Raw genomic sequence first — 55,835 nt, 5'->3', positions numbered from 1 at the left:
GTTGGCATCGGCCCGCCGGCGCGGCCGGGAAAATCGCGCGAGTCGCGATGCGATCCGTTTTTTTGCTTTGCAAGAAGCGCAGCCTTGTGCAAAGGCGCGCTCCCGCACCGGTTGCTGCGCGCAGCGGCCCTTGCGAATTTGCGGCACGCGGCGCAGGAAGCCGGTGCACGGTGTGGCGATCGTAGCTCAGCTGGTTAGAGCGCCGGTTTGTGGTACCGGAGGTCGTGGGTTCGAACCCCATCGATCGCCCCATTTTCTTCCCGTCGTCGCGCTGGCGCCCAATTTGCGGGGGCATTAAATTGCGGGGACAGCGAGCGGGCTTTGACATGAGTCACTTGCTCCTTTCGCAGCGGGCTTTAGAAGCGCGCCCAATATGCATGGCTTTGCCAACCCGGCCCGTTTCCTGCGCATCGCCCGCTGGCTGATGCCGCTCTGCATGGGCGCGGGAATCGTCGTTGCCGCCGCCGCGCTCGGCTGGGGGCTGTTCCTCGCGCCGGCCGAGCGTTTGCAGGGCGAAACGGTGCGCATCGTCTATCTTCATGTGCCGGCCGCCTGGCTGGGCATGGCGGGCTGGATGGGGATCGCCGCCGCCAGCTTCACCGAACTGGTCTGGCGCCATCCGCTCGCCGGCATCGCCGCGCGCGCCTGCGCGGTGCCGGGCGCGGTGTTCACCGCCGTCTGCCTGGTCACGGGATCGCTGTGGGGACGCCCGGCCTGGGGGACCTGGTGGGTCTGGGACGGGCGGCTGACCTCCATGCTGGTGCTGCTGTTCCTCTATTTCGGCTGGATGGCGCTGTCGCAGGCAAGCGAGGCGTCGGACGGGGGGCAGGGTGCCGGCCGGGCTCCGGCGATCTTCGGCCTGGTGGGCGCGGTCAATATCCCGATCATCCATTATTCGGTGATCTGGTGGAACAGCCAGCACCAGGCACCCAGCATCACCATGGGCAAGTCGGCGATGGCCGGGGCGTTCCTGTGGCCGCTGCTGATCGCCATGCTGGGTTTCACGCTGATCTTCGCCGGCTGCGTGCTGGCGCGCATGCGGGCGATCCTGGCAGACCGGCAGGCCGAGGCGCGGCTGCGGCGCAAGGCCCTTAGCGAGGCGGAATTCTGACCATGCGCGAAGCGGAATCCTGACGATGCGCGAGGCGATGGACCCGTGGACTTTCGTGGTCGCCTCTTACGCGGTCGGCGTGGGAGCGACGGCAACAATGGTGCTATGGTCGCTGCTGTCGATGCGGCGTGCCGAGAAGCGCCGTGACGAAGCAAGGAAGCGCTGAGGATGGCGATCAAGGCAAAGCATCAGCGACTGGTCCTGCTGGTGATCGCGCTGGTCGTGCTGGTCGCGGCCGGATTGCTCGCGGCCTGGGCGCTGCGCAACCAGGCGAGCTATTTCTACGTTCCCAGCGAAATCGTCGCGAACCCGCCGCGGCCGGATCGCGCCGTGCGCCTGGGCGGCATGGTGGAGAAGGGATCGCTCAAGACCGAGCCCGACGGCGTCACCATCGCTTTCGTCGTGCAGGACGGCAAGGCGCGCGTGCCGGTCATGTTCAGGGGCATCGTCCCGTCGCTGTTCGTCGAGGGATCGGGCGTCGTCGCCGAGGGCAGGCTGGGGGCGGACGGCACGTTCGTGGCCGACAACCTGCTGGCCAAGCATGACGAGAACTATGTACCGCGAGAAATGCGGGACATGACCAGCCAGCAGGCCAGGCAGGTGGTGGCCGAAACGAAATGATCGCCGAACTCGGCCTTGCCGCCCTGTGGCTCGCCGCCGCGCTGGCGGCGCTGCAACTCGTGGCCGGCGCGCTCGGGCTGACGGCGCGCGGCGCGGCGCTGGGCGGTGCGGTGCGCCCGGTCGCGGCGGTGCAGGGGCTGCTGGCGCTCGTCGCGTTCCTGTGCCTGATCCAGGTCTTCGCCGTTACCGACCTTTCGGTGAAGCTGGTGGCGCTCAATTCGCATTCGATGAAGCCCTTGGTGTTCAAGATCGCGGGCGCCTGGGGCAACCACGAAGGCTCGATGCTGCTGTGGGTCACGGTCATGGGCATGGCCGGCGGCTTCGTGGCGCTGATCGAGAAGCGGCTGCCGGAGCCGACCATGCTGGCGACGCTGGCCGGGCAGGCCTTCGTCTCGCTGGGCTTCTACGCCTTCCTGCTGATCGCTTCCAACCCGTTCGAGCGGCTTTCGCCGGTGCCGGCCGAGGGCAATGGCCTCAATCCCCTGTTGCAGGACCTTGGCCTCGCCTTCCATCCCCCCACGCTCTACCTGGGCTATGTCGGCCTCTCCATCGCCTTCAGCTTCGCGATCGGCGCGCTGGTGACGCGTGAGGTGGGGCCGGCTTTCGCGCGGGCGATGCGTCCCTGGGTGCTGGGGGCATGGATATTCCTTACGGTGGGGATCACCGCCGGTTCCTACTGGGCCTATTACGAGCTGGGCTGGGGCGGGTGGTGGTTCTGGGATCCGGTGGAGAACGCCTCGCTGATGCCCTGGCTGGCCGCGACCGCGCTGCTGCATTCGGCAAGCGTCCTGGCATCGCGCAACGCGCTCAGGGCCTGGACGATGATGCTGGGCGTCGTCGCCTTCTCGATGTCGATGATCGGCACTTTCCTGGTGCGCTCGGGCATTCTGACCAGCGTCCATGCCTTCGCCGTCGATCCGGAGCGCGGCACTTTCATCCTGGCGCTGCTGGCGATCAACATCGGCGGCGCGCTGACCCTGTTCGCTCTGCGCGCATCCACCGTGACCGAGGGCGAGCGATTCGCCCTGGTCAGCCGCGAAGGCGCGCTGGTGTTCAACAACGTGATGCTTTCGGCGATCCTGGGCATCGTGCTGTTCGGCACGCTCTATCCGCTGGTGGCCGAGGCGATGGGGGCCAAGGTCTCGGTCGGCCCGCCCTATTTCAATCCGATGAGCGCGCTGTTCGCGCTGCCGATGCTGGTGGTGCTGGCGATCGGGCCGCTGCTGCGCTGGCGGCGCGACAAGTTCGCGCGGATCGGCAAGGCCCTGGTGATCCCGGCGATGCTGGCGGCGGCGGCGGGCATCGGCCTTGTGGCGATGGGCGGAGCGGGGATGGGCGGAGTGGCGCTGCTGCCGCTGCTGGGCCTGATGCTGGCGGCCGGGCTGGCCTGGGCAAGCGTGCTGCCGCTTCGCGATCGCAATCTGCGGCGCACGCCCTTGCCGGTCTGGGGCATGGTCACCGCGCATTTCGGCATTGCCGTGGCCTTGTTCGGGATGAGCTGCGAGAGCGCCTTTTCGATCGAGAAGCTGGTCGCGGTCAGGATCGGCGAAGTGACCGAGATCGGGCCCTGGGGGGTCAAGCTCGATACCGTCGAGCCGGTCGCCGGGCCCAACTGGACCGCGCTGGAGGCGCGGCTGCTGGTGCGCTACGGCGTGGACGGCAAGGCTGTCCGCATGCTGCCGCAGTCGCGCAGTTTCTGGACGCCGCCGCAGCAGACCAGCGAATCGGCGTTGCTGACGCGCTGGAACGGCCAGCTCTATACCGTGCTGGGCGGCGAGGCCGACGACGGGCGCTGGCAGCTTCGGCTGTGGTGGAAGCCGTTCGTGCCGCTGATCTGGATCGGCGGCCTGCTGGTCGCGCTGGGCGGCGTGCTGGCGCTTGCCGGGCGCGTCGCTGCCGATGTCCGGCGCATCGTCGCCAGGGACAAGATCGCCTATCGTCGCGAAAGGCAGGGCCGGTGAACGAAAAGCGCCGATCCTTCCGCTGGGCGACCTGGCTGCCGCTGGCGCTGTTTCTCGGCTTCTTCGTGCTGGTGCTGGTCGGGCTGCTGCGTCCGGCGGACCGGACCGTGGCGAGCGCCCTGGTTGGCAAGCCGATGCCGGCCTTCAACCTGCCCCCCGCGCTGCCCGGCCGGCCGGGGCTGGACAGCAAGGTGCTTGCCAACGGCAAGCCGCATCTGGTCAACATCTTCGCCAGCTGGTGCGTGCCCTGCCGGGTGGAGGCGCCGCAGCTTGCCGCCCTGGCCAGGGCCGGCGTCCCGATCGAGGGTATCTCGGTGCGGGACACCACCGAGAACCTCCAGCGTTTCCTGGCGGAAAACGGCGATCCCTTCCAGCGCGTCGGTGCCGACGACGACGGCAGGGTCCAGCTCGCGCTGGGGTCTTCGGGCGTGCCGGAAACCTATGTGATCGATGGCAAGGGCGTGATCGTCTACCAGCACATCGGCGAGATCCGGCCCGAGCATCTCGACCTGCTGCTGGGCAAGCTGAAGGAGGCGGGGGAATGATCCGCCTGATCGCACTCGCGCTGGCCCTGATCGCGGCCGCGCCCATGGCGGCGGCGCAGGAGGAGCAGTCCACCGCGCCTTACGCCTATCGCCAGCTGGACGATCCGGCCAAGGAGCGGGCGGCGCAGGCGCTGATGGAAACGCTGCGCTGCCTGCAGTGCCAGGGCCAGTCGATCGCCGATTCGGATGCGCCGATCGCCGGATCGATGCGCAGCCTCGTGCGCGAACGGGTCGCGGCGGGGGAGGACCCGGAAGCGATTCGCGCCTGGCTGGTCGAGCGCTATGGCGACTATGTCAGCTACGCGCCGCGCTTGACCGGGCTGACCTGGCCGTTGTTCGCGGTGCCGCTGGCGCTGGCGCTGCTGGCCTTCGCGCTCCTGCGCCGGCGCTTCGGGGCGGACAAAGGATCCGGGGCATGATCTGGGGCCTTCTCATCGGGCTGGCGCTGCTGGCCTTCGTGCTGGTGGTCTTCGTGCTCAGGGCGCCGCGCGCCGCGCGCGAGGCGGTGGCCGCCGCGCTGCTGCTGGGCGTGGCCGGATATGTCGCGCAAGGCTCGCCGGGCCAGCCGGCCGCTCCCAAGGCGGCCGACGAGCCGGTTTCCGCCGATCCCGCCGCGCTGGTCGACGCGCGCTCCAGGGTATCGAACAAGGGCATTCCGCCCAGCAACCAGTGGGTGGTGATCGCGGACGGGCTGGCCCGCAACGGCCGCTACGCCGATGCCGCCGAGGTCCTGCGCGGCGCGATCGGCAAGGATCCGAAGAATTCCGAGGCCTGGCTCGCCATGGCCAACGCGCTGCTGGCCCATTCCGAGGGCACGCTGACCCCGGCCGCGCTCTATGCCTATCGCCAGGCCGCCAAGGCCGATCCGGACAATCCGGGGCCACCGTTCTTCCTGGGCCTCGCCCTGGCGCAGGCGGGCCGCTTCGCCGAGGCGCGCGCGCTCTGGGCCGGTCTGCTGGCGCGCGCGCCCGCCGAGGCACCCTGGCGCGAACCGCTGGCGCAGCAACTGGCCAAGCTCGACGCCCTGCTTTCCAGCGCGCCGCGCGGCATGCCCGATTCGCGGGTGTCCCCGCCCTGAACCGTCCCTTAAGCAGCGTTGCTTGGCACCTCTCATGCTGCTAACGGCCACAGCCTTGCCGCAGCTGCGAAATGGGTCTGCGAGTCCATGACGGGACGCACGAATGGGTGATGCAACTTCGGATGGGGCGAAGGCCCCGACCGCGATCGATCCGACAACGGCAGGCACGGCTCCGGTTCCCGGCGGCCATGGCTCGGGCAATATTTCCAAGCTGGCGCTGGGCGCGATCGGCGTCGTCTTCGGCGATATCGGCACCAGCCCGATCTACGCGTTTCGCGAAACCTTCGTCGGCCCGCACCCGCTGGCGATCGACGAACTGCACGTGCTGGGCGTGGTCAGCCTGATCTTCTGGTCGATGACGCTGGTCGTCGCGGTGCAGTACGTCGGCATCCTGATGCGGGCCGACAACAAGGGGCAGGGCGGCAGCCTGGCCCTGGTCGCGCTGATTTCCGGCCACATCAAGAAATCGCGCTACAGCGGCGTGGTGGTGCTGCTCGGGGTGTTCGCGACTTCGCTGTTCTACGGCGATTCCATGATAACGCCGGCGGTTTCGGTGCTTTCGGCGGTCGAAGGCCTCACGGTCGTCCAGTCCAACCTTGCGCCCTTCGTCCTGCCGATCGCGCTGATCCTGCTGATCGGCCTATTCCTTCTGCAGAAGAGCGGCACCGCCAAGGTCGGCGCGCTGTTCGCCCCGGTCATGGTGGTCTATTTCCTCACCCTGGCCGTGCTGGGCATCTTCCATCTGGTGCAGATGCCCGAAGTGCTGGCGGCGCTGAACCCCTGGTACGCGGTCCAGTTCTTCCTGACCGACAAGATGCTGGGCTTCCTCGCGCTCGGCTCGGTCGTGCTGGCGGTAACCGGGGCCGAGGCGCTCTATTCCGACATGGGGCACTTCGGGCGCGGTCCGATGCGGCTTTCCTGGTTCGCCTTCGTCATGCCGTGCCTGCTTATCAATTACTTCGGCCAGGCGGCGATGATCCTGGGGATGGACGATGCGGCGGCGGCGGAAGCGATGGAGAACCCGTTCTTCAACCTCGCGCCGGACAGCCTGCGCCTGCCGCTGGTGATCCTGGCGACCTGCGCCACGTTCATCGCCAGCCAGGCGGTGATCTCCGGGGCGTTCTCGATCACCCACCAGGCCATGCAGCTGGGCTTCATCCCGCGCCTCTCGACTCGCCACACCAGCGAGCACGAGGTCGGGCAGATCTACATTCCCTTCGTCAACTGGGCGCTGATGACCGGCGTGATCGTGCTGGTGCTGGTGTTCCAGAACTCGTCGAACCTGGCTTCGGCCTATGGTATCGCGGTCACCGGCGCGATGCTGATCGATACCTGCCTGATGACGGTGCTGCTGATCGTGCTGTGGCGCTGGAGGCTGTGGATGGCCATTCCGGTCATCGTCACCTTCTTCGTCGTGGACGGCGCCTATTTCGGCGCCAACGCCGCGAAGATCGCCGACGGCGGCTGGTTCCCGCTGCTGATCGGCGGCGCGGCCTTCACGCTGCTGACCACCTGGAACAAGGGCCGCAAGCTCATGCGCGAACGCATGACCGAGGCCGCGCTGCCGCTCAACGTCTTCGCCAAGAGCGCGCACGGCAGCGCCGCGCGGGTTCCCGGCACGGCGATCTTCATGGCCTCCAGCAACATCGGGGTGCCCTCGGCCCTGCTTCACAACATCAAGCACAACAAGGTGCTGCACGAACGCGTGGTGGTGCTCACCATCGAAGTGCAGGATGTGCCCTATGTCGAACCCGCGGAGCGGTACGAGGTGATCGAACTGGGCCAGGGCTTCTTCCGCATGACGCTGCGCTACGGCTTCATGGAAGAGACCGACGTGCCCGCCGCGCTTGCCCACGCCCCGACCTGCGGCGGCGCGTTCGAGATGATGAAGACCAGCTTCTTCCTGTCCCGCCAGACGCTGCTGCCGTCCGAAAAGCCGGGCATGGCGATCTGGCGCGAAAAGCTCTTCGCCTGGATGATGCGCAACGCCGCCAGCGCGATGGAGTTCTTCCGCCTGCCGACCAACCGGGTGGTGGAACTGGGCAGCCAGCTGGAGATTTGAGCGGCCCGGGCAAGCGCGGCAGGACGTTACATCGATCCAGCCACATCCTTCCCAACGGGGGGAGGGGAACCGGCCGCGGGATGGCGAAAGGGAGCTTGCGGGCACGGGCGTCGCACCGACCGCGCCCCCTCCGTCAGCCACTTCGTGTCTGCCACCTCCCCCGATGGGGGAGGATTTGGCTTCTTACTTTTCGACTGACCCGGCTGTCGGACACACCGACCTTGCGAACGTGGGCATTACGCCACCATCACGCCATCGCCCATCACGCCATCGCCTTGCGCAGGACCTCGTTGATCCGCGATTGCCAGCCGGGCCCGGTCGCGCGGAAATAGGCCAGAACGTCCGGGTCGAGGCGCAAGGAAATGGACTGTTTGGCCGCCGCCTTCGTCGAACCTTTGGGGCGTCCGCGCGGCTGGGCGAATGCGGCGCGAAGGATTTCCGGCGCCTCTTCGATAGGAAGCGCGCGCGCGAAATCCTCTTCGGTCCATTCGGGATTGTCGTCATCGAAAACGATCGGTCGTTCACCGCCCATGACGCCTGAACTCCTTCAAGTGCGCTCGCCGCAAACTGATAGCCCGCACCCTGCCGTCACGAATGACCGCCGCCAGGCAGTGCGGCAGATCATCGATCCAGCTTCACTGATCCAGGAACGAACGCATCTTTCTGGACCGGCTCGGGTGCTTGAGCTTGCGCAGCGCCTTGGCCTCGATCTGGCGGATGCGTTCGCGGGTGACCGAGAACTGCTGGCCGACTTCCTCCAGGGTGTGGTCGGTGTTCATGCCGATGCCGAAGCGCATGCGCAGCACGCGTTCCTCGCGCGGGGTGAGGCTGGCGAGGACACGGGTGACGGTTTCCTTGAGGTTGGCCTGGATCGCGGCATCCACCGGGATGATCGCGTTCTTGTCCTCGATGAAATCGCCCAGGTGCGAATCCTCCTCGTCGCCGATCGGCGTTTCCAGGCTGATCGGCTCCTTGGCGATCTTCATCACCTTGCGCACTTTTTCGAGCGGCATGGAGAGGCGCTCGGCCATTTCCTCGGGCGTGGGCTCGCGGCCCTGCTCGTGGAGGAACTGGCGGCTGGTGCGCACCAGCTTGTTGATGGTCTCGATCATGTGCACCGGGATGCGGATGGTGCGGGCCTGGTCGGCGATCGAGCGGGTGATCGCCTGCCGGATCCACCAGGTGGCGTAAGTCGAGAACTTGTAGCCGCGGCGGTACTCGAACTTGTCGACCGCCTTCATCAGGCCGATGTTGCCTTCCTGAATGAGATCAAGGAATTGCAGGCCTCTGTTGGTGTACTTTTTCGCGATGGAGATCACCAGCCGCAGGTTCGCCTCGACCATTTCCTTCTTGGCGATGCGCGCCTCGCGCTCCCCCTTCTGGACCATGTTGACGATGCGGCGGAACTCGGGAAGCGCCATGCCGGTGGCGGCGGCGATGTCCGCCACTTCGGCGCGGATGCGCTCCACCGGATCGGCTTCGGCTTCGGCGAAGGCCGCCCACTTCTTGTCCTTCTTCGCCATGTCGGCAAGCCAGGTATCGTCCAGTTCGCGGCCGACGTAAGTTTCCAGGAAATCGGTGCGCTTGACCTTGTGGCGTTCGGCAAGGCGCAGCATCTGGCCGCCGAGCGTGGTCAGGCGGCGATTGAAGGCATAGAGATTGTCGACCAGGTATTCGATCTTGGTCGCGTGGAACTGCACCGATTCGACTTGCGCGGTCAGGTCCTCGCGCAGTTGCTGGTATTCCTCTTCCTTGGCGGCAGGGAAGTCGATGCCCAGGGCGAGCGCATCGAGGCGCTCGCTCTGCAGCTTCTCGAAAGCCTGGAACAGCTCGGTGATGCGCGCGAACTTCGCCAGCGCCTCGGGCTTGAGGGTGGCTTCCATCTGCGCCAGACTGAGGGTGTTGTCCTCCTCGTCGTCGTCAACCGGGCGCTGGGCGCGGCGCTCGACGCCGTCCTCGTCCTCATCGTCGGAGGTTTCCTCTTCCTCCTCGATGTCGTCTTCTTCCTTGTAGGAAGGGCCGGCGGTCGCCTCGCTGATTTCGCCGTCATCGTTGCCTTCGCCGTCTTCCGACAGGTTTTCGGGCGCCGGTTCCTTGGACAGCATGGCGTCGAGATCGAGGATCTCGCGCAGCTGCATCTCGCCGGCGTTCAGGGCTTCGGACCACTGGATGATGGCGTGGAAGGTGATCGGGCTTTCGCACAGGCCCAGGATCATCATGTCGCGCCCGGCCTCGATGCGCTTGGCGATGGCGATCTCGCCCTCGCGGCTCAGCAGCTCGACCGCGCCCATCTCGCGCAAGTACATGCGCACCGGATCGTCGGTGCGCTCGATGGTTTCCTTCTTCTTGGTGTCGACCACCATGCGCGGGGCGGAATCGTCGGAATCGACTTCCTCGACCTCGTCCTCGTCGTCGTTCTGCGCGTCTTCGTCGTTCTCGACGATGTTGACGCCCATTTCCGAGATCGCGGCCATGATGTCCTCGATCTGGTCGGTGGCCATCTGGTCCTGCGGCAGGGCCTCGTTCAGCTCGTCGACCGTAATCACGCCGCGGCGCTTGGCGCGCGCGATCAGCTTCTTGATCGAAGCCTCGTTGAGATCGATCAGCGGCGCGTCGGTGCCGTCAGTGTTGTCGCCGCTGGTGTTGTCGTTCTTGCTCATTCTTCCGCCGTTAACTCGTGCCTGCCCCAGCCCGGAGATCCCATGCCGGAGACGCAGTGCCAATGATCCCATGCCAGTAATTCGATGCCGATGATACGCCGATGATACCGTGCCGATTATACCATCCGGACTAGCCCGCCTGTCTGGTCGCCATTTGCCTTAGGCGAACGTCAAATTCCAGCTTTCTCTTGAGCAGGCGCTGCTGTTCGGCAAAGGCATCCTCGGTCAGCTCGTTTTCGAACCGCATGGTCGCTTGTGCCAGGGCCGCTTCCAGCGCTGGGCGCTCGACCAAGAGGTCGACGGCCTGGGCCAGTTCCGCCGCCGCCTGATCCGCCCGCGCGTCGCCGGTCAGGAAGCCGAAGCGCAGGCCGGAATATTCAGCGGCGCCGGGAACTTCCAGGCCATTGTCGAGCAATATGGTAGCGAGCATCCCGCTTTCAAGCGCCGCTGCTGCGTCGCAACATTCGAGAAGCACGAAAAAGCGCGGATCGAGCCCCGGCGTGCGGGCCAGCGTCTCGGCATGGCGGGGCAGTTCGGCCGGCCAGCGGATCAGCCCGGCGAGCACCGCCGCCGAAAGACCGTCGCGCGCGCCGCCGCTCGCCGCGTGGCGCAGGCGTTTCAGCGATTCGGGGGTGGATGGGGCGGGGCGGTCCTTCCAGTTCCCGCGCTGGCCGCCCTGCCGGCCGGAAAACGCCGGCCGGGCCTGGTCCGGCTGCCAGCGATTTTCCCGGCGCGGAAAGGCGAAGGCGGCGTACCGATCCTGCAGTTCGCGGCGATAGAGGTTGGCGATGTCGGGATGCTGGATCGCATCGACATGCGCCATCAGCCGCGCCTTGAGCCCCGCCTTGTCCTCGGGCGTGACCAGGGGCTGGGCATCGCGCTCGGATTCCCACAGCACGTCGACCAGGCTGCGCGCCTCGGCGAGCAGCGCCTCCATCGCCCGGGGGCCCTTGGCCTTGATGAGGTCGTCGGGATCGAGCCCTTCCGGCAGGCGCGCGATGCGCAGCGAATGGGCCGGCTTCAGCAGCGGCAGCGCCCGCGAGATCGCGCGCATCGCCGCGCGCTGGCCGGCGGCATCGCCGTCGAAGCACAGGATCGGCGTTTCGACCCGCCGCCACAGCAGCTCGATCTGGTGCTCGGTAAGCGCCGTGCCGAGCGGGGCGACCGCTTCGTCGATGCCCGCCGCGGCGAGCGCGATCACGTCCATGTACCCTTCGACCACCACCAGCCGGCCCGAATTCCGCGCGGCGGGCGCGGCGCGGTGCAAGTTGTAGAGCGTGCGGCCCTTGTCGAACAACGGGGTGTCGGGCGAGTTGAGGTATTTCGGAGCGTCGGTTTTCCCTTTCGCCAGAATCCGCCCGCCGAACGCGATCACCCGCCCGCGCGCATCCTCGATGGGCAGCATCAGGCGGCCCCGGAACCGGTCGTAGGGATCGCGCCCCTCGACCTCGATCAGGAGGCCGGCCTCGATCAGCATGGCTTCGGGGAAGCGTTCGAGCGCGCGCTTGAGCGCCTGGCGATCATCCGGGGCATAGCCGAAGCCGAAGCGTTCGACGGTTCGCGCATCGAACCCGCGGGTGGCCAGGTAGGCACGGGCGGGCCCCCCCTGGGGTGCGGTCAGTCCCTGCTTGAACCATGCCTGGGCCGCCGCCGTCACGTCATGGAGCGTATCGCGCTTTTCCGCGGCCTGGGCCGCGCGCGGATCGGGCGCGGGCACGTCCATCCCCGCCTCCGCCGCCAGTTCCTTGACCGCGTCCATGAACGACAGGCCCTGGTGGTCCGTCATCCAGCGAATCGCGTCGCCGTGGGCGGAGCACCCGAAGCAGTGATAGAATCCCTTCTCGTCGTTGACGGTGAAGCTGGGGCTTTTCTCGTTGTGGAACGGGCAGCACGCCTTGTACTCGCGCCCCGCCTTCTGCAGCCGCGTGGTGCGTCCGATCAGCGCTGAAAGCGTGATGCGGGACCGAAGCTGGTCGAGCCATTGGGGGGTCAGCACGGGGAGGTCCCCTTTCCATTTTCAGCTTTCCCCGCTCCGTTCGTGTCGAGCGAAGTCGAGACACGCTCGCGCGGCGGCCGGGCATAATGGGAAAGCTTCGCCCAATCACTTGCCGCGAGCGCCTCCTTCTTGGCGCGTGACCATTTCTTGACCCGCAATTCGGCGCTCAAAGCTTCGTATCGCGTTGGAAACTCCGCGCACCAGATCAAAAGCACCGGCCTGCGTCGAGACGTGAAATCGCAAGCGCCGCCGTGATGGTGTTCCGCCATCCGCCGTTCGAGATCCTCCGTGTGGCCGGTGTAGTATTTCCCGTCCGCGCAGCGCAGGATGTAAGCCCAGAACGCCATGCCGTCAGGTCGCGCCGGACGTGTCTCGACTTCGCTCGACACGAACGGACAGGGTGGCAGGAGCTATCCGTCTCCGTTCGTGTCGAGCGAAGGCGGAACGTCGCAGTCGAGGCACGCTGGCGGGCCGCCTCACGCCAAAGCCGCTTTCACCCAGCCGCTGGCCTTGCCCATGTCGAGCTGGCTGCCGTGGCGGGCCTTGAGCTCGGCCATGACCTTGCCCATGTCCTTCAGGCCGGCGGCGCCGGTCTCGGCCTTGATCGCCTCGATCGCGGCCCTGGTTTCCGCTTCCGAAAGCTGGGCGGGGAGGAATTCCTCGATCACCGCCAGTTCCGCCTTCTCCTCGGCGGCGCGTTCGGGGCGGCCGCCCTGTTCGAACAGCTGGATCGATTCGCGGCGCTGCTTCACCATCTTCTGGAGAACGTCGATCACCAGGGCGTCGTCGTCGGGCAGGGTGGTGGCGGTGCGCAGTTCTATGTCGCGGTCCTTGATCTTGGCAAGGACAAGGCGGATGGCGGCCGAGCGCGGCTTGTCGCCGGCCTTCATCGCGGAGATCTGGGCGGCCTTGATCGAATCACGAAGCATTGTTCTTGTGTTTTCCCGTTATGCGTTGGAACGTGGTTGCGCAAAACTAGCAAGCCGCGCGGCAAATTGCACCCTGGCGCCTTGACGCGCTGCACAACCGTCTCTAGCGGGTGGGCCTTAGCACTCAACGTCCGAAACGCCGTCAACGGAGCGACCCACCATGGCCGACGCCGCATTTTCGCTTGCGCCCAAACCTGAAGGCGCGACCGGCGTGCTTGTCCTGAGCGACGGGCACGTGGTCTGGGGCCGTGGTTTCGGCGCGGTGGGCGAAGCGGTGGGCGAAGTGTGCTTCAACACCGCGATGACCGGCTACCAGGAAGTGATGACCGATCCGTCCTACGCGGCGCAGATCGTCACGTTCACCTTTCCGCATATCGGCAATGTCGGCGTCAACGAAGAGGATCTCGAATCGAAGGTCGATGGCGCGGTCGGCTGCGTGGTGCGCGAGGATGTGACGCTGGCTTCCAACTTCCGCTCGCACGGGGAATTCGGGGCCTGGCTGGCGGAAAAGGGCAAGATCGGGCTTGCCGGCGTCGACACCCGCGCGCTGACCCGCCGCATCCGCCTGGCCGGCGCCCCCAATGCCGTGATCGCCCATCACCCCGACGGCCAGTTCGACCTGCCGGCGCTGCTCCAGCGCGCGCGGGATTGGCCGGGGCTGGAAGGCATGGACCTGGCCAGGCTGGTCAGCCGGCAGGTCCAGGAAGGCTGGGAAGGCTCGATCTGGAAGCTGGGGCAGGGCTATGGCCGCTCTCCGCGTGACGCGCGTCCGCATGTCGTCGCGATCGATTACGGCGCCAAGGACAACATCTTCCGCAGCCTGGTGAAAGCCGGCGCGCGGGTGACGGTGGTGCCGGCGGAAGCGACGCTCGAAACCGTCCTCGGGCTCGAACCCGACGGCGTGTTCCTTTCGAACGGCCCCGGCGATCCGGCCGCGACCGGCCAGTACACGGTGCCGGTGATCCAGGCCCTTCTGGAGCAGGACCTGCCGATCTTCGGCATCTGCCTGGGCCACCAGATGCTCGGCCTTGCCGCCGGCGCGCGGACCGCCAAGATGCACCAGGGCCACCGGGGCGCCAACCACCCGGTCAAGCGCCTGTCGGACGACGTGGTGGAGATCACCTCGATGAACCACGGCTTCGCGGTCGACAACGCGGCGCTGCCGGACAATGTGGAGGAAACCCACGTCTCGCTGTTCGACGGCACCAACTGCGGCATCGCCATCAAGGGCAAGCGGGCGTTCGGGGTGCAGTATCACCCGGAAGCGAGCCCCGGGCCGCAGGACAGCTTCTATCTGTTCGAGAAGTTCGTGGGGATGCTGGGGGCGTGAAGATGGCGGCCAATGGCGCGGTTGAACCGCTGGAACAGGGAGCGCGAAATCCGGATCACGGTTCGCACGCCCTGTCGAAGGGGGGTGCGAACCGTGTCCCCTCCGGCGGGCTGCTTGCAGCCGCCGCTCCGGGCACGCTTCGACCGGCTCGGGGCGGGCGGGGCCGAAGCAGGCTTCGGGCACGAAGCTCTATGCAAATCGGGCGTAACCATTTCGATCTGGAGGGCTAATGCCTGTTCCCTTCTCTTCGTCATTGCGAGCGAGCGAAGGTCGCGCGGCGATCCGGGGGCGGTTGCGCCGCCCCTGGATTGACGCGCCCATCGGGCTCGCGATGGCGAAGCAAAGGGGTGAGTTCTACTGTTCGGTCACCCAGGCTATCAAGGCGTCCAGGGGTTGATGATGGTTACGCCGCTACGGGACATTTCCGATACGTTACGCGTTACCAAAGGAACGCCCAGGCTCATGGCGTGGGCCGCGATCAGCATGTCGCGTTCGCCGAACAACTGGCCGGTTCGCTTGAGGTGCGATCTCAGCGGTCCCCAGACGGCTGCTGCATCGGCATCGAAGGTGACTATGCGGTCTTCAAGTCGAGTGAGCAATTCGTCGAGAGTCGCCTGCAGGTCGCGCCGCCGGGTTCCTTCGGCCAAGGCGATGCCATATTGGATCTCGCCCAACACGATCGCGGACAGGATGGCTTCGTCGAAGTGCAAGCCCATCCATCTGCTGACAGTTTCGTCTGGCCGGGGTCGGGACAACTCGCTCCAGACGTTGGTGTCAATCAGCACCAAAAATGTCCCTGTCCTCGTCGATCGTGCGTTCCGGGAGTTCCAGGGTGGCGCCGTTGGCGGTCCGGATCAGATGGTCGACAAACTCCGCGCCGCTCATCGCCTTGATCCGTGCCTTGTGGTTCGCCATCGAGTCGGCATACGTCCGTTCGAGCAAGGCCCGCAACTCGGCTTCCAAGGAACGGCCATTGGCCGCGGCCGCAAGCCGCGCGTTGCGCTTGATCGCGTCGTCAAGATTGCGGATCGTTACGCTGCCCATCGTCCATCCTCGGTGATTGCAATGCAATCAATGTATGCAATGAAATCGGAATAGCAATGCCCAAACGCACTGACATCTCCTCGATCCTCGTCATCGGCGCCGGGCCGATCATCATCGGCCAGGCCTGCGAGTTCGACTATTCGGGCACCCAGGCGATCAAGGCGCTGAAGGAAGAGGGTTACCGGGTCGTCCTGGTGAATTCCAACCCGGCGACGATCATGACCGATCCGGACATGGCGGACGCCACATACGTGGAGCCGATCACGCCGGAGATCGTCGCGCGCATCATCGAGAAGGAGCGGCCCGACGCGCTGCTGCCGACGATGGGCGGGCAGACCGCGCTCAACTGCGCGCTGGCGCTGGCGGACGACGGCACGCTGGAGAAGTTCGGCGTCACCATGATCGGCGCCAACGCCGATGCCATCGACAAGGCGGAGGACCGCCAGCGCTTCCGCGAGGCGATGGACAGGATCGGGCTGGAATCGGCCCGCTCCGGCGTCGCCCATTCGCTCGACGAAGCGCTCAAGGTGCTGGAGACCACTGGCCTGCCCTCGATCATCCGTCCCAGCTTCACGCTCGGCGGCACCGGCGGCGGCATCGCCTACAACCGCGCCGAGTTCGAGGCGATCGTGCGTTCCGGCCTCGATGCCTCGCCCACCACCGAAGTGCTGATCGAGGAATCGCTGCTGGGGTGGAAGGAATACGAGATGGAAGTCGTGCGCGATCGGCACGACAATGCCATCATCATCTGCTCGATCGAGAACGTCGACCCGATGGGCGTTCATACCGGCGACTCGATAACCGTCGCCCCGGCGCTGACGCTGACCGACAAGGAATACCAGATCATGCGCTCGGCGAGTATCGCCGTGCTCAGGGAAATCGGTGTGGAAACGGGCGGTTCGAACGTACAGTTCGCGGTCAACCCGGACGACGGGCGCCTGATCGTGATCGAGATGAACCCGCGCGTTTCGCGCAGTTCCGCGCTCGCTTCGAAGGCGACCGGGTTTCCGATCGCCCGCGTCGCCGCCAAGCTGGCGGTGGGCTATACGCTTGACGAGCTGACCAACGAGATCACCGGCGCCACCCCGGCCGCGTTCGAGCCGACGATCGACTACGTGGTGACCAAAATCCCGCGTTTCGCGTTCGAGAAGTTCAAGGGCGCCGAGCCTTTGCTGACCACCGCGATGAAGTCCGTCGGCGAGGTCATGGCGATCGGCCGCAATTTCAAGGAGTCGGTGCAGAAGGCGCTGAGGGGCCTCGAAACGGGCCTGGACGGGTTCAACCGGGTGCCGGCGCTCGAGGGGGCGGGGCGGGACACCATCACCGCCGCGCTGTCCAAGGCGACGCCCGAACGCCTGCTCAATGCCGCCCAGGCGATGCGGGAGGGATTCTCGGTCGACGAGATTCACGCGATCACCCATTACGACAAGTGGTTCCTGCGCCAAATCGAGGAGATCATCGCCGAGGAGGCGAAGATCATGAAGGACGGGCTGCCGATCGACGCGCAGGGTCTGCGCCGGCTCAAGGCCATGGGCTTTTCGGACAAGCGCCTGGCCACGCTGGCGGTGCGTTCGGTCCATGTCGCCGGCGGGCTGGGCGAGACCCAGGCCAAGCGCTCTGGGCTGCTGCACGATGCGCTGCGCGCCATGGCCGGCGCCACCAGCGAGGAAGAGGTGCGCCAGCTTCGAAACAAGCTGGGGGTCCATCCGGTCTTCAAGCGCATCGATTCCTGCGCGGCCGAATTCGAGGCGATCACGCCCTACATGTATTCGACTTACGAGGCGCCGATCTTCGGTGCGCCGGAGGACGAAGCGATGCCTTCCGACCGCCGGAAGATCGTCATCCTTGGCGGCGGCCCCAACCGCATCGGCCAGGGCATCGAGTTCGACTACTGCTGCGTCCACGCCTGCTTCGCGCTCGCCGAAGCCGGCTACGAGACGATCATGGTCAACTGCAACCCGGAAACCGTCTCGACCGACTACGACACGTCGGACCGGCTCTACTTCGAGCCGCTGACGGCCGAGGACGTGCTGGAGATCCTGCGCGTGGAGCAGCAGAACGGCACGCTGGTGGGGGTGATCGTCCAGTTCGGCGGCCAGACCCCGCTCAAGCTGGCCCAGGCGCTGGAGGATGAGGGCATCCCGATCCTGGGCACTTCGCCCGACGCGATCGACCTGGCCGAGGACCGCGAGCGCTTCGCCGCGCTGGTCGAGAAGCTGGGCTTGCGCCAGCCCGCCAACGGCATCGCCCGCAGCCGCGACGAGGCCGTGGCGGTTGCCAATCGCATCGGCTATCCGGTGCTGATGCGCCCCAGCTACGTGCTGGGCGGGCGCGCCATGGAGATCGTCGATTCCGAACAGCAGCTGGACGACTACATCGCCACGGCGGTGCAGGTTTCGGGCGATTCGCCGGTGCTGATCGACCAGTACCTGCGCGATGCCATCGAATGCGACGTCGATGCCCTGTGCGACGGCGAGCAGGTGGTCGTCGCCGGCGTCATGCAGCATATCGAGGAAGCCGGCATCCATTCGGGCGACAGCGCCTGCACCCTGCCGCCCTACAGCCTTTCCGCCGGGATCGTCGCCGAGATGGAGCGCCAGGCCGAGGCGCTGGCGCTGGCGCTCGGCGTGTGCGGGCTGATGAACGTGCAGTTCGCGGTGAAGGGCGATGACGTCTACCTGATCGAAGTGAACCCGCGCGCCAGCCGCACCGTGCCGTTCGTCGCCAAGGCGATCGGCCAGCCCGTCGCCAAGATCGCCTCGCGGGTGATGGCCGGGGAGAAGCTTTCCGAATTTCCGCCGTTCAAGCGTGACTTGCCCTACATGGCGGTGAAGGAGGCGGTGTTCCCCTGGGCGCGTTTCCCAGGGGTCGATCCGGTGCTTACGCCGGAGATGAAGTCTACCGGCGAAGTCATGGGAATCGATAGGGATTTCGCCACCGCCTTCCTCAAGGCGCAGCTTGGCGCGGGAATGCGGCTGCCGGAACGCGGCACGGTCTTCGTCTCGGTCAAGAACAGCGACAAGGGCGTGATCCTGCCGGCCGTCGGCGAACTCGTCGCCAACGGTTTTCGCATCATCGCCACCGCCGGCACCCAGAAGTACCTCGCCGACGCCGGCCTTCCGGTCGAGCGGGTGAACAAAGTCGCCGAAGGCCGCCCGCATATCGTCGACAAGATCATCGACGGAGAGATCGCGCTGATCTTCAACACCACCGAAGGCTGGCAGAGCCTGAAGGATTCGCAGTCGATCCGCGCTTCGGCATTGACCGCCAAAGTGCCTTACTTCACCACCGCCGCCGGCAGCTGCGCCGCGGCCCTGGCCATTTCGGCTCAATGCGGGAGCCAGCTTGAAGTGCGATCGTTGCAGGATTATTATAACTGAAATCGATCTTGCCTCCCCACATCGCTGCAGATCGGCCGGTCCCCTGATGGCTTCGTGCCGGGGGCGGGACAGTCGAGTAGTCGCAAGGGACGGGAGGCAGCAGGAGGAAGACGTCAGAATGGCCAGTATCGAAAAGCTGCCGATGCTCGCGGAAGGCTATGAGAGGCTTACCGCCGATCTCAAGGCGCTGCGCGAGGAGCGGCCGCGCATCGTCGACGCGATCGAGGAAGCCCGCGCCCACGGCGACTTGTCCGAGAACGCGGAATACCACGCGGCCAAGGAACGCCAGGGGCAGGTGGAAGCGACCATCGCCGACCTCGAGGACAAGATCAGCCGCGCCCAGATCATCGATCCGGCCAGCCTTTCGGGCGACAAGGTGATCTTCGGCGCCACCGTGACGCTGCTCGACGATGATGAAAAGCCGGTGCGCTACCAGATCGTCGGGCCTTACGAGGCCGACGCCAAGGTCGGTCGCATCAGCTACAACTCGCCGCTCGGCAAGGCGCTGATCGGCCGCAGGGTGGATGACGAGATCGAAGTGACGGTGCCCTCGGGCGACAAGTTCTACCTCGTCCGCAACATCGAATTCATTTGAAACCATTCGCGCTTCGTCATCCCGGGGCAAACCCGGGATGACGAGTCGATCGAACGTCGGATTTTCGTCGGCCATGGCTCGCCCCCCGGAAGGGGCGGGGACGAGGGATCGGAACCGGTATCAGTCTTCGACCTCGTTCAGTTCCACGTCGATGCCGTAAGCCCAGGCATCGCCATTTTGCGGCCGCCCGGTGATGACGTTGGGGATGGCCGACATTCGCGGCCGTATCTCCGCTGGCGCCGCAGATGGAAATTCGTTGTATTTCCATTGTCCGTCCCAGAACAGCGTCGCCGTGCGTTTGCCGTCCAGGACGAAGACCTTGGCGGACGGCGCCAGCTTCTGGACCGTGGTTTTCAGCCAGTCGATGTCCTTCGGGTCCGAACCTTTGTCGAAATTGGTCGGAACGGACGTGGCGCTCGCTATCGCCGCGGGCGTGATCCCGACCCAGTCCGGCAAGACGTTGTTGAGCATCCGCGTCAAGGTCACAACGACATAGCTCTTGTCCCGGCACAATGACGGATAGTGATACAGACCGCCCCGCCGAGAACCCTTGCCGACAGCCGCGACCCCCAGGCAATTATACAATGTGGTCGTACACATTCCGATGCGCGGACCGCCTGTCACCGCCACGCCCTGTTCAACTTCGTAATAATGATCCACGGCCGGTCTCCTGCCCACGCTTGGCGAGCAGTAGCATGCCGCCTGCCATACTCAACGTCGCAACTCCGCCCAGGCCCATGCAGATTTCGAAATGCATCATGCGTCGGTCGCGACCGCTTTCCCCAAACCCGGAAGGGGACGGGTGCGACGCGAGGTCCCGGTGTCCAGGAAAGAGCCGTTTATGCACTTTTACCTTGACATTAGAAACCAATTTGGTTATAAGCTCAGTCAAGCCCGATGGCCCCGTCGGCGGTGCGGGCCTGGCAGAAGCAAGGAACCGAAATGCGATCCAGACCCGCTCGCCCCGAACTTGCCGAAGCATATCGGGCTCTGATCGCGGGGTGTGTGCGGATTTTGAGCACGATGTGGTCAGCGAGAGGGGGGCTTGGCGCGGCACTTTTCCCTTTCAACCTGGGCCAGGGCGGCGGCCCTTGCTCCTTCAGCCCTTGGGAAGCTCCGGTTCGAGCAGGCGGTGCAAATGGACGATCACGTATTTCATTTCCGCGTCGTCGACCGTGCGCTGGGCCGAAGCGCGCCAGGCTTCTTCCGCCGAGGCGAAATCTGGATAGACGCCGACGAGGTCCATCGCCTTGAGATCGACGAATTCGAGGCTGCGCGGGTCCTTGACCCGGCCGCCCATGACGAGATGGAGCTTCTGCATGGAAGAAGGCCGCTTTCCTGAGTGGGAGAAGCGGCCCCTATAATTTTAGCGAGGGCGCGGGGCAAGAGCCGATCGCAGCCTTGTCCAGGTGTTGAAAATCATTAGCAATAATACCAAATCTCTTGAAGCGAGACTCATTCCCCCGCTCGTTATTGCGAGGCGGCGAAGCCGCCGAAGCAATCCAGGGCAGTACAAAACCGCCCTGGCCGGCACTCTGGGCCGACACTCTGGATTGCCACACCGCCTAACGGCGGCTCGCGATGACGAAAGCAAGGAAAACAAGAGTTCCGATCAATGAACTGGGGTAAAAGGCGCCGATCAAGGCATCAGGCGATGTTTGAGATCACTCGCCGCGGCCATGATCTTGTGCGATCGCCCCGATGCGGCATCACCGGCTTTCGTCGCCTCGGCAGCGGCGGCATCGCCCAGCCTGCCCGCCCGCTTCGCCGTCGAACGGCCCAGCGCGCTGGCGGCGGCGATTGCGGCCATTCCGTACTTCTCGAGCCTGGCGGCGGTCAGGTCGGCGGCCTTTTCACCGCTGTCGGCCAGTTTCGACGCCTGCTTGCGCGCGCTCCGGCCCAGCGCATGGGTTTTCTTTTCCGCTTGTCCGCCCAGCATCATGGTGGTGGCACCGGCCAGTTCGGCAAAGTGGAACGCCTTTCGCAGGATTCCCCGGCTCGTCCTGCGGGGGATCGCGGCGCTGACGGCCAGGCCGGCGGCGATGGCGCCGGTCATGGTCAGGACCGGATGCTTCTTGACGAATGCCACGACTTTTTCAGAGGGGCGCCGGGGGATGACGGCCGGCAGGGGAACGACGTTGCTGGCCTGCTTGGCGCTCGTGTCGGGCTTGGTCGTGCCGGGCTTGGTCGTGCTGGGCTTGGTGGGATCAGTTTTGGTCACTGTCCGGCTCCTTGGTCTGGTCCATCGGTCTTGTCCATCGCGGGCCCGAGCATTCGCTCGATCCGGGCGATGATCGGATTTCGCAGTATCCAAAGCATCAGCGCGGCGATGGTTCCGCCGACCACGCCGCCGACTGCGCCGGGATGTGCAACGGCCACGGCCACGGCTTCGTCGAACGCCTCCTTTGCCTGTTCCATCGCTTCGTCGGCGATGCGGCCGGCGACGCCGCGCTCCTCGATATCGGCCTTGAGGGCGCCGTAATGCTCGTCGAAGGCGGCGCGGGCGGCGTCGCGCGCGGCACGGTCGGCCAGGACGCGGTCGGCCAGGGTTGGGGTTGCCAGCTTGCCCATCACGCGCCCCGGTCGTTGGAAAGGAGGGCGATCATCCGCTTGAGTCGCGACCTGGCCGAAAGCGCGCAGGCGCCGGCCAGCAGCAGCAGTCCCAGCGTGACGCAGGCCATCGCGCCCCAGGGCCCCAGCACCGGGCCCAGCGCGATCACCGTGCCCGTCACCAGCGCCATCAGCGCGAAGAACACGAACATGGCCGCCACCAGCAGCAGCAGGGAAATGGTCTTGCTCTCCGCCCCGGCATAGGCCGCACGGGATTTCTGGAACGCGAATTCGGCCTGGGCCAGCGCCTTCGCCTCATCGGCGAGCAGGCGCAGGTCGTCCGCGAACGAAAGCCCCTCGACCGGATCGGCGAGGGGCGTCAGATCGTGGGCGGCCGGATCGTTCTGGGCCGGATCGTTCTGGGCCGGATCGTTCTGGGCCGGATCGTTCTGGGATTGCTGCATCGTCTTGGTGAAAGGGCCGGCGCGATCCTATTTGCTTTTCTTGAACATGCGGCCGACCAGGAAACCGGCCGCGACCGCCATGCCGACCGCGAGGCCGGGGCTCTTGCGCACGAATTCCTTGGCGTCCGCGCCCAGGTCATCCAGCGATTTCTCGTCGAGCCTGGCGGCGGCGTCCTGCATGGACTTCGCGGCGGAGCGGGCATAGTCGCCGTACTTGGCGCCGGCCTTCTCGTCGATCAGGCCGGCATTGTCGTCGATGATCTTCGACAGGCCGACGATCGCCTGGCTGGTGCGCGCCTTGCCCTCGTTGGCGTATTCGGCGGCCTTGACCTTGACTTCGCCGGCGAAGGCGCCCGCCTTCTCCTTGGCTTCGCCGGACTTGGACTTGGCCTCTCCCGACCATTCGTCCTTGGTCTGGGTGAATTTTTCGCGGCATTCATCGGCCAGCGCCTGCGCCGCGGCCTTGGCTTCCTCCATGGCCTTGGTGAAGTGATTCTTGGCGTTTTCCGTGCCGTTTCCAGTGGGGTCGACCATGACGGTTTCCTTCCTTTCGAGCCCTGCGCTTGGGGTGCCTCCCGTATAGGCTCCATGTAGGCCCCCATATAGGCCCCATATAGGCAATGTGCGGACAGAGTAACACAACTTGCATGATAATAATGCTGCAACGCAACTTGTCAGGCGAAGTTCCCCTGCTTAGAGCGCCGCGAAGGCGCCTGTCGGCGTCACCAGAGGAGGACCCGCACCAATGACCGCCATCATCGACATCCACGGCCGTGAAATTCTGGACAGCCGGGGCAATCCCACCGTCGAAGTGGACGTGCTGCTGGAAGATGGCAGTTTCGGTCGGGCAGCGGTTCCCTCCGGCGCGTCGACCGGCGCGCACGAGGCGGTGGAGCTGCGCGATGGCGACCAGGGCCGCTATCTCGGCAAGGGCGTGCTGAAGGCGGTGGACGCGGTCAACACCGAAATCGCCGAGGCGCTGGTCGGCCTCGATGCCGAGGATCAGCGTGATCTCGACCTGGCGATGATCGCGCTCGACGGCACCGAGAACAAGGGCCGGCTGGGCGCCAACGCCATTCTCGGCACCAGCCTTGCCGCCGCCAAGGCCGCCGCCAACGCGCGCGGGCTGCCGCTCTATTCCTATGTCGGCGGCGTTTCCGCCCATGTCCTGCCGGTGCCGATGATGAACATCATCAACGGCGGCGAGCATGCCGACAATCCGATCGACTTCCAGGAGTTCATGATTATGCCGGTCGGCGCGGGTTCGCTGGCCGAGGCCGTGCGCTGGGGCGCCGAAGTGTTCCACACCCTCAAGAAGGGCCTGCATGAGAAGGGCCTCGCCACCGCCGTCGGCGACGAGGGCGGCTTCGCGCCGAACCTTGCCGGCACCCGCGACGCGCTCGACTTCATCATGGCCTCGATCGAGAAGGCCGGCTTCAAGCCGGGCACCGACATCAAGCTGGCGCTCGACTGCGCGTCCACCGAATTCTTCAAGGCCGGCAAGTACGAGATCAGCGGCGAGGGCCTCTCGCTCGATCCCGCCGCCTTCGCCGATTACCTCGCCGACTTGTGCGACGCCTATCCGATCATCTCGATCGAGGACGGCATGAGCGAGGACGATTTCGAGGGCTGGAAGGCGCTGACCGACAAGATCGGCCACAAGGTCCAGCTGGTCGGCGACGATCTGTTCGTCACCAATCCCAAGCGCCTGACCATGGGCATCGAGAAGGGACTGGCCAATTCGCTGCTGGTCAAGGTCAACCAGATCGGCTCGCTCACCGAAACGCTGGAAGCGGTCTCGATCGCCAACCGCAACGGCTATACCGCGGTCATGTCGCACCGTTCGGGCGAGACCGAGGACGCGACGATCGCCGATCTCGCCGTGGCCACCAACTGCGGCCAGATCAAGACCGGCTCGCTCGCCCGTTCGGACCGGCTCGCCAAGTACAACCAGCTCATCCGCATCGAGGAAGAGCTGGGCAAGGCCGCGCGCTATGCCGGCATCGGCGCGTTCGGCCGGCTGGGGGCCTGACACGACCCTCGCCTTGAAGGCTTGCCCCCTGCACGGGGGGCAAGATTGGGCTGGCCAAGGGAAAGCCGGCCGATTACTTCAGGCCCGATGGAACGCAAGATCGGTACGGTCATGGCGCAGGTTTCGCGGCTGATGCGGCGCGCCTTCGATCAGCGGGCGCGCGCGATCGGCGTGACGCGGCCGCAATGGCAAGTGCTGAGCGTCCTGTGCAACCAGGAAGGCATCCGCCAGGGCGGCCTGGCGGATATCCTGGAGGTCGAACCGATCACGGCGGGCCGCATGATCGACCGCATGCAGGACGCCGGCCTCGTCGAGCGGCGCGGCGATCCGGCCGACCGGCGGGCCTGGCGATTGTTCCTGACCCAGCGCGGAGAGCAGCTGGTGGACCAGCTCCGACCGCTTGCGGAGGAAACCTCCGGTTGCGCGCTCGAGGGCGTATCCGAACAGGACAAGCTCCTGCTGCTGGAGATTCTCGAGAAGATAAGGCTCAATCTCACGCGAAAACCCGTCGCCGCGCCCGCCGTGGGGGATCGTGCGGCCGGAGAGCCATGACCCGCAGCTAGTCGGATTTCGAACGCAGCGCCGTCCTGGCCCGGCTCAGCGCGCGCCAGGCCAGCGCCTTGCCGAGGTTGCGCGCGGGAAAGGGGCGGGGGCTGCGGGGCGTCAGCCCGAACTTCCGCAGTGCCCGGTTGAAGGCGCGGGCATCGGCCTCGGCATAGCTCCAGCGCGATCGCCAGGTGATGGACAGCGAGATCGAGGGATCGGGGCCGACGCGCACCCAGTGCGGGGACTTGACCGGCACATGGATCGCCTCGCCCGGGCCGATCGCGAAGGCGGTGCCGCGTTCGGCGAAAGGCTCGCGCCATTGCAGGTTGCGATGATGCTCGCCCATGTGGAACGCCTCGTGCACGCCGGGCGGGCTGATCGCCTCGTCATCGGCGGGAAAGATCGTCATGGTCTTGGTGCCGGTGAGCTGAAGCAGGATGTTGTGTTCCGGATCGAAGTGAAACGGCGTCACCGCATCGGGTGACGAGATGAAGATGAAGCCTTCGCGGCGCATCATCTCCCCGGTGCGCGGCGTGACCACTTCGGCGAGTTCGCCAAGGATCCGCTCAAGCAAGGCGGCATAGGCGCCGGACTGCTCGATGCGCTTGAGAACCACCCACGATCCGCTCTCGCGGATGTTGCGGATCGTCTCGACGACGCCGAGGCCGCTTGCCGGGATATCCTCGGGGGCGATCCCGATCGGCAGGGCGCCGGGATTGTATTCGATGCTGTCCGCCGGCAGCACGGCGGCCAGTTCGGCGAGCGCGCCGAGCGTCAGCAGCGGTTCGCCGGCCAGGGCGTGCGCCAGCTTGCAGGATCGGCAAGGGTAAGCCTCGGCCAAAACAGCCTTTGCCGAATCCCGAAATACGCGGCGGTCCATGGCGCGGTCCTTCCTCTTCGAGGACCGCCCTTACCTGGCACCGGTTAACTTCCGGTTGGAGCCTCGGAGCGGGGCGGACCATTGCCTTGGCCCCGGCCGGCGATCGTAATATCGCCGTTAACCTTTCGGCGGGCGCGTGTTTCGTCGCATCCAATGAATTCGGCAAGGATGTGGGTGAGGATGACAGTGTTTGTCTGAATTGGGGTACTTGTTTATTCTGATATATCGGGACAGAGTAGACGATTGAAATACGGCAACGGGTCTTCAAATCGGTTTGACTTGCCGCATTGTCCGCTTGCGTTCTTTACGGGAGGTAGGGGTTTGCACGGGGGCGATTTCGCGCGACTTGGCGGCGGGGCCCGGAAATGCTGATCCGGATGGAAATCGCGGGCGATCGGCTGAGCCGCCATGCGCTCTTCGCCAACGGCACGCAGGTGAACGATACCGTCGCCGATCCCGATCCATCCGTCTTCGACAATGCCGGCAGCGCCTTTGCCGGCGCATTGCAGGCAAGGACCAGCGGCAACGAACTCTATGGCTGGCTGTTCGGCCCGCAGGACGCGCCCACGGCGTTTCGGGCCGCGGCCGACACCGAGCGCATCTATCTCCACTTCGACAAGTCCAGCGCCGCCGACGATGCGGCCCGCCTGCGCCTGTCACGGCTGGCGGGCCTGCCCTGGGAACTGCTCTATTCGCACGGCGGCAACTATCTGGCCCGCTCTCGCGGGGTTTTCCGGGTCCGTTCGGTAAAGCCCGCCGTGGCCGCCGGACCCCAGGCCCCACCCTGGCCGCTGCGCCTGGTGGCCGCGTCCGGGGCCGCCGGCGACAACGAAGACCTTGGCATGCCCGAGGAGTTGCAGGCCCTTCGCGAACTGTTCGTGCCCTGGGGCCGCAGCATCAACCTGGAAGTGATCGACACTGCCACCAATGCCGGGCTGTCTCGCGCGATTGCCGAGGATTGCCCGGCCATCCTGCACTTCTGCGGCCACGCGAACCACATCCCCGGCCTGGAGCCGCGCTTGCAGACCGCCTCCGCCGACGGCGTCGGCACCGATGCCTTCTCCGTCGACGAGATCGGCGCGCTGGGGAAGCCGCCGTTCCACCTCGTCGTCCTCAACGCCTGCAAGTCGACCGTGGCCGGCCAGCAGGCGCCCGACGCGATCTGGCAGCAATCGCTGGCCGAAGTGTTCCTGAGCAACGACAGCAAGGCGGTGATCGCCATGCAGGAGGATATCCGGGGCGAGGTGGCCCGCGCCTTCATCGTCGGCCTCTATCGCAATTGCCTTGAAGGCAGGATGCTGGAGGAGGCGGTCACGGCGGCGCGTTCCGCCATCAACCCGGCCGATCCGTCCTGGGCCATGCCGGTGCTGACGCTGGCCGAGATGCCGGAGGCGGCCGGCTATCCGGTGTTCAATCCCGCCCAGGTGGCGCAAAGCCGCGTGCCCTTCGATGCCGAAGGCGGGCACTCGCCCCGGTTCACCGCCAATTTCCAGGCGCAGCGCCGGGCCCTGACGAACTGGGTCGCGGACCCGAGCCGCAAGGCTTCGCCCAAGGGACCGCTGGCGCTGCTGCTGGGCGAGGCCCGCAGCGGGAAATCGCACATCCTGAAATGGGCGATGTCGAGCGTCGCCTATCTGCGGTATCAGATCCGGTACATCGATTTCGCCTCGTTCGGGCAGGGCGGCTGCTCGCTGGTGGACCTGCTGCGGGCCATTCGCGACGGCAGCCCGGCCCGCCTGGCGAACGGCGCGGTGGACTGCGTGCCGCAGCTGCGGATTCCGTTCGAGCCGGCCGGAGCGTTCGATGCCTTCAACGCCGAGCTGAACGCGCTGCTCGGCGGCGATGCTTCCGCCGCTTCGCCGGCGGCCGGACCGGTGGCGGACCTCCATCTTCCGGCCCATGCGGACCAGCTTCCGCTGGTCGCCGGCCAGACCTTCAATGAACATGTCGCCGGACTGTTCCAGGCCGCGCTGCGCCAGGCCGCCGCGCAGCGGCCGGTCTTCATCGCGCTCGACATCGGCGGCAGCGCGAACCGTTTCGAGGATACCGAATTCCGGCCCTTCCTTTCGCAAATCGTGATTCCGGAAATCCAGCGCTGGCACCAGAATCCCACGCTCGATCCGCCGATCCGCTTCGCCTTGTCCTGCCGGCGCGAAGAATGGGGCGGATTGCTGGCGCGCCTGGGCGAATGGATGCGCAACGAGGCGCCGCCGGACTACACGCCGGGAACGATCGAATTCTCCAGCCTGCCGCCGGGCGGGGATCTCATCCAGTACGCCACCGAAATGTACTGGTATCGCGAGAAAGAGCATATCGAGATGCTGGCGAAGCTGATCGTGGCGGGCAGCAAGCAGGCCGACAAGGGCATCGGCCTGTGCGAGACGATCACCGAAACGCTGAAGGCACCCGGCTTCAAGGCGGCCTGGGACGAGATCAACGATCCGGTCCGGGGCGTGGGCTTCATGCGATGAGCACCGGCTCGGAAATGGCCGAGGCGCTCGATCGCCTCAAGGCATTGCTGGAGGAATCGCAGGGTAACGTGGCGCTGGCGACCTCGCGCCTGGCCGATGCCCAGTCGGGCGATACCAGCTTCGCGTTCGGCAACCACCTGGCCGGCGTGCGCTGGATCGACGAGGCGCTGTATGAGGCAAAGTTCGCCGCGCTGCCATCGGCGCCGCCGTTCCGCGAGCTGGTGGGCCCGGAGCGTCCCTGGTTCCTGCCCGATCGCCTGGTCGCGCACGGCGCCGGCCGGTTCGGCTGGGCCGGCGATGCCGCGTTCGAGCGGGATCTCGACTGGGCCCGGTCGGACCCGGCGGCGCACCAGGCCTGGCACCTGGAGCTGGAGCGCTATTTCGCCGGCATCGCCAATCCGCTCGACCAGATCTACCACGCGCATCTGGCCGGGGCAGGCAACGTGGCCGAACTGTTTCGCGCGGCGTTCGGCGAAGCGGCGGCGCGGATGGACATTCCCCAGCTCAATGCCATCCTGCAAGCCGTGCGGCGCCCTCCGCCGGCCACCAATACGCCGCTCTTTACGGCGGTGCGGGAGGCGGAGGCTTTTTTCGCGGGACGATCGCTGTTCCGCAGGGACTACCAGTTGACCGCCCGTTTCTTCGAGCGCGAGGTGGCGTTCCGGTCCTTCGGTGCCGTCCTTGCCGCCGATCAGCGATGGATCTGGCATCTCCATGCGAGCGGCGGGGTGGGCAAGACCACGTTCCTGCGCTGGCTGATTTCGCGCCACTTGCTGGAAACATCCAACAGCGCGATCTGCGCGCGGATCGATTTCGACGATTACCGGCTGGACAGCCTGGTAGAATACCCATTGCGCGCGATGGCCGATATCCTGCGGCAGATAGACCGCCAGCTGCCCGACACCGGCTTGCAGATGATCGTCAGCGATCTGGACGGCATTTCCAGCGAGCCGGGATGGAACGAAGTCCTGCTCGACGGGGTGCTTTCCCGGCTCGACAGCATCAGGATCGAGCGCGCGATCGTCGTGGTGCTCGATACGCTGGAGGACGCGACGCGTACCCAGGCGGCCTGGCTCCGCCGGCTGGTCCAGCAGATCGCGCGGTTGCGCACCGGGATGCCCCGGCTCAAGCTGATCCTGTCGGGCCGATATGACTTCACCGCCGGCCTGCCCGAAGAGCTGCGCGACGCCGTTACCGTGCATGAACTCGATCGCTTCTCCCCGGCCGAGGCGGAGGCCTATCTCGAGCGTATCGAGGGCATTGCCTCGCCCGACCTGCGCCGGGCCATGCTGGAACGCGTCGCCGTCGAGGAGGTGGCGGGGCCTGACGGCACGGCGCGGTTCAATCCCTTCAAGCTCTCGCTGCTTGGCCAGATCATCCGCAACGATCCGGGCATGGACGTGGAGCGGGTCCTGCGCATGGAAAGCGTCGACCTTGCCTACCTTATCGAGCGGGTCATCCTGCGTATCCAGGACCAGTCGCTGCGCTGGCTGATCCGCTATGCGGTGGTGGCGCGCCAGCTCGATCGCGGTTTCCTGGAGAATGTCCTGCTGCCGGAACTGCGCGAGGTTCTTGCCGGCGGGGCCGGCTACGACCAGGTCGATCGCGACGCGCTGGGAACCTACAAGGGCGAGGATATCTGGCGCCGCGATCCGGAGGCGGCGAAGGGGCTCGATGCCGAGGCGCTGCTGGATCGGCTGCGCGGCTATGCCAGCGATCGCGGCTGGATTTCGGTGGACAGCGGCGGCGCGGTGGTGCGCCTCCATCCCGAAGTGGTGGAGCCGACGCGCAAGCTGCTCGCGCACCAGCGGGTCTACGTCCGGCTCCACGAACGCGCCATCGCTTACGCCAGGGGATTGGCGAAGGACCGCGATCAGTGGGCCGCCGCGCAGGCGCTGCTGGTCTTTCACCATTATCAGCTGGACTCGCGGAAGGGCCTCGAAACCTGGCAGGCCGCGATGGAGGAGGCGTGCAAGTTCGGCTGCGAGGCGCTGATCGCCGTCGCCCGCGAGATCCAGGCCAAGGAATACGATGGGTGCGATCCGGCCCTGGTGGCGGATTCGCATATCATCATCGCGCGGGCGATGGTGGAACAGGCCATCCTCATGCGGGGAGAGGACCATGCGCTGCGCGCGGGAATCGCCAACCATGTCGAGCATGCGCTGGAGCTTGCCGTCGGCCGGGTCGATCCGGCCTATGTCGCGCTGGCCGATGTGATGATGGACAGGAGCGGTCTGAACCCGCCGTCCGGCATCGGCACCCTGGCTCCCGAGGCGCCGGTCTACCTGAAGCTGGCGACGGCGTGGCGCCAGAGCCTGGTGCATGACTGGGCCGCCTGGCACGAGGCCATGGAGCAGATCGCATCGGCGCGCGGCATGAAGCGCCGCACGACGCTGCTCACGCTGGACGGCGTCGATCTGGCGTTCTGGATGAACGACATCGCCAGGGAGGCGCAAAGCCTTGACCGGGCCCGGTCCGCCTTGCTCTCGATCGGCAAGGCCGGCGGCAAGCGCAGGACCGGCGCAAGGGCCCTGCGCCGCGCCGCCAATGCCCTTGATGTCGCGAAGGAGGCGGAGGATCTCGAGCGGGCCTGGGGCAGCCTGCGCGCGGTGGGCAAGGTCGACGCGGGCCGGCTCGACGGCTTTCAACTGCGCGAAGCCGCCAATGCCTTGCTGGCTCACGATCCGCGCGGCGCCGCGCTCATCCTCGACAAATTCAAGCGCCCGCTCGCCGATCCCCGCGATGACGAGATGCTGCTGATGCTGCTGCTCGACCGCGCGCTGGTCGCCCAGGATCTGGACGCGGCGGCGGCCGCGGTGATGGCGCTGTGGGACGCGCCCGAGATCGGCGCCGGCACGCGCATCGATGCTTATGCCAAGGCGGGCTTCGCGGCGGCGCTCGCGGGCAATTTCACCTGGTCGGAAGATCTCTTCCGCCACGCCGACCGGCTGATTGAATCCACCGACAACGCGGCTTCCTCGGGAAAAGTCCTGGATTGCCTGCTGCTGCGCGCCCGGGCCGCCTTGCGCGGGATGCGCAATCCCGGCCTCGCCCAGCGGCTGCTGGATACGGGAACGATGTCGCGGGGGCGCCGGATCGAGCCTGATTACGAAGTGCAGATGGTGGCGCTGCGAAACTGGGCCGGCCTGCTGCGCGGGGGTGAAATGGCGGAAGCGATGGTCCTGCACCTGGATCCGCTCGCCGTCAGGCAGGTCCTGCGCTCTTCGCTCTGGATGCTGGCCGTCACCAGCTTCGGCCTGGCCGAGGGGCGCCTCGACCATCTGTTCAGGGAGGTGCTGAACGATACCCTGCCGGCACCCGAAGCGTTCTACAAGGCGCTGGAGCCGGCCGCCGATCGCGCGGCGCCGTTCCCGGCGGGCGCGGTCGACAGGGAAGCGCTGCTGAAGCGCCTGCCCGCCATCGATCGCCGCTCGCCGACCGCCCTGCTCGAGCGGGCGCGCCAGGCCGACCTGCTGCGCCTGGCCGGCATGACCGACAAGGCCCGGACGCTGGTGGCGAAGCCGCTCGACGCGGACGTGGAGCCGGCCATGCTCGTCTGCGCGATCGAATACGAGCGTTGTCGCGGCAGGCTTGGGTTCGAAATGCGGTTCGAACTGTTGGCCGATCGGCCTCCTGGGAAGTTCGTCTCGGCCGCCGCCGAAGGTCTCACCGCCGTTGCGGCGGTGCTCCAGGGGGAGGAACGCGCCGCGCGGGGAGATTGGGCTGGGGCCTTGCGCGCCATGGACCGGGCGGGCCTGTATTTTTCCCGGAACAGCGAGCCGAGCGGGTGGAGCGAGCGCATTGTCGAGATCCAGGATCTCGCGGCGAAACGGATGGGCCTGCCAGTCGGCCTTCGCGACGGCGCCGCGCCGCTGGCGCCGAGCGGCGTCGGCCTGGCGCCTTTCGCCGATGCCTCCGATGAGGAACCGGAGGAGAGCGGGGCACCGGATGCGGATACCGAAGGGGAGGCATGGATCGAACAGGATCTCAGCGCGTCGATCCTGGAGTCCCGGGAACAGTTGATGGCGCCGGCCGCCTATGTTCGGCAGATCGGCGAATGGATCCAGGAATGGCTGAAGAACCCGGCGGCAATCCGCAAGGAACTGGCCGATATGGCCTGGCTCGATACGGTTCCGCGCGGGGCCAGGGTGAAGCTCAATGTCCCGCGGAAACTCGAAGGCACGCTGGCGAGCGCGCTGCCCTGGGAACTGAGCACCGCGCTGGACGATGCCGGGGTGATCCGCCGGGCGCCGCGCCGCGAAGGCGTGCGGCGATATTCGCCGTCGGCCCATGGTCCGCCCGAACGTGGCCGCGTGCTGCTGCCGCGCCGGCGATCGCGGTTCGAGGCCAATACGTCTTCGTTCGGCCTGGTGGACAGGCTGGCCGACATCTATTTTCGCCGTTGTCCCGGGGATGTCCTGCAGATCGGCGAGTTGCTGGAAGACGATATCGTCCGCCTCGCGCGCGATTTCGCCCATTTACGGATCGACGTGGTCCACCTGCTCGCGACCATGCAGGAGGCCAAGGGCGGCTTCGCGCTCGATTTCTCGTTCGGTGATCGGGCTTTCGTGAAATCGTCGTTCGGTGGCGGATCCGATCCGGTGCTGGGCCGGCACCTGGAGGCCATGCTGCATTCGCTCGGCTCGCGTCCGCTGGTCGTCCTGGAGATCGTCAGCGCCGGGCACGATATCGCCGACGCGGAAATGCTGGTGCAGCGCAATGCCTTCGCCGAAGCGCTCTACGATCCCAACCTGATGCGGGGGCTGATCGCCACTGGCCTTTCGCCGATGCAGGACGGTGAAAGGAACTGGTCGAGCCTGGTCGACGCGCTGGTAAGCGGCGCGAGCGTGGCCGACGTGTTCGAGGCGACGCGCTCGATTCCGTTCGATCCCGAAGGCCCGCCCGGGCAGTTCTACTGGCCGCGCGCCTCGGCGCTGTGGTGCCCCGATCCCGACGCCATGGCGCTGACGCCTTCATGAGCGGCCCGGCCCCGTTCGCGATCCGCCTGGACCAGGCCCGTGCCAGCAGCGCGGCCTTGCGTGCAGAGCTTGACGCGTGGTGCGGCCGCGCACGGGACGAGGAAACCTGGAAGCGCTACCGCAGCCAGCTCGAGCGCCTGGGGCGCACCATCGGCGGCCTGCTCGGCAAGGCGGACGAGGGCGCGCAAGACCTCGGCGAGGATGCGGCGGGCTGGCGCGCGCTTGACACCTTCGAGCGCGCGCTGCTCGCTGCGAACGGCATCTGGTCCTACTTTCGAAGCAAGTACATGTTCCGCGATCATCCCTCGCTCGGCCAGATGCTGCGCCTGGCGGACGATTTCGCCTGGGACTGCTACCGGCCGGTGCAGAAGGCCTGCGCGCCGCAGGCCCCGCGCGAACCGCCGCTGGTCTATTTCAGCGAGATGTGGAGCCCGTTCGCCATGGCCCGCGACCGCAGCTTCGCCAACGAACTCCACTTCGCCGAAAGCGGCACCGCGCGCGTCCTGGAGGACGAGGCCTTCGAGCAGATGCTGGCGCGGTTGCCACTGCCGCTCGTCTCGCTGCCCTGGCTCTATGCCAGCAGCCCGCCGGGACTGCTGGTGGTCGCCCACGAAGTCGGCCACATCGTCGCGGCCGACTTCGGGTTCGACGGCGCGCTGCGGGCGGCGATCGACGCGGCGACCTGGCAGCAGGGGGCGGCGCTGTGGCAGGGATGGCGCGAGGAAGTCTTCGCCGACCTGTTCGGCGTGGCGGCGGCCGCGGACGGCTTCGTCGGCGGCCTGGCGACGCTGCTGGCCATCGCGCCCGACCGTCTCGCTGCCGAAACCCGGGTCGGCGGGCGCTACCCGCCGCGCGGCCTGCGCATGGAGATCGCACTCGGCGCGCTCGCCCGGCGGAACAGCCCGCGCGCCGATGAGCTGCGCCAGCGCTGGAACGCGGCCTATCCCGACCAGGGCGACTTCACCGCATTCGCGTCCGACGCCGCGCGTATGATTGATCTGGTGTTCGGTCTCGCCTGCGGTCAGGCGAAGCTTGGGGCGCTGTTCACGATCAACGAAGTCAACGTCACCGCCCTGCTGGGCAGGGCTGTGCAGGGCGCCGGGCTTACCAATCCGAACTTCGATGCCATCGCCGCCCTGGTCCTGGCCCAGCGCCTGGGCGATGGCCGGATCGGCGGCGTCCCGGTTGAAAAGACCATGACCGCGATCCGCAAGTTCGTCGACACCCGGCCGACCGGCTATCGCGGCAGCTCGCCGGCGGCAAGCGAACCCCGGCAGGCCGACCTCGAGTTGGGCCAGGCGCTGTGGCTGGAACTGGCGCAGCCCGCCGATTGACCGATGTCTGCGCCAGTTCCGGCCGACCACCGACCGGCGGAAGTCGTCCCGGCGAACACCGGGAAGACGAGTCAATCAACCGCCACTGGCGCAACCCGCGGCGCGCGCTCTACTTCGGCGCTTCCACCATCAGCACCACGCCATCGTGCCCGGCCACCCGCAGCCGCGTGCCAACCACCGCGTCGGCGCCCTTGGCGAGCCATTCGCTGTCGCCCAGCTTGACCCGGCCTTGCCCGCCCTCGATCGCCTGGGTCACGACCACCATCTCGCCCACCACGCGGGCGCCGCGGTCGTTCATCTTGGGATCGGCGCTTACCACCGGATGCGCGGCGATATAGCGGCGGCCGGTGAAGACGGCGATGATCGAAAGCACGGCGAAGAGCACCACTTGCAGCGGCACGCCGATCGGCACCACCCAAGCGACGACACCGGTCATCAGGGCCGCGCCCGCCATCCAGATCAGGAAAACGCCGGGAATCGCCATTTCGGCGACCGCCAGCACCAACCCGATCGCCAGCCAGGCGTAGTGCGGATCAAGGTTTTCGAGGGTTTCCATCGCCGTCCCCGTTCATGAAATTCCGGCCTAACGGCCCCCGCTGGGCGGAACCGTGGAGGGGCGGCGCGGCGGCGCGGCGGGTGATGAGGGGCCGGACAGCGCCTCCTTCGCCAGTTCGCCGATGCCGCCCAGGGTGCCGATCAACTGCGTCGCCTCGACCGGGAACAGGATGGTCTTGGCATTGGGCGAAGTCGCGAAGGCGGCCACCGCCTCGGTGTACTTCTGCGCGATGAAGTAGTTGATCGCCTGGCTGCCCGACTGGGCGATCGCGTCGCTCACCAGTTGGGTGGCCTTGGCTTCGGCGGCGGCCGCGCGCTCGCGCGCCTCGGCATCGCGGAACGCGGCCTCGCGGCGGCCCTCGGCCTGGAGGATCTGGCCTTGCTTCTCACCCTCGGCGCGCAGGATTTCCGAGGCGCGCATGCCCTCGGCCTCCAGGATTTGCGCGCGCTTCTCGCGCTCGGCCTTCATCTGGCGGGCCATGGCGTTGGAGATATCGGCCGGCGGGCGAATATCCTTGATCTCGATACGGGTGATCTTGACGCCCCAGGGCGAGGTCGCATGGTCGATCACCGAAAGCAGCTTGGCATTGATCTCGTCGCGCTTCGACAGTGTTTCGTCGAGGTCCATCGAGCCCATTACCGTGCGCAAGTTGGTGGTGGTGAGCGCCATGATCGACATGTAGAGGTTGTGCACCTCATAGGCGGCCTTGCCCGCGTCGAGCACCTGGAAGAACACCACCGCGTCGACGCCGACCATGGCGTTGTCCTTGGTGATGATTTCCTGGCCCGGAATGTCGAGCACCTGCTCCATCATGTTGACCTTCTGGCCGACCCGGTCGACGAAGGGGATGATGATGTGCAGGCCCGGCTGCGCCGCCAGCGTATACTTGCCCAGCCGTTCGATGGTGTAGACGTAGCCCTGCCGGACCACCCGCACGCCCATCATCAGGAATACCACCACGACGACGATCAACGCTAGCAGCGTGCTTCCGATACCACCCATGGCGAACAAGCCTTCCTTGCCGGTTGTCGGCGGAGTCTAACGCCCGGCGTGCGCCCGGCAAGTAAAACCGGACGAGGGGAGGGGGCTGCACATATGCGACGGCGCTGCCAAAACCCCTTCAATTATCGGCCAAGGGGGCTAAAGCGCGTTCCATGCCGAATCCGCACGATCCCGCCTTGCTGTCCAAGGCCGAAACCCTCGTCGACGCACTGCCGTACATGCAGCGCTATGCCGGGTGTACTTTCGTGGTGAAGTATGGCGGCCACGCCATGGGCGATCCTGACCTGGCGCACGATTTCGCGCAGGACATAGTGCTGCTGAAAGCTGTCGGCATCAACCCGGTGGTGGTCCATGGCGGCGGGCCGCAGATCGGCGCGATGCTCAAGAAGGTGGGGGTCGAAAGCCAGTTCGTGGACGGCCTGCGCGTTACCGACAAGGCTACCGCCGAAGTGGCCGAGATGGTCCTTTCAGGCGCGATCAACAAGGAAATCGTGGGCTGGATCGCCAGGGCCGGTGGCAAGGCCATGGGCGTGTCCGGCAAGGATGGCGGCATGGTCACCGCGCGCAAGGTGGAACGCACCCGCAAGGACCCGGGCAGCCTGATCGAACAGATCGTCGACCTGGGCTTCGTCGGCGAACCGGAAACGATCGACACGCGCGTGATCGAAACGATCTCGGCGGCCGGCATGATCCCGGTGATCGCGCCGATCGCGCCGGGCGTGGACGGCGAGACGTACAACATCAACGCCGATACCATGGCGGGCGCCATCGCCGCCGCGCTGGGTGCGGCGCGGCTGTTCCTGCTGACCGACGTTGCCGGCGTGCTCGACAAGCAGGGCGAACTGCTGACCGATCTCAGGCCGGCCGACATCACCGCCTTGCAGCGGGACGGCACGATCTCCGGCGGGATGATCCCCAAGCTGGAAACGTGCATCCACGCGGTCGAAGCCGGGTGTGAGGCCGCAGTCGTGCTTGACGGACGGGTATCGCATGCCATGTTGCTGGAAATATTCACACAGGAAGGCGCCGGCACGTTGATCCGCGCGGGCTAGGCGTCCATGTGAGGGGGACCCTCGGGCTGAAAGGTATCTCGAACCACATGCGCACCAATGCCGCAATCAAGGCCATGTTCGCTGCAGCGCTTCCAGGCACCGTTCTGCTGCTTGCCGCGTGCGACCGGAATCCGCCGGTTCCGGAAATGACCTCGGAAGCGAGCGGGGAGGCGACCGACGCGGCTGAGCCAGAAGTAATGCCCTCGGTGGATGCCTCGGCCGCCGCGAACGCCGGGATAGCCGCCAAGCTTGACATGGACGCGCTGACCGAGCGTCGCGATCCGGAACGGCTGCTGCGCTACTACACCAATGCCATTCGCGTCGGCGACTGGGTCGATGCCGCCAAGGCCTGGAGCCTCGATGCGCAGATGACGCCGGAAAAGTTGCAGGTCGAATTCGGCGGCCAGGCCAGCCCGAAGATCGCGGTGGGCAAGGGCGATACCGAGGGTGCGGCGGGCTCGCTCTACTACGAGGCACCGATAGTGGTCGATTTCGCCGACGGGCGGCTCTCGAAGCGCGGCACCATCGTTCTCCGCCGCGTGAACGATGTGCCCGGCGCCAGCGAGGAACAGCTCAACTGGCGGATCGAGCGGACTTCCACGCTGACGCAATAGGTTTTCATCGGCTGCCATGGGCTTGCCGCAGAACGCGGTCTTGTCCGGGCAGCGCATGCTCGGCTATCAGCGCGAGATATTTCCCACCCGAAGAAAGGTCAGACACCCCATGCTTGGCGGCCTGTTCAACGCACTCATATACCTCATGCAAGTGCTTCAGACGGTCATCCTCGTCTGGTTCATCCTTTCGTTGCTGATAAGCTTCAACGTGGTCAACCTGCACAATCAGTTCGTGGCCGCGATCTGGCGAGGTCTCAACGCTATTCTCGATCCGATCCTCAATCCCATCCGCCGGATCATGCCGAACACCGGCGGTATCGATTTCTCTCCGATGGTGCTGATTATCGGCTTGATGGTGATCGTGAAATTCATGGAGCCGCTGGTCTATCGCTATGGATAAACGGATCGACGGCAAGGCTTTCGCCGAAGGCCTGCGCGCGCGCGTCGCGTCCATCGCGGCGGATTTCGAGGGCAGGGCAGGGCGCCAGGCCGGCCTTGCGGTCGTGCTGGTCGGGGAAGACCCGGCCAGCCAGGTCTATGTGCGCAACAAGGGCAAGCAGACCCTAGCCTGCGGCATGGCCAGCTTCGAGCACAAGCTGCCCGCGGAGACGCCCGAGGCCGACCTGCTGGCGCTCGTCGAGCAGCTCAACGTGGACCCGGCGGTCGACGGCATTCTCGTCCAGTTGCCGCTGCCCGCGCATGTGAACGAGAGCAAGGTGATCGCGGCGATCAACCCGGACAAGGACGTGGACGGCTTCCACGTCGTCAACGCGGGTCGGCTCGCCACCGGCCTGCCGGGCTTCGTGCCCTGCACGCCGCTGGGCTGCGTGATGCTGCTCAAGGACCGGTTCGGTTCGCTCGCGGGTCTTGATGCGGTGGTGATCGGCCGCTCCAACATCGTCGGCAAGCCGATGGCGCAGTTGCTCATCGCCGAAAGCTGCACCGTCACCGTCGCCCACAGCCGCACCAGGGACCTGCCCGAGGTGGTGCGGCGCGCCGATATCGTCGTCGCCGCGGTCGGCCGGCCGGAGATGGTCAAGGGCGACTGGCTGAAGCCCGGCGCGACGGTGATCGACGTCGGCATCAACCGCGTTCCCGCCGGGGAAGGCAAGACCAGACTGGTCGGCGATGTCGATTTCGCGTCGGCCGCGCCGGTGGCCGGGGCGATAACGCCGGTGCCGGGCGGCGTCGGGCCGATGACCATCGCCGTCCTGCTGCGCAACACCATTGTCGCAGCGCATCGCAACGCCGGGATCGCATTGGACGAGAGCGGGCTGTGAGGCCGCCCGGGCCCGTCCTGGCGCTGGCGGCTTTCGCGGCGGTGCTGGCGGCGCCGGCCAACGCCGAGCGTCCCCACCGCAGGCCGGGCGCAGGCACCGCCAATCCCAGCGCGCTCGTCGCGGCCGAGATCGCCTTTGCCCGCGCCGCGCGAGAGAAGGGACAATGGACCGCCTTCCGCGACTTTGCCGACAACGAGGCGGTGATGTTCGTGCCGGAGCCGGTCATGGCGAAGGACTGGCTCAAGGGCCGTAAGGATCCTCCCGCGCCGGTCCAGTGGCAGCCCTACCAAGTCTGGATCAGCTGCGACGGCACGCTGGGCGTGACCAAAGGCGCCTGGCAGCGTCCGGACGGTTCGGTCGGCTATTTCACGACGATCTGGCGCCAGCAGAAGAAGGGCGACTATCGCTGGGTGCTCGATCAGGGAGACATCCTGACCCATCCCCTCGATCAGCCGGACATGCTTTCGGCCGCGGTCGCCGATTGCCCCGCGCCTCGGGATGGCCCGCCTCGTGACGGTCCACCCCCTGAGAAACCACGGGTTCCCCGTGAAGAACGCCGCCAGGCCGGCATGGATGGAAGCGGGCAGTCCGACGACGGGACACTGGCATTTTCGTACCATGTCGGTGCCGGCAATGCCCGCACGCTTTCGATTTCGCTGCGCAAGGGCGATGCGATGGTCGAAGTGCTGTCGCTGTCCGTGGCCGCCGAGCCTGCGGGCTGAACCATGCTCGACTTGTTCCTCAGCGCCTTCGTCACGCTCTTCGTGGTGATCGACCCGCCCGGCTGCGCCCCGATCTACGCCGGTCTTTCGGCAGGGGCCGGCCGGCGGCAAGCGGTTGTCATGGCCGCGCGCGCCTGCGCGATCGCCGCCCTGATCCTCGTGCTCTTCGCCTTGTTCGGAAAGCAACTGCTCGGCGCGCTCCACATCGAGCTCGACTCCTTCCGGATCGCCGGGGGCGTGATGCTGTTCATGATCGCGGTCGACATGGTCTTCGAAAAACGCACCCAGCGACGCGAGGAACGTGCCGAGAAGATCCGCGCGCAGCATGCCGAAACGCCGGAGGTGGAGGATGTCTCGATCTTCCCGATGGCCATGCCGATGCTCGCCGGCCCGGGTTCGATCGCGACGATGATGCTGCTTGCCTCCCGCTCGCACGGGAGCCAGCAGACGCTGGTGATCCTGGCGGCGATGGCGGCGGTCATGGTCCTGGCCTTCGCCGCCCTCGCCGCCGCCGGCCCGCTGATGCGCGTGTTGGGCGACAAGGTGGAGGCAGTCATCACCCGCCTGCTCGGCGTGCTGCTGGCCGCGCTGGCGGCGCAATATGTGATCGACGGCGTGAAGGCCTCGCTGCTGGCGTGATTGCCGTCCCGGGGACTGGAAGCAGGCCCGCCTCTTACGGGTTCAAGCGCGGGGGAGCGGCTTGCCAGCGGAACCGCCAGCGCAACCGTTTGAATCCCGATGCCTCCTACTGCAACGTCACCCCGTCGTCGTCGCTGCCGCTGGCGCGGCCGAAGAACTGCATGAGCTGGACCAGCAGCTCGCAGCGCGCCGAAAGGCCCGGCGCTTCCAGCAGGGCCTGCTTGGCGGCCGGATCGAACGGCGCGATCTGCGCGACGCCGTTTATCAGCGAGAGATCGTCGAGCCGGGCCACCTGTTCCCAGTTGACCGCGTAGCCCTGGGCATCCGCGAACCGGCGCGCCTCGCGCTCGAAGCTGGCGCGTTCGATCGGGGCGAGCACTTCGTTCTCGGTGTCCGCCAGCAGTTCGGCCTCGACCTGGCGGAACGGCGTGCTGACGGTGAGTTCGCGCAGGATGCGGAAGCGCGTTTCGCCTTCGAGCACGATGTTGAAACGCCCGTCGTCGAGCGCCTCGACATCGCCGATGCGGCCCAGGCAGCCGACCGAGAACAGCGCCGCGCCTTCTACCGGGCGCTGCGGCTGGATCATGCCGATCCGCCGGTCGCGCGCCAAGGCGTCGCTAACCATCGCCCGGTAACGCGGCTCGAAGATGTGCAGCGGCAGTTGCAGCCCCGGATAGAGCACCGCGCCGGGCAAGGGAAAGATCGTGATCCGTGCCAAGACGCGCTCAGCCGAACAGGACGGTCGAGAGCCTGCGGCGTGTCGCCGAGACCCAGGGATCCTCCAGCCCGATTGCCTCGAAGATCTGCAACAGCTTGGCGCGCGCGGCGCCCTCGTTCCACTCGCGGTCGGCTGCGACCATGCGGAGCAGGGTGTCGGCCGCCGTGTCGCGTTCCCCGGCCGCGAAAGCGGCGCTGGCGAAGGCGAACTGCGCTTCCATGTCGGCCGGCCTTTCGGCGGCGGCCATGCGCAGCGCGGCCAGCTCGCCCGCCTCGGGCCGGTCCTTCACCAATTTCAGCGCCGTCCGCGCGCGCTCCAGCTGCGGGTCGGACGCGATCGCCGGGTCCAGTCCTTCCAGCACCTGCTCGGCCTCCTCGATCCGCCCGGCGACCACTAGGCCGCGAACCAGGCCGGAAAGCACTTCGAGGTTGTCCGGCGCCATGTCGAGGATCTGCATGAAGATGCTGATCGCACGCTCGCCGTCGTTTTCGGCCAGCGCTTCCTCGCCCATCGCGATCAGCGGCGCCAGATCCATCGCGGGCTGGGCTCCGCCCGGCTCCACCGGCAGCTTGGCCAGCAATTGGTCGAGCACTTGCTTCAACTGCGATTCGCTGCGCGCATTGGTAAGGTCGGCAACGGGCTGGCCGCGGAACACCGCGAAGACCATCGGGATCGACCGGACCTGGAACTGCGAGGCGATGAACTGCTCCTCATCCACGTTGATCTTGGCAAGCAGCACGCCCTTGGCGGCATATTCGGCCGCGACTTTTTCCAGCACCGGCGTCAGCGCCTTGCACGGCCCGCACCATTCGGCCCAGAAATCGAGAATTACCAGCTGCGTCATCGATGGTTCGGCAACCGCCTTGCGGAACCGGTCCACCGCCTTCTGCTCGTCGAGATTGAGACCGATGCTGGCCAAGGTATATGCTCCCGTATCTTTGATGCCCGCCCTAGATCGGATTTCCCGGGCTGTTTGTGAAGGGTGAATGCATCCATCCCACCGCTTTGGCTCCGCATCGCCGGGAGCGCTGCGGGGCTGTGAAAATTTCTTGCGATTTCCCCCTTGCAGCCCCCGAAAGCCCCTGCTAGTGGCGCGCCTCCACCCCCGGTCCACGGCAAACGCCAACGGCCGGCGAACGTCAGAGCGGGCGTAGCTCAGGGGTAGAGCACAACCTTGCCAAGGTTGGGGTCGAGGGTTCGAATCCCTTCGCCCGCTCCAGATTTTCATAGAAAATCAGTCATTTAGAAATCCGCCGAGGCGGAAAATCTTATTACGCGCTCCCGCCGAGAGGGCAAAGTAATAAGGACGTAATATGCCGAGAGCGCATTTTCAGGCATCTCTGGCGTGCGATCGGCGGACCTTTCCAGCAGCATCCGCCGAGGACACCAACCATCCCGACACCTCTTCCCGGCGATCCGCCCACCCGCGATTCGATGTCGCCTCGGAGTGCGCCGCTTCGGCGCCACGCCATTCGAGGTGCGTGGCCTCATCCGGCAGAGGTAGAGGTCCGAGTGGATTTCCCGTGACGGGTTAAGGGCTGGGAGAGAGGCTCCCGGCGCCCGTCATGGAGATGTCCCATGACCCAGGTGCAAGTTCTGGACGCCGCGCGCCAAGGCTCCATAGGCCTCGATGATCTCTCGGTGCCGACCGAGGGGAAATCGCTGGCCGACATCGCCGCTTATCAGCCTGCGCAGTAGCAGTCTGGAGACCCGCAAATCCGGAAAATTCGCCAAGTAAATTTCCGTACCGATTACGAGATGGATTCCACTCATTCGTTTAACAGGAAGCGTCCGGGGAGGCTCCATGATAGCAAGCAATTATCTGTGCCGTTCGGGGCCCTGTTCCCTTGAGTTATCGAACTTTACCAATGGCGACCTGGTAGTCATTGGCGCGGAAGGCGGTATGGCGACGCGCGTCAGTTGCATCGCCGCGGCAGATGTCAGGATCGGCAATGTCATAGCGGTCGATGAACCGGCGGCCATCACGCCTCCTATCCCCGGATACCGTTGCCCATGATTGACCACCTTCGCCTGTCGACGGAGCGATTGCTGCTCCGCATGCCCGCCCGAACCGATGCACCGCGTCTGCACATCATCGCATCGGACCCAAGGGTCGCGCTCACCACCGCATCCATCCCGCACCCATATCCGGCTGAGGGCGCCGAGGAGTTTATCGGACGCATTCACGCGCGCTGCGGGCTGGACTGGCGTAGCCTCGCGATCATCGATCTCATGACAGATGATCTCATCGGCATGGTCGGCTTTGTGGGCGATGGTACATCGGCGGAACTGACCTACATGATTGCACCATCTCGCTGGGGCCAAGGTATTGCGACCGAGGCCAGCAGCGCCGTCATCCGTTACCTCTTCGATCAGCGCGGATATCGCATGGTGACCGCCACGGCGATGACAACCAATCCAGCTTCTGCGCGGGTTCTGCAAAAGCTCGGATTTGAAAAGGCGGGGAAAGCGCCCCGCGAAATACCGCTGCGCGGCAGTATCCATCTCATTTCGTCCTGGCGGCTGAACGCTTCCAGATCCTGCTGCGCACCTCTCCGGACTCATGCTTTCTTCCGCGAAGTGGAGGGAGCATTCTTCCGATCCATTCTGGCGGATCGTATTGACGATGTCCTGGCGCCGCCGCGCCCGGAAAGCGCAGGGCGCTATCATCGTCCCGGCCAGGCTACCCTCTACATGAGCCCGTTGATGGACTGGGCAAAAATCGCGGTGTCGGGTTATATCAGAGAGGATGGACGGCCCCGCGTCGTGATCCCGCTGACTGTAGGCAAAGCCCATGTTCTGGATCAGCATGACGAGGTGGCCTGTCGTTCCCGTGGCATCGATCGCGAGCATTCGAACGCACCCTGGCGCTCGGCGCTCTTGGCGGGAGCGGAGCCGCCGTCATGGCGGAATGCCGATTTCGCCCGAGTGGCGGGCGCGGATGGCATCATCGACCGATCGCGGAATATCCTGGGGGGCTGGCATCTGAACTTGTTCCGCTGGAACGAACTCGGCGGCCCTTGCGTCAAGGTCTGCGGCAAACCCGAGCCGATCCATCTTTCCGCGGACGGGCCGAAATGGGGGCTATAGTGGGATGATAGGCCCGCTTTTCAACAAGAGCAGATCATGCACATATAAGCATAGGCAAGGCTGATGCACGAGGTCATGACCTCCTATGAGCAGCGCGGCTTTGCGGTCATGGATGGGGTGTTGCCGCGCGGGTTGATCACGAAATTGCAGGACGAACTCGATCGCTTGATTGGCGGGCTAATGGGTTTGCCCGCACCGGACATTGATCGTCATATCGTGTTCGAAGAGAACCCCACGGCGGAAAGGCGGGATGGAATTGAGGCTGGAAAAGGAGATGCCGCGTTCATCATCGGCGATCTTTGCCGATTTTCGAATGTATTCCGCCAGCTATTGTCCATCGAGGCAATTGTCAGCTTCGCGCAGGCTGCACTTGGCTCGAACGATATCGTTGCCCATTTGATGAATGCCACCATCAAGCACCCGCACATCGGGCGGCGGATCAAATGGCATCGCGATTATCCAAACCGCTACATCACCTCGTGCGCGTCAGATCATCTGCGCGCCATGATCTGTCTTGACGGCATGGTGGCCGATGGCGGCGCGACGAGATTTATCGCAGGCTCGCACCGCATCGCGGACAAGCGCGCGGCAGCCCAGGCGCACGGCAAGGTTCCGCATGCTTTCGACGTCCACGACGGCCAGGCGGCAATATGTAGGCCTGGCAGCGTGGTGTTCATCCACCCCAAAGTGCTGCACGGGAGCCCGGCAAACGCCTCCCCGAACCTGCGCCGCAATATCGTGCTTCAACTCGGCAGAAGCGATGCACCGATTGTCGGCGAGCGGGAATCCATAACAGGCGTGGCGATATCAAGCTGTTCAGGCGCCCCTGTCAGGGCCAGTCTGGCTCTCAGCTCGACACAAGATTTAGACCGATGGTCGAACCCCATCGCATGAACAGAACGAACAGCTGAAGGACCCCCATGACAGTCGCCAGTGATGCCATATCTGGAAGCGAAACCCCAAACGACGGATGGTCGCAGTCCGCTTCTGCGTGGATTGATGGCCTCGGCAGCCATGGTGACTGGTCGCGCGCGCACGTCCTCGACAGGCCTATGCTGCGACGTGTCGCCCTGCACCCTTATCGCCATGCTATCGATATAGGCTGCGGTGAGGGTCGGTTCTGCCGCCTCCTGAACGAAACGGGGATAAGGACGACGGGCATAGACCCCACGCATGCGCTCATTGATCGCGCCCGCGTGCTGGATCCGGGCGGCGACTATCGGGTCGGTCGGGCGGAGGCGCTGGAGTTCGGTGATGCTTCATTCGATTTGGCCATCTTCTATCTGTCGCTGATCGACATACCGGATTTGCAAAGCGCCATTGCGGAAGCCCATCGCATTTTGAAGCCCGGCGGCAGCCTTCTGATTGCCAATCTTCAGAGCTTCAACACCGCGGGAGACCCGGCCGGTTGGGTTCGCGACGCGGAAGGCGTTGAGCGATTTTACATCGATCACTATCTCGACGAACGCTCGCAATGGATCAATTGGAGCGGCATTCGCATCCGAAATTGGCATCGGCCGCTCGGCGTCTATATGCAAACCCTGCTGCAAAGCGGGTTTGCACTTTGCGGCTTCGAAGAGCCCGAGCCCGATGGTGGCGATCCCGTCCGCGCGGCTCGATATCGCCGCGCACCAGGGTTTCTCATCATGGAATGGCAAAAGATCAGTACGGCCGGCCGCGCAACAAGCGCCAACACGGCTATATCATGATTTCGCGCCGGAAAGTGAAGTGCAGATTCCACGCCTCGCCGGCGGAAGCCTCCGGACCCCGACCAACATGACCTCTCCGGCGTCACAGCTTTGGATGATCGCGCGCACCACTCGCCAGTTCATCGCGCCGCATTGGCGCGAATGGCATGAACAGGGCGGTTTTAAGCAGCCTGAAATCGCGTCCGCCAACACATGCGGGCAGACCAGCCTCTTTCTGGTCCAAGTCCTGCGCCAGGAAGCACTGCCTGCGCAGTGGCGCACCGGCGTTCCTCGTTCGTCCGAAGAGGGACCGGAACTGGGGCCTTTCGGATTTCGCGTAGGGGATCGGAGGCAAGGTCATAGCTGGGTGCAGTCGATCGGATTTGGCCGGATTGGCTGAACCATCGCGGGCGGCATCGCGCATGATCCCTCTGGTTAACCATGATCCGCGATGGACGCGGCACTTTGCCGCCGAACGAGGCAGATTGCTTGAAGCTTTCCCCGGCAGCTTCCTCGCGATCGAGCATATTGGCAGCACGGCCATCCCCAACCTCCGCGCCAAGCCGATTATTGACATGATCGGCATCGTTTCCGATCTGGACGCCTGCGATCCTGTCGCCAAGACGATCGGTACCCTTGGCTATGCCGTTCGCGGCGAAAACGGGATCCCAGGCCGCCGCTACTTCACCCGTGGCGGGCTCGATGCCGTCCATTTCCATCTCTATGCCAAGAGCGATCCAAGGATCGATACGCACTTGCGGTTCCGGGATCATCTGCGTGCCAACCCGGACAGCAGGCGTAAGCATACGCCGAGGGCCGCGGTGAAGTCCGGTCAGGCGGCGAGAGCGACCTTAGTGGCCCCGCCAGCTCCAACTTCACCGCGGTCCTCAGCGTATGCTTAACGTCACCCCCTGACGGCCTATCGACCAGCGCGCCGGTCGATAGGCCGTCAGGCACATGCCGGAGCCAGCAGGTCACCGCACAGCGTAATGAAATGCTTTGGCTAGAACCCAAGCGATGCGGTAAGCGTAATCGTTGGAGGAACCTGACCTATATATTGCCTCGATTGACGATAGCGGAGCGGATTTCCGAACCCGAACATGGTGCCTTTGCCGCCGAACAGATTGCGAGCGGATAGGCCCACCTGCCATCTGCCAAGCGTCATCGCGCCTTCAATGCCACTTTCGAGATAGCGCCCTATCCCACGATCCAGTTCAGGATCAAAACTCATGTGGGCCGGACCGATATATCGCAGGTAAAGGCGTGCCAACATCGGCGTCCCGACCACGCGGTAAGCGCGCTGCAACGCTGCGCGCACCGTATAGTCAGGGACGACAGGAACGCGGCTGTCATGTAACTCGTAGCCCAGAGCGTTGCGCGCCAAATGGGCATGGGTGACGTTGGCGCCGACCTCGACTCTCCACCCCGCTGTCAGGTCGAGGGCAAGGCTCGCTTCCGCTCCGAGAATCCGGGCGTCACCGGCATCCTCGGTTGCGATCAGGCTGTTCGGCATCAGGGTGTCGGACTGCACGTGGTCCCACCGCGAATACCATGCCGTCGCCTCGATGCGTGCCGGACCCAGCGACTGCCGCCAACCCGCTTCGACAGAAGCCAGTTCGTCCCCGGCAAGAGCCGCGCCGTCGGCACGAACGGCGCCTTGTCTGAACGCGGAACCATAGCGAACGTAGAACAGGCCATCATTACCCGGTTTCCATGAAAGCGAAAGTTCGGGCGTGAAGCCAGCCCTGTCACGCTCCTGCGTGGATGTGGCGGTGGCGGAACCCGACCGTTCCTCGGCAATGGACGAGCGAAACAGACGTCCGCCACCGCTCAGCGAGAGCCTGTTACCCAGCGGCACGGTGAGGTTAGCATATGCGGCGGTGTCGTGGATGTCGCGGCGGCTGCGATCGAGCAGCAGGGAGTTTGCTGCTTCGGCGACCAGCGAGGTTGCGAGGGTCTGGCTCGCATCAAGGCGCGAGAGGCCAACAAGCCAGTGCATCGCACGCCATTCGCCAAGCAAGCGCAGTTCGGTATCCCATACCCGATACCGGCCCCGATCGTTCATGGTCCGGGGCTGCCCGAGGCCGAAGCCACTAGCGCCTTGCGTCGCATCGAAGACGTCGCCCACCTCGTGCCAGGTCATCGCGCTCGAAAGCATCACTTCGACCGTGTCGATGGCACCCTGAAGGCGCGTGGCCACGTGGCTCAGATCGTTGTCATGCGGCTCGGCCAGCTGATCCGGGCGGGAATAGCCGCCCCTGCGGTAAGTATAGCGACTGTCGCGCGAGTTGAGCCATTGCGCCATGCCCGTGAGGTCGAGCCGCCAGCCATCGGTCGGAACCAGCCCGGCCAGCGCGCGAAAGCCGCTCACGCGTGTGGAGTTGCCGTTGCGCCGTGCATCCTGCCCGGTGCCGCTGTTGATCCACCCCGGTTCGAGAACGGAGTATCCGACAACCCGAAGTCCGGCGGCTTCGTCGACGATCGGCAGATTGGCGACCACCGACGCCGAATAGCCGGAACTCCCTCCCGTCATCAGGCTACCGCCGCCGGATATCTCGAGCGAGGCTTCGTTCGGGTTCGCCGGGTTGGAAACCATGCGATAAATACCGCCCAACGCTCCCGTCCCATAAAGCGAACCCTGCGGACCCTTGAGCACTTCCACACGCTTCATGTCGACCAGCCGGAGGTCGGGGTCGGGAGCCGCATAGGTCACTCGCGCCTCGTCGAGCACGACTGCCACCGTGGACTGGCTTTCACCACCAAACGCGCTGTCGGCCACGCCGCGAAGGAACATGTGGTTGCGCCCCGGTCCCAATGCGGTAAGCGACAGTCCATCGATTCGCGCCGCAATATCGGGCGTCGAGCTCAATGCCTGGGCGCCGGCGCGCAGGCGCAGCGTATCCACGAGCGCGACCGCGCCGGGCAATGACTGAAGATCGAGCGGCTGCTTCGTCGCCGTCACCAGGATCGGATCGGCCTGCGGGGCGGCGGCCGGGGTCGCCACGGCCAAAAGGGCAGGGGCAGGAGGCGGCGCGACCGGCGCTCGCTCTATCCGCCATGCCGTTTGCGCTACCTGCCGCGCGCGGTATCCGGTGCCGGCCAGCAGCAGGGAGAGCGCCTGCGCGACGCTCATGTCGCCGCGCAGGCGTCCAACCTGCACGCGCGGCAGCGGGCCGTCGCTGCCGATCGAGACGCGCGCAGAGCGGGACAGATCGGCGATGGCGTCCGCAAGGTCGCCAGCCCTGACGTCGATCGACGGCTTTGCGGCTTCGCGAGCCTCAGCGTTGCTCGATACGCCAGGCGCCAGCATCGCGGCCCAGACGCAGATCCATAAGCTCGACCAGATCGCGCAACGCCTTCTCGCCATCGTCGACAATCAGTGTTCCCGAAAACCGCCGGAAACGCAGAGCGGCCGGCACCTCAACCTTAACCCCGGCATAGCGGGACAGGTCGGCCGCCACCAGAGCGAGCGAGGCATTATCGTAAGTGAGCCGACCATTCTGCCAGGAGCCGATTTCCTGCACCTTCACCGGCGCCACGGTCGCCGTGCCTACAGCGCCGTCGAAGGTCAGCCCGTCACCGGCCGCGAGCCCAACGCTCTGCGCCATCGCCTGCGATGAGACCCTCACCCGCCCTTCGGCCACGGCCACCCGTACGGCGCTGTCCTGCTGCTGCACGTCGAAGCGCGTGCCGATGTCGCTGACGCTGACGTCACCGGCGGATATCGTCAGCGTGCGCGAGGGATCGTGGCGGATGTTGAACAGGGCGCCCCCTTCAAGGCTCATGTTGTCCTGCGAACGCCCCTCGACGGTGAGGCGGCTGTGCGGCGCCAGCATCACCGAGGATCCGTCCGCCAGCGCGACTCGCCGCGCCTGTGCGTCAGTGGCGTAGACCTCGGGCGTCGGCCCCATCAGTTGCGGCACTGCCACTACAGCGGCAAGCGACGCGGCTATGGCTAATCCGCCCCAGCGCCAGAACCGCCTGGCGCCCGGCGCGGGCGGAGCGACCTCTTCCTCGTCCTCGATCAGTGTCGCGCGGTGTTCGTCGATCGTATCGGCGGTGAGCGTCATCTGGTCCAGCGCCCGGCGATGACGCGGATCGGCCCCCAGCCAGTCGGAAAAGGCATCCCAATCCATCGCATCGTCGCGTGGATCTTCACAGCGCAGATGCCACTGGGCCGCTTCGAGCAGCAGGGCTTCCGGCAGGTCGGATTCAGTCTCGCGGTTCATCATCCCTGTTCCACTCGCGGCTTCGCGCCGTCATCAGCCCCATGTCCGTGAGACGGCACCGCTGCAAATGATCCGCAGTTGACAAGCGCCGCGCGCAGATGTTTCATGGCAAGCGCCAAGTGCTTTTCCACGCCGCTGCGCGAAATGCCCAGCAATTGCGCGATCTCGTTCTGTCCCAGCCCGTCGAAGCGGTAGAGTCGCAGTACTCGGGCAGCGCCTTCCGGCAGGGCGGCGATGGCGACCCGGAGTATCTCGGCGTCCTGACGCCGGACGATCGCATCCTCGACTGGTTCGGACGGGTCGACCCGGTCCTCGGGCGATCCGGAGTGTCCTGCGCTTTCGTCGTCGATCCATGCGCGGTCGCGGCGCATCGCGCGCTGGGCACCGCGTACCTTATCCAGAACGATGTTGTTGGCCATGCGGAACAGGTACGCACGCGGATTGCCGATCGGACCTGTCGTCAGCGTGCTCGCCTTGATCCACAAGTCCTGCAAGGCATCCTGCGCGTCATCGGCCGAGCTGCAGCGCAGGCTCAGGAAGCGCAGCAATTCCCCGCGGTGATCCTCCAGCACCTGTACCAGTCCGGCGTTTCGTGCGCTTGGGTCTGCCTCCATCCGTTTCTCCGCAGCGATCATCCCTCACGCCGGGCGCAGACGAGGAGGCCGCGAACGGAGCGTGTCACAGCCACTTCATGCACCCGGACAGCAGGTTGCGCAAATCCGCCCTCGACCAGAGCGGCCCGCAAGGCGTCGGCATCGTACAACCGGTGCAGCCCTTCGCCGGTGAAGGCCCAGCCGTCCATCGTCTGCGCGTGCGTGACATAGGCGACGAGGCGCCCGCCAGGCCGCAGGACGCGGTGCAGTTCGCGGACGATGGAGCGCTGCGCGTCGTCGAAATAGAGGACATTGAGCGCAAGGGCGGCATCGAAGGCGCGATCGGGCAACGGCATCGCAGTTAGATCGCCAAGCACTTGTGTCGCCCCATCGCGGAGTCTGCCTTGTGCCATCTTCAGCATCGTCGCGGAGCGGTCCACGCCTGTCAGCGATCCGGGGCCGCGCCGGCGCATCTCGGCCAGCGCGGCGCCGGTGCCGCACCCTGCATCGAGCACATCCTCCCCGGGGCGGATATCGAGCAGATCGACGGCGAGATGTAGTGGATGGCGGTTCGCGAAATCCATCGCCCGGCCGAGCAGCCGTCCCGCTCTCCCGCGAGGGTTGGCCAGTTGCTGTGCCAGCCCTTGCCCCAGCTTCTGCGCAAGGCTCATGCGCGGTTCAGGCCGCCTTCGCCAGAAGGTCGCGCACCTCGCGACGGCGCCCCGCGTCCCAGACCGGACGGCCGGCGTCATGCGGTGCCCGCAGCGCCTTCTGCAGATAGGTTTGCGCCCCGGCCTTGTCGCCCTGATCGAGCAGATATTCGCCGTAGAAGTAATTCGTATCGAGGCCGTTGGGGTCGATCGCCAGCGCCTGCTTGAGCAGCTTCACGGCGCGGTCATTATCGCCCCACGCGAGCGGCGATCCGGGCACCTTGTGATAGAGCACGCCCAGGCTCAGCGCCGCCCCGCCACCGGCTACGCGCGGATCGATGGCATAGGCCTTCGCGATCAGGTCGCGCGCCTTGGTGGCAAGACCGAGCTTGTGGAAGAAATTCGCCCGGTTCGCCTGCTCGCTGGCGACAATCCCGGCCCACAGCAGCGGCTCGGCCTTCCCAGGGTAGCTCGCTACGAGCGTGCTGGCCTGCTTGGCCAGTTGATCGAGCGCCTTGGTCTGGGTGCTCGATCCCTGCACTTCATACGTGATGTGCGCCCAGCCGTCGTTCACCGCCTTCACGTCGCTAGCCATGTCGGCAAAGGCCGGAACGGGCGTCGCGACGGCAACCAGCTGCAAGAGAGCGCCAAGCGTACGGCGGTGCAGAATGGCGGCGACTTTCATGGATTTCTTCTCCTTGATGATCTTTGCGTTGCCTTGTCGAGGGGGTGGGAAAAAGCGGCGTGGGCCTTGCGGATCTGCCCGGCCAGCCCGCTGTCGATCAGCCGGGGTGACAGGGCGTTGAGCGCGGCATAGACCCGCTCCATCGATCCGATGTTGACGGTTTCGCGCCGCTCCACGATCGCATCGACGATACGCCGCGCCACCCATTCCGGCTCGTCGGCCTTCATGCCGGTCAGCGCGAGAAAGCGGTTCACATCGCCGTTGTTGAACGGCGTGCGCGCCGCGCGCGGATTGATGTGGGTGACGGTGACCCCGCTGCCCAGTAATTCCCGCCGCAGACCCTGGCTCAGCGCGGCAAGCCCGGCCTTGCTGCTCGAATAGGCCGCAAACCAGGGATAGGGGATCGCGCCCAGCACCGAGCCGACATTGACGATCTGGCCCGAACCGCGCGCCCGCATGCGTGCCGCAACGGCCCGCGCCAGCACCGCCGGTACCAGCAGGTTGACGCGGTAGCACAGCGCCAGTGCCTCGATGGGCTGGTTCTCGTGCAGGCCGAAGCGCATCACACCTGCGACGTTGACGAGGATGTCCGGACAGTCGCTTTCCAGCCGTCCGGCCAGCGCGGCAAGGGCTGCATCGTCCGACAGGTCCGTGACGATGCTGGAATGACACGCCGCGCATTCGCTGCGATCGATTCCAGTGACATGGGCGCCTACCTCGGCCAGCATCCGTGCCACCGGAGTGCCGAGGCCACCGGCTGCGCCAGTGATGAAGATGCGGGATCCGTCAAGCTGCGACATGCACCGCCTCCTCGAGTTCGATGCTGGCGAAGACACCGCCAAACAGGGCGAACATCTCCTGCGCCATGGAAAGGATCGCGGCGCGGTCGTCCGCATCGCCCAGCCCGTTCACCAGCGCGGCGTAAAAGGCCATGTGGTCCTGATCGAGCGCGCCGTGCGAGGTCAGGTAGGTGAACGCTTCGGGCGGCAGGCCGAGCCGTTCCGCCACCGCCGTCGCGCCGCGCTGGGCCAGCGCCACGCTGACGCTTTCCAGCACGTAGACCATGCCGAAGAACGCCGCTGCGTTGTCCGAAGCAATGCGGTGATAGGCATGATCGACCATGGCCTTCGTCGCCGGGCGCGGCTCGCTGATGCGCGTGGCATCGGCATCGCCGCCCGCCGCCGCAATGTCGGCGAGGATCCATTCCTCGTGCCCGGTCTCTTCCTTGATGTACTCGTCGAGTGTCCTGATCAGGTCGGGCCGGCCCAGCAGCCTCGCCCTGGCCGCCCGCATGAGCGGCACGGTGTGCCGTACATGATGGTACGCCTGTTCGAGATAATCGACATAGGCACGGCGCGAGATCGTTCCCGCCAGCCCAGCGCGTACCTGAGGGATGGTCAGGAACCGAAGCCGATCGCGGAACATCGCGGCTTCCAACTCGGCGAAGAAGTCAGGCGTGCGTTCCAGCCATATCGCGGCGATGGCTTTGCGACGCAGGCGCCCGTTTCCGGTCAGCATCCCGTTCGCGACCGTGAACGGCGCTACTTCGCGCCAACGTCCTACACAGGCGTAGAAAGGGAGGCCGAGGTTGGCGGCGGCGACCGCAGCCGCCAGATCGACATCCGGCGAGGCCGGGACGAGCAGCGCTTCTGGCACAGGCAATCCGTCACCGTAGACCATCGCTTGCAGGATTCCCGGTTGCGCGACCAGTTGCGTCTCGACCCATTCGGGTGAAATGTTGCGGCCGAAGCTTGTCACGATCAGCGCGGATTTGCGGCCTTCCACCCAGAGCCGGCCGGCATCGTCGATCCGGCCGACATCTCCGGTGGCGAGCGGTCCCGGCACACGTGGTTCGCCGATGGTGCCAAGGAACATCTCGCCCTCCAGCATGATCTCGCCGTCGTCGGCGATCCACGCCTTAATATGGCCGAGCGGGCGTCCCACCGAACCGCGCTCGCCAGTTCCATCCGTTTCGAGCGAGACGACCGAACCGCACTCGGTCAGTCCGTAGCCCTGCCGTACCGGCAGGCCGACCTCTTGCGCGCGGGCCAGCAGTTCGGGCGCTACCCGCGCACCGCCCACGGCTACCAGTGTCAGGTCGGGCAAACGCAGGTCGGTCTTCTCCAGCACCGCGACCAGCCCAGCGAGATATTCGGGCACAAGGATCAGCGACGTGATGCGCCAGCCCGCGATCATGCGCGCCATGCGGCCGAACTCGGGTCGGAAGGGATCGGCCAGCCCGACAAGCTCCTGCGGCGGACAAACATAGGTGCCGCCCACCAGCACGGTCGCGAAGAAGCCCGCGACCGTTTCCAGCAGGATTCCCGGCGGCAACAGCGCGCAGTGCCGTCCCGCATGATCGGACCCGAGCGCCGACACCACCGATGCGGCAACATTGAGCATATGCCGCGCGGAAAGACACACGCCCTTCGGCGTGCCCGTCGAACCCGAAGTGAATGTGACCCGCGCCGTCCCAGGGGGTAGAGAAGACGGCGCGGGTCGTAGCGCGGCGGCATTCTCGCCTGCCGCACCACACGTGGAACGGGCATGGTCGATCTGTTCGGAGGTGAAGAATTTAGGCAGGGAAAGGACCGGAATGCCAGCCTCCAGCAGTGCCAACTCGCGCACCACGCCGTCCAGACCGTGATCGAGGCACAGCACCTCCGGACCAATCGCGCGTGACTTGCTCAGGCGGACCCGTTCAGCCTCCACCCGGTCAGCCAGAGCGCCCCAGCTCACCGTAGGCGTCACGACTGGATCGACGGCTATGCCTCTCGGATTGGCAAGCGCGTGCGCGCGGATCGTGTGAAGCAGACCGCTCATGCGGCGAACCTTCGACGCGAGGCAAAATAGGCGGTGATGACGTGCTGGCCTTCGGCGATGAGGCCCGCGCAGACCAGCGGATCACTTTCGTAATAGCGACCCCAGACCTCGGGATCGCCCGAGCGCTCGCGCATCGCGGGCGCAAGTACATGAAGCGATACGCCCATGCGTGTGAACATGCGCCGCAGCGGGGCCGTCAGCGTCGCCACCGCGACCTCGCAGGCAGTGCCGAGATCGTTGGCGGCCTTTGCCCACAAGTCCACCATGGCGAAGGCATCGTCGGCAGCCAGACAGCCGATCTCTATGACACTTGCGCGCTGGACCGGGCGGCACAGGGCAATCGATACGCAATGTTCTACCGGTGCATCGAGATAGCGTTCCAGGAATAGCTCATCTTCTCCTGCCCGGCGATAACCCACGACAGCGCGGGGCACCCCGCCGCGTGCAATATGGAGAACGTCGGGATAGGCGCAATGCGCGACCGCGCCGTGAACATTCAGATACCTGCTACGAACCAGATCGTTGGACTGCGTATCTAACATCAGCAAAGCCTCGCCATTTGAACCTGAGACGGCGAGGCGCGAGGGCTTCCCCAGTCGCGATCAAGAAAAATTGAATCCGCCCAAGAAGTAACGGAAGTTTACCTGGGTGACCCCGCGATTTCCGTCGCCCACGCGTTCAACGGCTCTGACGCGGCAAATTGCAATTGCGGTCTTCCGCTGCTCCTGACTGCCTTCTATGTCACCTCGGAGCTAAGAGACCTGCTATCATCTTAACGTCGGCTACTGTTGAAAGCGGTCGTTCGTCGCGGTCGTCGGGAAGGGCGGCTAAGTCCAAGGATTTCGGGCGCTTGCGTACGGAATCCTGACATGGAGGAACCCGCGGGCCCCATACACTGATCTATGGGTAAAAAGGCTCTGGGATGT

Annotated in this window: 53 protein-coding genes and 2 tRNA genes; 29 read left to right on the top strand and 26 right to left on the bottom strand. The window is 65.9% G+C overall.

The window, feature by feature from the left end; all coding sequences use genetic code 11:
• Positions 1-175 precede the first annotated feature (175 nt).
• The 9 genes from BM052_RS11850 to BM052_RS11815 all read left to right on the top strand — a co-directional run bounded on the left by BM052_RS11850 (position 176) and on the right by BM052_RS11815 (position 7,378).
• Positions 176-252 (top strand) — tRNA-His (locus BM052_RS11850).
• Between the two features lie 121 nt (positions 253-373).
• Complete coding sequence (gene ccmC / locus BM052_RS11845; RefSeq protein WP_091147062.1) at positions 374-1,111, top strand: heme ABC transporter permease CcmC; 738 nt, start codon at positions 374-376, stop codon at positions 1,109-1,111.
• A 25-nt stretch (positions 1,112-1,136) separates the two neighbouring features.
• Entirely contained in the window at positions 1,137-1,277 is a 141-nt protein-coding gene (locus BM052_RS19930; RefSeq protein ID WP_177198442.1) for a hypothetical protein, read from the top strand.
• Positions 1,278-1,279: 2 nt separating this feature from the next.
• A complete protein-coding gene (gene ccmE / locus BM052_RS11840) occupies positions 1,280-1,732 on the top strand; it encodes a cytochrome c maturation protein CcmE (protein ID WP_091147060.1) in 453 nt (150 codons plus the stop codon).
• The gene (locus BM052_RS11835; RefSeq protein WP_091147058.1) at positions 1,729-3,693 is read left to right on the top strand and encodes a heme lyase CcmF/NrfE family subunit; all 1,965 of its coding nucleotides are present in this window, start codon (positions 1,729-1,731) and stop codon (positions 3,691-3,693) included. The genes ccmE and BM052_RS11835 overlap by 4 nt, the downstream gene beginning before the upstream one ends.
• Complete coding sequence (locus tag BM052_RS11830) at positions 3,690-4,238, top strand: DsbE family thiol:disulfide interchange protein (protein WP_091147056.1); 549 nt, start codon at positions 3,690-3,692, stop codon at positions 4,236-4,238. Before BM052_RS11835 ends, BM052_RS11830 begins: the two co-directional genes overlap by 4 nt.
• Positions 4,235-4,657 carry a cytochrome c-type biogenesis protein gene (locus BM052_RS11825; protein ID WP_091147053.1) on the top strand — a complete coding sequence of 141 codons (423 nt, stop codon included), beginning with the start codon at positions 4,235-4,237 and terminating at the stop codon, positions 4,655-4,657. The genes BM052_RS11830 and BM052_RS11825 overlap by 4 nt, the downstream gene beginning before the upstream one ends.
• Positions 4,654-5,316, top strand: coding sequence for a tetratricopeptide repeat protein (locus tag BM052_RS11820; RefSeq protein WP_091147052.1), 663 nt, complete (start codon positions 4,654-4,656; stop codon positions 5,314-5,316). Before BM052_RS11825 ends, BM052_RS11820 begins: the two co-directional genes overlap by 4 nt.
• Positions 5,317-5,419: 103 nt before the next feature.
• Complete coding sequence (locus BM052_RS11815; RefSeq protein ID WP_091147049.1) at positions 5,420-7,378, top strand: potassium transporter Kup; 1,959 nt, start codon at positions 5,420-5,422, stop codon at positions 7,376-7,378.
• Positions 7,379-7,640: 262 nt separating this feature from the next.
• Here the strand turns inward: BM052_RS11815 and BM052_RS11810 are convergent, their stop codons facing one another.
• The 5 genes from BM052_RS11810 to BM052_RS11790 all read right to left on the bottom strand — a co-directional run bounded on the left by BM052_RS11810 (position 7,641) and on the right by BM052_RS11790 (position 12,963).
• Positions 7,641-7,910: a BrnA antitoxin family protein gene (locus BM052_RS11810; protein ID WP_091147046.1), complete on the bottom strand. Its 270-nt coding sequence runs from the start codon at positions 7,908-7,910 to the stop codon at positions 7,641-7,643.
• A gap of 103 nt (positions 7,911-8,013) precedes the next feature.
• Positions 8,014-10,038 (bottom strand): RNA polymerase sigma factor RpoD, encoded by a 2,025-nt coding sequence (rpoD, locus tag BM052_RS11805; protein WP_091147045.1) that lies wholly within the window; start codon positions 10,036-10,038, stop codon positions 8,014-8,016.
• Positions 10,039-10,168: 130 nt separating this feature from the next.
• Complete coding sequence (dnaG, locus tag BM052_RS11800; protein WP_091147042.1) at positions 10,169-12,034, bottom strand: DNA primase; 1,866 nt, start codon at positions 12,032-12,034, stop codon at positions 10,169-10,171.
• Positions 12,028-12,381: a GIY-YIG nuclease family protein gene (locus BM052_RS11795; protein WP_091147039.1), complete on the bottom strand. Its 354-nt coding sequence runs from the start codon at positions 12,379-12,381 to the stop codon at positions 12,028-12,030. Before BM052_RS11795 ends, dnaG begins: the two co-directional genes overlap by 7 nt.
• Positions 12,382-12,510: 129 nt before the next feature.
• Positions 12,511-12,963, bottom strand: a complete 453-nt coding sequence (locus tag BM052_RS11790; RefSeq protein ID WP_091147037.1) for a GatB/YqeY domain-containing protein — start codon at positions 12,961-12,963, stop codon at positions 12,511-12,513.
• A 160-nt stretch (positions 12,964-13,123) separates the two neighbouring features.
• Between BM052_RS11790 and carA the strand changes: the two genes are divergently transcribed.
• Entirely contained in the window at positions 13,124-14,293 is a 1,170-nt protein-coding gene (carA, locus tag BM052_RS11785; RefSeq protein ID WP_091147035.1) for a glutamine-hydrolyzing carbamoyl-phosphate synthase small subunit, read from the top strand.
• Positions 14,294-14,670: 377 nt separating this feature from the next.
• Here the strand turns inward: carA and BM052_RS11780 are convergent, their stop codons facing one another.
• Together BM052_RS11780 and BM052_RS11775 are read right to left on the bottom strand one after the other, a co-directional pair.
• Positions 14,671-15,078 (bottom strand): PIN domain-containing protein, encoded by a 408-nt coding sequence (locus BM052_RS11780; RefSeq protein ID WP_177198441.1) that lies wholly within the window; start codon positions 15,076-15,078, stop codon positions 14,671-14,673.
• Positions 15,068-15,337 (bottom strand): FitA-like ribbon-helix-helix domain-containing protein, encoded by a 270-nt coding sequence (locus tag BM052_RS11775; RefSeq protein ID WP_091147030.1) that lies wholly within the window; start codon positions 15,335-15,337, stop codon positions 15,068-15,070. The genes BM052_RS11780 and BM052_RS11775 overlap by 11 nt, the downstream gene beginning before the upstream one ends.
• 56 nt (positions 15,338-15,393) lie before the next feature.
• Here BM052_RS11775 and carB point away from each other — a divergent pair, with 56 nt between their 5' ends.
• The gene (carB, locus tag BM052_RS11770; protein WP_091147028.1) at positions 15,394-18,717 is read left to right on the top strand and encodes a carbamoyl-phosphate synthase large subunit; all 3,324 of its coding nucleotides are present in this window, start codon (positions 15,394-15,396) and stop codon (positions 18,715-18,717) included.
• Between the two features lie 118 nt (positions 18,718-18,835).
• On the top strand, positions 18,836-19,312 hold the full coding sequence (greA, locus tag BM052_RS11765) for a transcription elongation factor GreA (RefSeq protein WP_091147026.1): 477 nt from the start codon (positions 18,836-18,838) through the stop codon (positions 19,310-19,312).
• Between the two features lie 120 nt (positions 19,313-19,432).
• Here greA and BM052_RS11760 read toward each other — a convergent pair whose 3' ends face one another.
• From BM052_RS11760 to BM052_RS11735, 6 genes are all read right to left on the bottom strand, one after another.
• Entirely contained in the window at positions 19,433-19,972 is a 540-nt protein-coding gene (locus BM052_RS11760) for a hypothetical protein (RefSeq protein WP_143084818.1), read from the bottom strand.
• A gap of 439 nt (positions 19,973-20,411) precedes the next feature.
• Complete coding sequence (locus BM052_RS11755) at positions 20,412-20,633, bottom strand: DUF4170 domain-containing protein (RefSeq protein ID WP_091147021.1); 222 nt, start codon at positions 20,631-20,633, stop codon at positions 20,412-20,414.
• 318 nt (positions 20,634-20,951) lie between these two features.
• Positions 20,952-21,533, bottom strand: coding sequence for a hypothetical protein (locus tag BM052_RS11750; protein ID WP_091147019.1), 582 nt, complete (start codon positions 21,531-21,533; stop codon positions 20,952-20,954).
• Complete coding sequence (locus tag BM052_RS11745) at positions 21,530-21,883, bottom strand: hypothetical protein (protein WP_091147017.1); 354 nt, start codon at positions 21,881-21,883, stop codon at positions 21,530-21,532. The genes BM052_RS11750 and BM052_RS11745 overlap by 4 nt, the downstream gene beginning before the upstream one ends.
• Complete coding sequence (locus tag BM052_RS11740) at positions 21,883-22,326, bottom strand: phage holin family protein (protein ID WP_091147015.1); 444 nt, start codon at positions 22,324-22,326, stop codon at positions 21,883-21,885. The genes BM052_RS11745 and BM052_RS11740 overlap by 1 nt, the downstream gene beginning before the upstream one ends.
• Before the next feature lie 27 nt (positions 22,327-22,353).
• Positions 22,354-22,860, bottom strand: a complete 507-nt coding sequence (locus tag BM052_RS11735; protein ID WP_091147012.1) for a hypothetical protein — start codon at positions 22,858-22,860, stop codon at positions 22,354-22,356.
• 211 nt (positions 22,861-23,071) lie between these two features.
• On the opposite strand from BM052_RS11735, the gene eno reads away from it, so the two are divergent.
• Together eno and BM052_RS11725 are read left to right on the top strand one after the other, a co-directional pair.
• Positions 23,072-24,358 (top strand): phosphopyruvate hydratase, encoded by a 1,287-nt coding sequence (gene eno / locus BM052_RS11730; protein ID WP_091147010.1) that lies wholly within the window; start codon positions 23,072-23,074, stop codon positions 24,356-24,358.
• Between the two features lie 87 nt (positions 24,359-24,445).
• Positions 24,446-24,910, top strand: coding sequence for a MarR family winged helix-turn-helix transcriptional regulator (locus tag BM052_RS11725; RefSeq protein ID WP_091147008.1), 465 nt, complete (start codon positions 24,446-24,448; stop codon positions 24,908-24,910).
• Between the two features lie 7 nt (positions 24,911-24,917).
• On the opposite strand, the gene BM052_RS11720 is transcribed toward BM052_RS11725, so the two are convergent.
• Entirely contained in the window at positions 24,918-25,784 is an 867-nt protein-coding gene (locus BM052_RS11720; protein WP_091147006.1) for a transcriptional regulator, read from the bottom strand.
• A 365-nt stretch (positions 25,785-26,149) separates the two neighbouring features.
• Here BM052_RS11720 and BM052_RS11715 point away from each other — a divergent pair, with 365 nt between their 5' ends.
• The 3 genes from BM052_RS11715 to BM052_RS11705 are packed head-to-tail and all read left to right on the top strand — an operon-like array spanning position 26,150 to position 34,568.
• Positions 26,150-28,255, top strand: coding sequence for a CHAT domain-containing protein (locus tag BM052_RS11715; protein ID WP_091147005.1), 2,106 nt, complete (start codon positions 26,150-26,152; stop codon positions 28,253-28,255).
• Positions 28,252-33,234, top strand: coding sequence for a P-loop domain-containing protein (locus BM052_RS11710; protein WP_091147002.1), 4,983 nt, complete (start codon positions 28,252-28,254; stop codon positions 33,232-33,234). Before BM052_RS11715 ends, BM052_RS11710 begins: the two co-directional genes overlap by 4 nt.
• Positions 33,231-34,568 carry a hypothetical protein gene (locus tag BM052_RS11705; protein WP_091146969.1) on the top strand — a complete coding sequence of 446 codons (1,338 nt, stop codon included), beginning with the start codon at positions 33,231-33,233 and terminating at the stop codon, positions 34,566-34,568. The genes BM052_RS11710 and BM052_RS11705 overlap by 4 nt, the downstream gene beginning before the upstream one ends.
• 109 nt (positions 34,569-34,677) lie before the next feature.
• Here the strand turns inward: BM052_RS11705 and BM052_RS11700 are convergent, their stop codons facing one another.
• On the bottom strand, positions 34,678-35,124 hold the full coding sequence (locus BM052_RS11700) for an NfeD family protein (RefSeq protein ID WP_091146966.1): 447 nt from the start codon (positions 35,122-35,124) through the stop codon (positions 34,678-34,680).
• Positions 35,125-35,151: 27 nt separating this feature from the next.
• Positions 35,152-36,126 (bottom strand): SPFH domain-containing protein, encoded by a 975-nt coding sequence (locus tag BM052_RS11695; RefSeq protein WP_091146964.1) that lies wholly within the window; start codon positions 36,124-36,126, stop codon positions 35,152-35,154.
• Positions 36,127-36,278: 152 nt separating this feature from the next.
• Between BM052_RS11695 and argB the strand changes: the two genes are divergently transcribed.
• From argB to BM052_RS11665, 6 genes are all read left to right on the top strand, one after another.
• The gene (gene argB, locus BM052_RS11690) at positions 36,279-37,178 is read left to right on the top strand and encodes an acetylglutamate kinase (protein WP_091146961.1); all 900 of its coding nucleotides are present in this window, start codon (positions 36,279-36,281) and stop codon (positions 37,176-37,178) included.
• 8 nt (positions 37,179-37,186) lie between these two features.
• A complete protein-coding gene (locus tag BM052_RS11685) occupies positions 37,187-37,792 on the top strand; it encodes a hypothetical protein (RefSeq protein WP_255406096.1) in 606 nt (201 codons plus the stop codon).
• A gap of 109 nt (positions 37,793-37,901) precedes the next feature.
• On the top strand, positions 37,902-38,192 hold the full coding sequence (locus tag BM052_RS11680) for a YggT family protein (protein ID WP_091147232.1): 291 nt from the start codon (positions 37,902-37,904) through the stop codon (positions 38,190-38,192).
• The gene (gene folD / locus BM052_RS11675) at positions 38,185-39,072 is read left to right on the top strand and encodes a bifunctional methylenetetrahydrofolate dehydrogenase/methenyltetrahydrofolate cyclohydrolase FolD (RefSeq protein ID WP_091146957.1); all 888 of its coding nucleotides are present in this window, start codon (positions 38,185-38,187) and stop codon (positions 39,070-39,072) included. The genes BM052_RS11680 and folD overlap by 8 nt, the downstream gene beginning before the upstream one ends.
• Positions 39,069-39,794, top strand: coding sequence for a hypothetical protein (locus BM052_RS11670; protein ID WP_091146954.1), 726 nt, complete (start codon positions 39,069-39,071; stop codon positions 39,792-39,794). Before folD ends, BM052_RS11670 begins: the two co-directional genes overlap by 4 nt.
• A gap of 3 nt (positions 39,795-39,797) precedes the next feature.
• A complete protein-coding gene (locus tag BM052_RS11665) occupies positions 39,798-40,433 on the top strand; it encodes a MarC family protein (RefSeq protein WP_091146951.1) in 636 nt (211 codons plus the stop codon).
• Positions 40,434-40,539: 106 nt separating this feature from the next.
• Here BM052_RS11665 and BM052_RS11660 read toward each other — a convergent pair whose 3' ends face one another.
• Positions 40,540-41,151, bottom strand: a complete 612-nt coding sequence (locus BM052_RS11660; RefSeq protein ID WP_091146950.1) for an LON peptidase substrate-binding domain-containing protein — start codon at positions 41,149-41,151, stop codon at positions 40,540-40,542.
• 7 nt (positions 41,152-41,158) lie between these two features.
• The gene (locus BM052_RS11655; RefSeq protein WP_091146947.1) at positions 41,159-42,070 is read right to left on the bottom strand and encodes a tetratricopeptide repeat protein; all 912 of its coding nucleotides are present in this window, start codon (positions 42,068-42,070) and stop codon (positions 41,159-41,161) included.
• A 225-nt stretch (positions 42,071-42,295) separates the two neighbouring features.
• Between BM052_RS11655 and BM052_RS11650 the strand changes: the two genes are divergently transcribed.
• The 6 genes from BM052_RS11650 to BM052_RS11625 all read left to right on the top strand — a co-directional run bounded on the left by BM052_RS11650 (position 42,296) and on the right by BM052_RS11625 (position 46,831).
• Positions 42,296-42,370: transfer RNA gene (locus BM052_RS11650), tRNA-Gly, on the top strand.
• A gap of 794 nt (positions 42,371-43,164) precedes the next feature.
• Positions 43,165-44,241 (top strand): GNAT family N-acetyltransferase, encoded by a 1,077-nt coding sequence (locus BM052_RS11645; protein ID WP_091146946.1) that lies wholly within the window; start codon positions 43,165-43,167, stop codon positions 44,239-44,241.
• Positions 44,242-44,304: 63 nt separating this feature from the next.
• On the top strand, positions 44,305-45,135 hold the full coding sequence (locus BM052_RS11640; protein ID WP_091146943.1) for a phytanoyl-CoA dioxygenase family protein: 831 nt from the start codon (positions 44,305-44,307) through the stop codon (positions 45,133-45,135).
• Positions 45,136-45,161: 26 nt separating this feature from the next.
• Positions 45,162-45,950, top strand: a complete 789-nt coding sequence (locus BM052_RS11635) for a class I SAM-dependent methyltransferase (RefSeq protein WP_091146940.1) — start codon at positions 45,162-45,164, stop codon at positions 45,948-45,950.
• Between the two features lie 19 nt (positions 45,951-45,969).
• Positions 45,970-46,329, top strand: coding sequence for a hypothetical protein (locus BM052_RS11630; protein WP_177198440.1), 360 nt, complete (start codon positions 45,970-45,972; stop codon positions 46,327-46,329).
• A 22-nt stretch (positions 46,330-46,351) separates the two neighbouring features.
• Positions 46,352-46,831, top strand: a complete 480-nt coding sequence (locus BM052_RS11625) for a GrpB family protein (protein WP_091146935.1) — start codon at positions 46,352-46,354, stop codon at positions 46,829-46,831.
• A 101-nt stretch (positions 46,832-46,932) separates the two neighbouring features.
• On the opposite strand, the gene BM052_RS11620 is transcribed toward BM052_RS11625, so the two are convergent.
• Genes BM052_RS11620 through BM052_RS11585 form a run of 8 tightly spaced genes read right to left on the bottom strand, consistent with a single transcriptional unit; the run spans position 46,933 to position 55,451 of the window.
• Positions 46,933-49,296, bottom strand: a complete 2,364-nt coding sequence (locus tag BM052_RS11620; protein ID WP_091146933.1) for a TonB-dependent receptor — start codon at positions 49,294-49,296, stop codon at positions 46,933-46,935.
• On the bottom strand, positions 49,208-50,158 hold the full coding sequence (locus tag BM052_RS11615; protein WP_177198439.1) for a FecR family protein: 951 nt from the start codon (positions 50,156-50,158) through the stop codon (positions 49,208-49,210). Before BM052_RS11615 ends, BM052_RS11620 begins: the two co-directional genes overlap by 89 nt.
• Positions 50,158-50,772, bottom strand: a complete 615-nt coding sequence (locus BM052_RS11610) for an RNA polymerase sigma factor (RefSeq protein WP_255406095.1) — start codon at positions 50,770-50,772, stop codon at positions 50,158-50,160. Before BM052_RS11610 ends, BM052_RS11615 begins: the two co-directional genes overlap by 1 nt.
• 17 nt (positions 50,773-50,789) lie before the next feature.
• On the bottom strand, positions 50,790-51,422 hold the full coding sequence (locus BM052_RS11605) for a class I SAM-dependent methyltransferase (protein ID WP_091146926.1): 633 nt from the start codon (positions 51,420-51,422) through the stop codon (positions 50,790-50,792).
• A gap of 7 nt (positions 51,423-51,429) precedes the next feature.
• On the bottom strand, positions 51,430-52,086 hold the full coding sequence (locus BM052_RS11600) for a tetratricopeptide repeat protein (RefSeq protein WP_255406094.1): 657 nt from the start codon (positions 52,084-52,086) through the stop codon (positions 51,430-51,432).
• Positions 52,083-52,886 carry an SDR family NAD(P)-dependent oxidoreductase gene (locus BM052_RS11595; protein WP_091146925.1) on the bottom strand — a complete coding sequence of 268 codons (804 nt, stop codon included), beginning with the start codon at positions 52,884-52,886 and terminating at the stop codon, positions 52,083-52,085. Before BM052_RS11595 ends, BM052_RS11600 begins: the two co-directional genes overlap by 4 nt.
• Positions 52,873-54,909 carry an AMP-binding protein gene (locus BM052_RS11590; RefSeq protein WP_091146922.1) on the bottom strand — a complete coding sequence of 679 codons (2,037 nt, stop codon included), beginning with the start codon at positions 54,907-54,909 and terminating at the stop codon, positions 52,873-52,875. The genes BM052_RS11595 and BM052_RS11590 overlap by 14 nt, the downstream gene beginning before the upstream one ends.
• Positions 54,906-55,451, bottom strand: coding sequence for a thermostable hemolysin (locus BM052_RS11585; RefSeq protein ID WP_091146919.1), 546 nt, complete (start codon positions 55,449-55,451; stop codon positions 54,906-54,908). Before BM052_RS11585 ends, BM052_RS11590 begins: the two co-directional genes overlap by 4 nt.
• Positions 55,452-55,835 lie beyond the last annotated feature (384 nt).

It is taken from the genome of Novosphingobium sp. CF614 (genome assembly GCF_900113255.1).
Lineage (GTDB): Bacteria > Pseudomonadota > Alphaproteobacteria > Sphingomonadales > Sphingomonadaceae > Novosphingobium.
The sequence above is the reverse complement of the archived record's forward strand: the minus strand, read 5'-3'. Positions and strand labels throughout refer to the sequence as shown.

What these genes read in the sequence shown, in the direction of transcription:
- ccmC (WP_091147062.1), top strand. Translation starts at nt 374, where the DNA reads ATGCATGGCTTTGCCAACCCGGCCCGTTTCCTGCGCATCGCCCGCTGG.
- BM052_RS19930 (WP_177198442.1), top strand. Translation starts at nt 1,137, where the DNA reads ATGCGCGAGGCGATGGACCCGTGGACTTTCGTGGTCGCCTCTTACGCG.
- ccmE (WP_091147060.1), top strand. Translation starts at nt 1,280, where the DNA reads ATGGCGATCAAGGCAAAGCATCAGCGACTGGTCCTGCTGGTGATCGCG.
- BM052_RS11835 (WP_091147058.1), top strand. Translation starts at nt 1,729, where the DNA reads ATGATCGCCGAACTCGGCCTTGCCGCCCTGTGGCTCGCCGCCGCGCTG.
- BM052_RS11825 (WP_091147053.1), top strand. Translation starts at nt 4,235, where the DNA reads ATGATCCGCCTGATCGCACTCGCGCTGGCCCTGATCGCGGCCGCGCCC.
- BM052_RS11820 (WP_091147052.1), top strand. Translation starts at nt 4,654, where the DNA reads ATGATCTGGGGCCTTCTCATCGGGCTGGCGCTGCTGGCCTTCGTGCTG.
- BM052_RS11815 (WP_091147049.1), top strand. Translation starts at nt 5,420, where the DNA reads ATGGGTGATGCAACTTCGGATGGGGCGAAGGCCCCGACCGCGATCGAT.
- BM052_RS11810 (WP_091147046.1), bottom strand. Translation starts at nt 7,910, where the DNA reads ATGGGCGGTGAACGACCGATCGTTTTCGATGACGACAATCCCGAATGG.
- rpoD (WP_091147045.1), bottom strand. Translation starts at nt 10,038, where the DNA reads ATGAGCAAGAACGACAACACCAGCGGCGACAACACTGACGGCACCGAC.
- BM052_RS11795 (WP_091147039.1), bottom strand. Translation starts at nt 12,381, where the DNA reads ATGGCGTTCTGGGCTTACATCCTGCGCTGCGCGGACGGGAAATACTAC.
- BM052_RS11790 (WP_091147037.1), bottom strand. Translation starts at nt 12,963, where the DNA reads ATGCTTCGTGATTCGATCAAGGCCGCCCAGATCTCCGCGATGAAGGCC.
- carA (WP_091147035.1), top strand. Translation starts at nt 13,124, where the DNA reads ATGGCCGACGCCGCATTTTCGCTTGCGCCCAAACCTGAAGGCGCGACC.
- BM052_RS11775 (WP_091147030.1), bottom strand. Translation starts at nt 15,337, where the DNA reads ATGGGCAGCGTAACGATCCGCAATCTTGACGACGCGATCAAGCGCAAC.
- carB (WP_091147028.1), top strand. Translation starts at nt 15,394, where the DNA reads ATGCCCAAACGCACTGACATCTCCTCGATCCTCGTCATCGGCGCCGGG.
- greA (WP_091147026.1), top strand. Translation starts at nt 18,836, where the DNA reads ATGGCCAGTATCGAAAAGCTGCCGATGCTCGCGGAAGGCTATGAGAGG.
- BM052_RS11755 (WP_091147021.1), bottom strand. Translation starts at nt 20,633, where the DNA reads ATGCAGAAGCTCCATCTCGTCATGGGCGGCCGGGTCAAGGACCCGCGC.
- BM052_RS11745 (WP_091147017.1), bottom strand. Translation starts at nt 21,883, where the DNA reads ATGGGCAAGCTGGCAACCCCAACCCTGGCCGACCGCGTCCTGGCCGAC.
- BM052_RS11740 (WP_091147015.1), bottom strand. Translation starts at nt 22,326, where the DNA reads ATGCAGCAATCCCAGAACGATCCGGCCCAGAACGATCCGGCCCAGAAC.
- BM052_RS11735 (WP_091147012.1), bottom strand. Translation starts at nt 22,860, where the DNA reads ATGGTCGACCCCACTGGAAACGGCACGGAAAACGCCAAGAATCACTTC.
- eno (WP_091147010.1), top strand. Translation starts at nt 23,072, where the DNA reads ATGACCGCCATCATCGACATCCACGGCCGTGAAATTCTGGACAGCCGG.
- BM052_RS11725 (WP_091147008.1), top strand. Translation starts at nt 24,446, where the DNA reads ATGGAACGCAAGATCGGTACGGTCATGGCGCAGGTTTCGCGGCTGATG.
- BM052_RS11720 (WP_091147006.1), bottom strand. Translation starts at nt 25,784, where the DNA reads ATGGACCGCCGCGTATTTCGGGATTCGGCAAAGGCTGTTTTGGCCGAG.
- BM052_RS11715 (WP_091147005.1), top strand. Translation starts at nt 26,150, where the DNA reads ATGCTGATCCGGATGGAAATCGCGGGCGATCGGCTGAGCCGCCATGCG.
- BM052_RS11710 (WP_091147002.1), top strand. Translation starts at nt 28,252, where the DNA reads ATGAGCACCGGCTCGGAAATGGCCGAGGCGCTCGATCGCCTCAAGGCA.
- BM052_RS11705 (WP_091146969.1), top strand. Translation starts at nt 33,231, where the DNA reads ATGAGCGGCCCGGCCCCGTTCGCGATCCGCCTGGACCAGGCCCGTGCC.
- BM052_RS11700 (WP_091146966.1), bottom strand. Translation starts at nt 35,124, where the DNA reads ATGGAAACCCTCGAAAACCTTGATCCGCACTACGCCTGGCTGGCGATC.
- BM052_RS11695 (WP_091146964.1), bottom strand. Translation starts at nt 36,126, where the DNA reads ATGGGTGGTATCGGAAGCACGCTGCTAGCGTTGATCGTCGTCGTGGTG.
- argB (WP_091146961.1), top strand. Translation starts at nt 36,279, where the DNA reads ATGCCGAATCCGCACGATCCCGCCTTGCTGTCCAAGGCCGAAACCCTC.
- BM052_RS11680 (WP_091147232.1), top strand. Translation starts at nt 37,902, where the DNA reads ATGCTTGGCGGCCTGTTCAACGCACTCATATACCTCATGCAAGTGCTT.
- folD (WP_091146957.1), top strand. Translation starts at nt 38,185, where the DNA reads ATGGATAAACGGATCGACGGCAAGGCTTTCGCCGAAGGCCTGCGCGCG.
- BM052_RS11665 (WP_091146951.1), top strand. Translation starts at nt 39,798, where the DNA reads ATGCTCGACTTGTTCCTCAGCGCCTTCGTCACGCTCTTCGTGGTGATC.
- BM052_RS11645 (WP_091146946.1), top strand. Translation starts at nt 43,165, where the DNA reads ATGATTGACCACCTTCGCCTGTCGACGGAGCGATTGCTGCTCCGCATG.
- BM052_RS11640 (WP_091146943.1), top strand. Translation starts at nt 44,305, where the DNA reads ATGCACGAGGTCATGACCTCCTATGAGCAGCGCGGCTTTGCGGTCATG.
- BM052_RS11635 (WP_091146940.1), top strand. Translation starts at nt 45,162, where the DNA reads ATGACAGTCGCCAGTGATGCCATATCTGGAAGCGAAACCCCAAACGAC.
- BM052_RS11625 (WP_091146935.1), top strand. Translation starts at nt 46,352, where the DNA reads ATGATCCCTCTGGTTAACCATGATCCGCGATGGACGCGGCACTTTGCC.
- BM052_RS11620 (WP_091146933.1), bottom strand. Translation starts at nt 49,296, where the DNA reads ATGGCGAGAAGGCGTTGCGCGATCTGGTCGAGCTTATGGATCTGCGTC.
- BM052_RS11615 (WP_177198439.1), bottom strand. Translation starts at nt 50,158, where the DNA reads ATGAACCGCGAGACTGAATCCGACCTGCCGGAAGCCCTGCTGCTCGAA.
- BM052_RS11610 (WP_255406095.1), bottom strand. Translation starts at nt 50,772, where the DNA reads ATGGAGGCAGACCCAAGCGCACGAAACGCCGGACTGGTACAGGTGCTG.
- BM052_RS11605 (WP_091146926.1), bottom strand. Translation starts at nt 51,422, where the DNA reads ATGAGCCTTGCGCAGAAGCTGGGGCAAGGGCTGGCACAGCAACTGGCC.
- BM052_RS11600 (WP_255406094.1), bottom strand. Translation starts at nt 52,086, where the DNA reads ATGAAAGTCGCCGCCATTCTGCACCGCCGTACGCTTGGCGCTCTCTTG.
- BM052_RS11595 (WP_091146925.1), bottom strand. Translation starts at nt 52,886, where the DNA reads ATGTCGCAGCTTGACGGATCCCGCATCTTCATCACTGGCGCAGCCGGT.
- BM052_RS11590 (WP_091146922.1), bottom strand. Translation starts at nt 54,909, where the DNA reads ATGAGCGGTCTGCTTCACACGATCCGCGCGCACGCGCTTGCCAATCCG.
- BM052_RS11585 (WP_091146919.1), bottom strand. Translation starts at nt 55,451, where the DNA reads ATGTTAGATACGCAGTCCAACGATCTGGTTCGTAGCAGGTATCTGAAT.